Genomic DNA, 55,799 nt, shown 5'->3' on the forward strand with positions numbered 1-55,799 from the left:
GGCTCCTTCCAGTGTCGCGGCCAGGCCGGCATGCCCGCCGGGCACCCGCAGCAGCAGCGCGAATTCGCTGCCGCCGATGCGCGAGACCTGGACGGCGTCGGGGAAAAGCCGAGCCAATCGCGCGCCCAGGCAGCGCAGGCATTCATTCGCGCCGGCGTGGTCAAGCTGCTCGCGGAGCGACGCGAAATCATCGATGCTGATCAACGCCAGGGCGAAGCCATGGGAGCCCTCGGCATGGCGGCTGAGTTCGCGGGCGGCTTCCTCGAAGGCGCGGCGGTTCGCAAGGCCGGTCAGCGGGTCGTTGCCGACGAGCGTGACAAGGCCGTCCCACATCCTCTTCTCGGCGGTGATGTCCTGCTTCGAGCCGAAGATGCGGACCGGGCGTCCTTGGTCGTAGTTCACGCCGACGCGCAGGCGCATCCAGCGGCTCTGTCCGGCGGTCCGCAACTGGCAGTCGAGGGAAAACCCCGTGCCCGAGCGGATGGCGGCGGCGCGGCGCTGCTCCATCTCGCTGCGGCTCTGGCTCTGGTAGACGTCGAGGGTGTCGGAACGGCGGAGTTTCGAACCGCGCGCCATTCCGAACAGATCGTAGACCCCGTCAGTCCAGGTCAGCACCTCTGTGGCAAGATCGCACGACCAGGCGCCGCCCGGTCCGAGCATCGCCTGCTCGTAGAGGCTGCCGGCGGCGAGCGCGGGAGGGCTTGCGTGCTTCAAGACAGGTTCCCCGGAGGGGCGGGTCTAGGCATGTGCCTAAAAGCTAGGCGTCATTGGTTAAGCGATTCTTGTCAAGCCGTTCCAGCAGGAGGCACCGCAAGTGCTCATTCACTCCCGTCGCAGCGCCTCGATCGGGTCGAGCCTGGCCGCCTGCCTGGCGGGATAGAAGCCGAAAAAGATGCCGATCATCCCGGAAACGCCGACGGCGATCAGAATCGTCTCGATCGAAACGACCGAGGGCCAACCGGCTATTCGTGCAATCGTGAGCGCGGAGCCGATGCCGAGGGCGATCCCGACCGCACCGCCGATGGTGGCCAGCGTCGTCGCCTCGATCAGGAACTGCGCCAGGACGTCGCGCTGCCTGGCGCCCACCGCCAGCCGGAGGCCGATCTCGCGAGTGCGCTCGGTCACGGAAACCAGCATGATGTTCATGATGCCGATGCCGCCGACCAGCAGCGAGACCCCTGCGACGGCCGCCAGCAGCCAGGACAAAGTGGTTGCGGCCTGGGTCGCTGTGTTGGCGATCTCGGTCAGGTTGCGGACGATGAAGTCGTCATCCTGGTCCGCCATCAGGCGGTGGCGCTGGCGCAGGAGGGCGCCGGTCTGCTCGATGCCGGGCGCGATCGCGTCCTCGTTGGCGAACTTGACCATGATCGTCTGGACCGAGCGGTCGCGAGCATAGTTGCGGCCGACGATGCGGCGGCGGCCGGTGTCGAGCGGCACGAAGATGACGTCGTCCTGGTCCTGGCCCAGCGCCGACTGGCCTTTGCCGGCCATCACGCCGATGACCTTGAAGGGCACGTTGCGGATACGGAACTGCTGTTCGAGCGGGTTCTGCTCGCCGAACAGGTTCTTGGCCACGGTCTGGCCGATGATGGCGACGATCTCGCCCCGGCGCAGCTCTTCGGGCTCAAACAGGCGCCCCTCGGCGACATCCCACTCGCGCGCGGTGAAGAAGTCGAGATCGGTCGCGGTGATCTGCGTCGACCAGTTGGTGCCGGCATAGATGGCCTGGGCACGGGTGACGATAACCGGGGCGGCGGCCACGACGTCGTCGATCTCCCTGGCGATCGCGGCCGCGTCCTCGTCGGTCAGCGTCGAGGAGGCGCCGGCTCCGAGCCGGGCACCGCCCTGCGTGACGTTGCCGGACTGGATGATGGCGAGGTTGGCTCCCAGCGACTTGATCTGCGAGGTCACACGCTCACGCGCGCCCGAGCCGATCGCAACCATGGCGATGACGGCGGCGACGCCGATGATGATGCCGAGCATTGTCAGGGCCGAGCGCAGCGCATTCGCACCGATGGCCGAGAGGGCGGAGCGGATCGCCTCGAGGATGCTCACGCGGCGACCTCCGGCTGGGGCGCGTGGGCATCGATGGCGGCGAGGGCCGTACGCGCATCGGCCGGTTGCTGGCGCTGGTCGCTCAAAAGCTTGCCGTCCCGGAAGCGGATGACGCGGCGGGCATGGCGCGCGACCTCGGCGTCATGGGTGACGAGCACGACCGTGACGCCCTCGCGGTTGAGGTCCTGGAAGAGTGCGAGGATTTCGAGCGCCGTGCGGCTGTCGAGCGCGCCGGTCGGTTCGTCCGCGAGCAGCAGGCGTGGTTCGTTGACGAGCGCGCGGGCGATGGCGACGCGCTGCTGCTGGCCGCCGGAGAGTTGCATCGGGCGGTGATGGGCGCGCTCGGCGAGCCCGACGCGGCCGAGCGCGGCGAGCGCCCGCTCGCGCCGGGTCTTGCGATCGGCGCCGGCATAGACCATCGGCAGCTCGACATTGGCGCAGGCATCGACGCGCGGCAGCAGGTTGAACTGCTGGAAGACGAAGCCGAGCTTGCGGTTGCGCAGCTCCGCGAGGCCGTCGCTGCCCAGCGTCTCGACCGCCACGCCGTCGAGCCGGTAGTGCCCGCCGGTGGGCCGGTCGAGGCAGCCGATCAGGTTCATGAATGTCGACTTGCCCGAGCCGGAAGGGCCCATCACGGCGACGAGTTCGCCGGTCTCGATCTCGAGCGAGACATGGTCGAGCGCCGTAACGCGACCGGAGTCGAGGTCGTAGATGCGCGAAAGCTCGCGGGCTTCGATCAGAGGCATGACGCAGCCGCCTTGCACAGCTTCAACCTAATCGGATGCATGCCGTTCTCCGCGCCGTCATCCCGGCCGAAGCGAAGCGGAGCGCCGGAATCCATCGGAGGGCTCCGGAGCTTTACGATGGATCCCGGAGCGACGCGGCTGCGCCGCTTGTCCGGGATGACGGCGCTGCTGGAATTACCGTTGTCCATCGCCATCAAAACAGCCGCGGGCCGCGGACCGGCGGGCCGCCTGCCGGTGCGGGCGCGGGCGCGGCGGCGCGGGGGCCGCCGCCGATGATCACCGCCTGGCCGTCCTTGAGGTCGCCGGAGACGAGTTCGGTATAGGCGCCGTCCGTCGGTCCGAGCATCACCGGCACGGCCTTGGGCTGGCCGTCGCCGCCAAGGACATAGACGCGGCCCGGCGTGCCTTGCGGCGAGGCGGAGCGGCCCTCCTGCATCATCGCCTCGAACTTCGCCTTGCGCTCGGGATCGAGGACGGCGGCGACCTTGGTGACCATCTCGGTGCGTGCCTTGCGGAAGGCGGCACGGCGTTCCTCGTCGGACAGGCCGGCCATGGCTTCGCGGAAGCCGGCACGGCCTTCCTGCATGACGGCGGCAATTGCCTGCTTCTGTTCGGGCGTCGGTTGCAGCTCGGTTTCGATGCGCTCACGGAACGCCGCCCCCTGAGCGCCGCCGCGGCCGCCTTGGCCCTGGCCTTGCGCTTGGCCTTGTCCCGGGCCAGGCGTGGCGCGCGGAAGCGCCGCGGGAGCGCTGGTTGCGGCCGCGCCGGCGGGGCGGAAGCGCAGCGCCGCATTGGCGACGCGCAGCACATCGCGGCGGTCCTCGGTCACGACCTGGAGATTGGCGGTCATGCCCGGCAGCAGCGCCATGTCGGCATTCTCGACCCGGATGACGCCGGTATAGGTGACAACGTTCTGGATCGTCTGCGCGCCGAGGCGCACCATCTCGACACGGCCTTCGAAGGTCCGGTTCGGATAGGCGTTGACGGTGAAGCTCGTGGGCTGGCCGGGCTTCAGCCGGCCGACATCGGCCTCGTCGATATTGGCGTAGATGTCGATGACGCGCAGATCCTGCGCGATCTGGAACAGGGTCGGCGTCGAGAGCGAGGCGGCCACCGTCTGGCCGAGATCGACCTGGCGCTGGACCACGACGCCGTCTACCGGCGAGCGGATGTCGGTGCGTTCGAGGTCGATCAGGATGTCCTTGAGCTTGGCCTCGCGGCTGCCGATCAGCGCTTCGCCGGACTGCACCTGCCCTTCGGCGAGGAGGATGTCGGCGTCGAGCCCGTTGAGCTCGGCCTTCGCCGAGGCGATCTGGGCCTCGCTGGAAGCAAGCGTTGCCACCTGGATCTCGACCTGCGTGCGGGCCGTGTCGAGGGCCTGTTGCGCGCCGGTGTTGCGGTTGAAGAGTTCGTTCTGCCGCTCGAAGGTACGCTTGGCGTCGGCGAGCTGGGCTGCCGTGCGGTCGCGCTGGGCCTCGAGATCCTTGACCGTCGAATTGGCCTTGACCCTGGTCGAGCGGGCGCGGTCGAGCTGGGCGCGCTTGACGACGAGATCGGCCTTGGCCTGCAAGACATCGGCCTGGGCGGCGTCGCGCCGGGTCTTGATCTGGTCGCTGTTCAGCCGCGCAACGATCTGGCCTGCCTTCACCTGCGAATTGTAGTCGGCCAGGATCTCGACGATCTGGCCCGAGAGCTGCGAGCCGACGAGGACCGTCGTCATCGGGGTCAGCGTGCCGGTGGCGCGAACGGCGGCGGTGATCTGGCCGCGATCGATCGAGGCGGTGCGGTAGGCTGCGTCATTGGCCGGGCCGCCGGCCGGGCGCAATGTCCAATAGCCGGCCGCCACGACGAGGGCCGCCAGTCCAGATCCGATCAACCACTTACGCAAAGGCCGTCCCCATCGTCGCGCAGGCGAGCCAGCCTGCGTCCAGCCTTCGCAGCATGCCAGAAAATGGTCTCGGCAGCGAGTTAACTTCCTGCAATGTTGCGGATAACCCTGCGTCAGGCGACCTTCGGTCAGGCGATCCTGGCCGTTTGCGTCTCCGCCAGCAGGTCGCGCAGGGTCGTGATCGTCGAGGCGTCGGCAACGCCATCGACCTTGTCCGGACGCCAGTGGCGCTGGAAGGCGGCGACCACCGCCTCCAGGCGCTCGTCATAGATGCCGTCGACGGTCACGCCGTAGCCCAGCATCGCGAACATCGCCTGCAGCGCCTCGACCGGCTGGCCGCCGTCGCCGCGGGCGAAGAAGCGGCCGCCGCGAATCGGGGCCGGCTCGCTCCAGAGCCCGACGCCGCCCTCGCTGAGGCGACGCCAGGGGAATTTCTCGCCGGGGTCGATCTTGCGGCCGGGCGCCACGTCCGAATGGGCGAGGACGCGTTTGGGCGGGATCGACCAGCGCTCGCAGATGTCGCGGCAGAGGTTCAGCGTCGCCGCGATCTGCTCCTCCGGGAAATCGGGCAGGCCGCCGGGATGGCCGGGATTGGCGATCTCGATGCCGATCGAGCAGGAATTGATGTCGCTCTCGCCGGCCCAGTGCGAGGCGCCGGCATGCCAGGCGCGGCGGCTTTCCGGCACGAGCTGCAGAGTGTGGCCGTTCTCGAAGACGAAATAATGCGAGGAGACCTGAGAGACCGGGTTGCACAGCCATTGCAGTGCTTCGCCGGCATCCGGCATGCCGGTGTAGTGCAGGATCAGCATGTCAGGCCGGCGGTCGGATTCTCCGGCTCCGCCTTTCCGTTCGCCATGATTGGGGGAGGGGAAGACCTTCGCCGCGAAGCGGCTGTCGGGCGCCGTCGTCAGATTCATGCGGGTTGGCCGGCCAGGCGGGTGCGCAGCCCACGCTCGCGCTCGATCCGGTCCCAGGCGGCATTGATGGCGGCGAGGCGGCGTGTGGCGATCGCCACCGCCTCCTGCGGCAGGCCGCGCGCGATCTCGCGGTCGGGGTGGGTCTGCGCCACGAGCTGGCGGTAATGCCGTTTGAGATCCGCGTCGCTCATCTCGCGGGTCGCGCCGGTGACCAGATAGGGATCGTCGGCGCGGCGGGTGTGGCGGGACTCGATTCGAGCGAAATCGGCATCGCCGATGCTGAAGATCGCCGCGACGTCGCGCAGATAGGCATGCTCCGCCTCATGGATCGCGCCATCGGCGGCGGCGATCAGGAAGAGCCCGTCGAGCACGTCTTCGAGCAGAGCCGGCTCGTCGCGGAAGCTCTCGGCGATCTGCGTGGCGTAAGCCTCGAAGCCTGCGCTCGTCTGCTTGGCGAGGTCGAACAGCATCTCGATGCGTTTGTGCTGGTCAGGCGGCACGGTGACGATGCGCTCGAACGCCGCGACCTCGTCGCGCGTGACGACACCGTCCGATCGCGCCATCTTGGCGGAGAGCGCGACGAGCCCGGTGGTGAAGATCAGCTCGCGAGGGGCGGGGCCGAACGGCGCGCCCTCGCGGTCGACGAGCATGTGACCAGCGAGTGCACCGACCAGCGCGCCGAGCGGGCCGCCGAGTGCCAGGCCCAGGCCGCCGCCGCCCAACGCCCCCCAGAATGACGAAACCATCGTGCAGGCGTCTCCCGGCCTTGTATGCGGGCATGATAGCGGCGTGGGGCAGGGTGGGACAGCCCGGCGCGGTCGCCGCTGCCCGCTTTTCTCATTGCGGAGGCGAATACGTCGAGAATGCGGCGAAAGTCGTAAGCCGGCGTCAATACCGCGGATTGCGGCTGTGCTGCTCTGCGCTGATTCGCGATTTACATGGATAATACTTGCAAGCAAGTTATCGTATATCCGTTGCGATGTAATAATTTTTGAACGAATTCGCGAATCGTGGGACAGATTCTCGTCACATTTACTGAGCAATTGACTGTCGCTTCCAGCCATGTTCCAGACGGAAGGTTCAGTCGATCATGCGATATATCTCCAGGGGCACTGGTGCCGCCCTCGCGATTTGCCTCGCAACCCTGCAGCCGGCCCAGGCCATGGTGAATGACGAGACGGACGCTCGCGCGTTCATCGTCCGGGAAGCGGAGATCCGGCGCGCGCAGGAGGCTGGCGAAGCCGGCGGGGACAGGGCCGGAACCGCCGCTGCCGAATCCGCTGCCGTGGGCAAGGCGAAGGCAGGGCGTGCGGCGGCGCTCGCGGCGCCGGCCGGATCGGAAGGGCTCAAGGCGCTGGTCGCGCGCCATGCCGCTGCCAATGGCGTGCCGTTTTCGCTGGCCGATGCGATCGTACGGGTCGAGAGTCGCTACAATCCCCGCGCATCCCATGCGGGCAATTACGGCCTGATGCAGATCCGCCACCAGACGGCACGTGGCATGGGCTATTCCGGCGGCGCCGGCGGGCTGCTCGATGCCGAGACCAATGCGCGCTACGCCATGAAGTATCTGGCGATGGCCTATCGCGCCGCCGGCGGCGACACTTGCCGCACCATCATGAAATATCAGAGCGGTCACATGACCGAGCGCATGAGCGGAGCCAACCGCACCTACTGCGCCAAGGTCCGGACGATCACGGCCCGCAGCTGAGCCTTTCCCTCTTCTGCCTTTCCTGGCTTTCGCGCTTCGTCGGCTTGACGCAGGGCGCGGGAACGCGCACTAGCCCGGCCGCCAGTCGGCCGGACGGCCGCTCTCGTTCGCGAGGGAGGAAAGTCCGGGCTCCACGGAAACACGGTGCCGGATAACGTCCGGCGGGGGCGACCCCAGGGAAAGCGCCACAGAGATCGAACCGCCTCGCGCCTCGGCGTGAGGTAAGGGTGAAAAGGTGCGGTAAGAGCGCACCGCGGACCCGGCAACGGGGACGGCATGGCAAGCCCCACCGGGAGCAAAACCGAATAGGGACGATGCTTCCCGCGCGAGCGGGAAGGGGCCTGTTTCTGGGCCTTGTCGTCCGGGTTGGTTGCTCGAGGCGCGCAGCAATGCGCGTCCCAGAGGAATGGCCGTCACGTCGGGGGAGCGATCCTCCGGCCATCCAGAACCCGGCTTACAGGCCGACTGGCAATTCTACTCCGGCGGCCGGCTGCGGCGCTGTCGTGCGCTTCCGGTGCTCACGGACACAAGTCCGCTCCGCTCCGGTTCTCGAACAACGCCGCATCCGACTCGCCGGAGCGAATTGCGGCAGCTTTGGCCGGCAGCACGATGCCGCCGAACCTTGCTGATCACGCGACCTTCAGCTCAACCGGGATGTTGCCCCGCGTCGCGTTCGAGTACGGGCAGACGATGTGGGCCTTCTGGACGAGGTCCTCGACGACGGCCTTGTCGACGCCCGGCACCGAGATAGTGAGCGTCACCTCCAGGCCGAAGCCGCCGCCATCGTCGCGGGCGCCGATCCCGACATCGGCAGAGACCTTCGCGTCATCCGGGATCTTCACCTTTTCCTTGCCGGCGACGAACTTCAGCGCGCCGAGGAAGCAGGCCGAATAGCCCATCGAGAAAAGCTGCTCGGGATTGGTGCCGTCGCCGCCGCCGCCGCCGAGTTCCTTCGGGGTGTTCAGGACGACCGAGATGTTGCCGGTGTCCGTCGCGGCCTTGCCTTCGCGGCCGCCGGTGGCGGAGCCGTGGGCGGTGTAGAGAACCTTCATGGGAAAACTCCTCGGTGTTGGCGATCCCGGGCGTCGGTGATGCGGTGGGAGGCTCGTCTCGCCGCAGGGGCCGCCGCTCGTCGATCAGTGAGCTTGCGTGGATCTTTTAGATCGTGCACAATTGAATTGTCAACGATGCAATTGGGTTCGATCACGCGGAGTTGATTGCGCCCTCGGCCTGGTTCTGATTTTCGGTTCGACAGGGCGGCAAAAGGCCTCCGGCAGCAGCCAGAGATGAGTGGGTAGAGAAGCGATGGCGGCCAAGAAGGTTCCCGAGATGCAGGTTCCAGCGACGAAAGCTCCCGAGCGGCGCTCGCCCCGGCTCGAAGATCAGCTCTGTTTCGCGGTCTATCAGACCGGCCATGCCTTCACGCGGCTGTACCGTTCGATCCTCGCCGATCTCGGCCTGACCTACCCGCAATATCTGGTCATGCTCGTGCTGTGGGATTGTGACGGGCTGACCGTCAAGGCGGTCGGCGAGCGGCTCTCGCTCGATTCAGGCACGCTGACGCCGCTGCTCAAGCGCCTGGAAGCGTCGGGATTGATCCGCCGCGAGCGCAGCCGCGAGGATGAGCGCCAGGTCCTGCTGCATCTGACCGAGGCCGGCGAAGCGCTGCGCGAGAAGGGCATCTGCGTGCCCGAGGCGATGGGGCGGGCGATCGGCGACGCCGTTCAGCCGGGCGGTCGGCTGCTGGCAGATCTGGCAGCGTTGCGAGCCGCGCTGGTGAAGGCGGCCGACCAAGGCTGATGCCGTAAAAAATATTCGCGCCGATAGGCCTCGAAACTGATCTCCGCAGGACGATCATTTGCGTCCCGCGGCCCGAAATTGCTGTTGGTTACGGATACTTAACCTTAACGGGCTGTGATGATCCCACGCTCCCGCAGGCATGTCTCCGCATGTCCGATTCCATTGACGCCCATAATCACCCATGCTATCCCAAATCATCCCGTCGAAACCGGCAGGCGACAATCAGATCAAGGTCCGTGTGCCGCGCGGATTTCGGTCGATGCTCTCGCCTTGTCGGTTTCGATGGGGGGCTGAAGTCCTGCCACTGAAGCGGCCGGGCTGGTTGGGAGAGTGCAGGCCGGGAGGCGGCGTTGACGGACCGCTTCGTCTCGAATTTCACCAACCGTCTCGACGCCAAGGGCCGCGTCTCGATCCCGTCGAGTTTCCGCGCCGTGCTGGCGAAGGACGGCTACGAGGGTCTCTACGTTCATCCCGCGCTCGATCTCGCCGCCTTCGATGCCGGCGGCCATGCGCTCCGCAAGACGATCGACGACATCCTCGCGCGCTTCTCGCCCTTCTCGGAGGAGTGGGAGTCGCTGTCGACGGCGCTGAACGGCACCTCCGAGGTGTTGAAGGTCGATCCGGAGGGGCGCATCATGCTGAGCGAGGCGTTGAAGGCGCATACGGGGATCACCGATGCCGTCACCTTCGTCGGCCATGGCCACAAATTCCAGATATGGGAACCCTTGCGGTTCCAGGCGCATCTCGATGCGGCGCGGGCGAGGCTGCGCGACGTGAAGCGGGCGCTCGGATCGCAGCTTATCGCGCCGGGCGGAGGCTCGGGCGCATGACGGGTCGGAGTGGTCGCGAAGAGGGTGTCGCCGGCGAGGCTGCGGCGCATGTGCCTGTGCTGCTGGCCGAGGTGCTGACCGCTCTCGCGCCCAAGCCGGGCGGGCGCTATCTCGACGGCACCTTCGGCGCCGGCGGCTACACGCGCGCCATTCTCGATGCCGCTCCGGGTTCGACGCTACTCGCGCTCGACCGCGACCCGAGCGCGATCGCGGGCGGGGCCGATCTGGTCGCGGCGATGGCCGGCCGGCTGACATTGGCGCAGGCGCGCTTCGGCCAACTCGCCGAGGAGGCCGAGCGCTTCAAGATGGCGCCGCTCGACGGCGTCGTGCTCGATATCGGCGTGTCCTCGATGCAGATCGACCAGGCCGAGCGCGGCTTCTCGTTCCGTTTCGACGGGCCGCTCGACATGCGCATGGGGCGCGAAGGCCAGAGTGCCGCCGACCTCGTCAACGAGGCGGAGGAGGGGCTGCTTGCCGACATCTTCTACCACTACGGTGAGGAGCGCCGCTCCCGGGCCGTGGCGCGGGCCGTGGTCGAGGCCCGCCGCAAGGCGCCGCTGACCACGACCAAGCAACTGGCCGATCTCGTCGCCGGCATTGTCTGGGCGGAGCCCGGCGGACCGCATCCGGCGACGCGGGTGTTCCAGGCGCTGCGCATCGCGGTGAATGACGAGCTCGGCGAGCTGGTTTCGGCGCTGCACGCGGCCGAGGCGGTGCTCGCCCCCGGCGGGCGGCTCGTCGTCGTGACCTTCCATTCGCTGGAGGACCGCATCGTCAAGCAGTTCCTCACTGAGCGCTCCGGGCGCGCTCCGGCCGGCTCGCGCCATGCGCCCGTCATTGCCATGGCGCAGCCGACCTTCAGTCTGGTCAATCGCGGCCCCGTGACGGCGTCCGAGGAGGAGATGCGGCGCAACTCGCGCTCGCGCCCGGCGAAGCTGCGCGCCGCCGAGCGCAATGCCGCGCCGGCCCGCCCAACAGAGCCCGATCTCGTCGCGCTGGCGGGCATTCCCGCGGCCCAGCCCCGCAGGAGGACCCGAGCGTGATCAAGCTGCTCCATGTCGTCGCCATCGGCGCGCTCGTCTCCTCGGCACTCTATGCCTACACGATCAAATACGAGACCACGCTCGAGGCCGAACAGCTCCAGAAGACCAGGATGAAGATCCATCGCGAGAAGGACGCGATCGCGGTGCTGAAGGCCGAGTGGCAGTATCTGAACCGCCCGGACCGCTTGCAGGCGCTGGCCGACCGCCATCTCGATCTGCAGCCCTTCTCGGTGACGCAGGTCGTGCGGATCGCCGACATTCCCAATCGCGGGCCGAAGGTCGATGCGATCGGCCGCAAGCTCGAGGATCTCGGCTTGGGCGTTCCGACCGAGACCCCCAAGGACCGCAAGGCGAGCGCGACCACGCCGGGAGGCCGTCCATGAAGCCGTCCGAGAAACAGCCCTCGCAGGCCGCGCCGGAAACCGAAGCCGAGCCGGTGCGCCGCTTCGCCATGCTGCGCGAGGTCTTCCGCATGAGCGGCGAGAAGAGCCAGCCGCGCGTCGGCCTGGTGATCCTCGGTTTCTCGGCGCTGTTCCTGGCGATCACCGGCCGGTTAGTGATGTTGGCGACGCTGCCGAACGAGCAGGTCGGCCTGCGCCGCGCCACTTCGAACGCGATCTCGGCGGCGAGGCCCAACATCACGGACCGCAATGGCGAGGTGCTCGCTACCGATATCCGCACGGTTTCGGTTTTCGCCGAGCCGCGCAAGATCCTCGACAAGGACGAGGCGACCGAGCTTCTGACCGCCGTCCTGCCCGATCTCGACGCCAAGGACCTGCGCGACAAGCTCGCCACCAAGAAGGGCTTCGTCTGGGTCAAGCGTGAGATCACGCCGCGCCAGCAGGCCGAGGTGCACCGGCTCGGCATCCCGGGTGTCGGTTTCGTGCCCGAGAATAAGCGCGTCTATCCCAACGGCACGGCCGCTGCCCATGTCCTCGGCTTCGCCAATGTCGACAATGTCGGGATCGCCGGCATTGAGAAATACATCGACTCGCAGGGCCTGCAGGACCTGAATGGCGCGGGCCTAGCGACCGAGGCGTCCGACCTCAAGCCGATGGCGCTGTCGATCGACCTGCGCGTCCAGCACGCGCTGCGCGACGAGTTGTCCAAGGGCATGGAGAAATACAAGGCGATCGCAGCGGCGGGCGCGATCATGGACGTCAATACCGGCGAGATGATCGCGCTGGTCTCGCTGCCCGATTTCGACCCCGGCAACCCTGTCGATGCGCTCGAAAAGGACCGCATCAACCGGATGAATGTCGGCGTCTACGAGATGGGCTCGACCTTCAAGGCCTTGACCATCGCGATGGCTCTCGATTCCGGCAAGGCCAGCATCAATTCGAGCTACTCGACCGCTGGCGGCATGATGCGGTTCGGCCGCCAGGTCATCAAGGAGTATCACGGCACCGGCCGGACCCTGACGGTGCCGGAGGTCTTCCTGCATTCGTCCAATATGGGCTCGATCAAGATGGCCCTGTCGGTCGGCGTCGAAGGCCACAAGGCCTTCCTGCGCAAGATGATGCAGCTCGACCGGATGACGACGGAACTGCCGGAGAGCGCGGCTCCGATCGTGCCGGGGCGCTGGGGCGAGATCAACACGGCGACGATCGCCTTCGGCCACGGCCTCGCGGTCGCGCCGCTGCAGGCGATGGCGGCAGTTGGTGCGCTCGTGAACGGCGGCACGCTGATCACGCCGACCTTCCTGAAGCGCTCCGAGGAGGAGGCAAAGAAGGTCGGCATCCGCGTGATCAAGCCGGAGACCTCGGAGGCGATGCGCTTCATCATGCGCCTCAACGGCGAGAAGGGCTCGGCGCGCAAGGCCGATGTCGCGGGCTATTTCGTCGGCGGCAAGACCGGCACGGCAGAAAAGGTCATCAACGGTCGCTACGCCAAGAACCGCAATTTCACGACCTTTACGGCGATCGCGCCCTCCGACAAGCCGCGATACCTGTTCCTCGCGATCTATGACGAGCCGAAGGGCTATGCCGAGAGCGGCGGCTATTCGACTGCGGCCTGGAATGCCGGCATCACCACCGGCAGGGTGATCGAGCGGACCGCGCCGATCCTCGGCCTGCCGCCGCGCTTCGAGCCGCCGGTCGCGCCGTTCCCGCTGATGGCGCGGCTTGGGGCCTGGGGCACGCGCTGAGGCTTGCCGCCAGTCCGCCGGCACGATAGCGAGCGACCATGACACAGCCACTGAGCCTCGGCCGCCTGTTTCCGGGGGCCTTCGTGTCGGATGAGGCGCGGACGGTCTCCGGCGTTTCCTTCGACAGCCGCAAGGTCCAGCCCGGCGAGGTCTTCGTCGCGCTCGCCGGCGTGAAGGCCGATGGTGCGCGCTTCATCGCGGATGCGGTGGTGAAGGGCGCCGTCGCGGTCGTCTCGGGACAGCCGAGGCCGGCCGATCTCGCGGGCGACATCGCCTTCGCGCAGGTCGCCGATCCGCGCCTCGCTTTGGCGCTGGCGGCGGCGCAGGTGCATCCGCGCCAGCCCGGCACGATCGTCGCGGTCACCGGCACCAGCGGCAAGTCCTCTGTAGCCGATTTCACCCGCCAGATCTTCCAGGTGCTCGGTCATGAGGCCGCCAGCGTCGGCACGATCGGCGTGGTCACCGCGAAGGGGGCCGATTACGGCTCGCTGACGACGCCGGACCCGCTTTCGCTGCACGCTTCGCTCGACAGACTGGCCGGAGAGGGCGTGACCCATCTGGCGATGGAGGCCTCGTCGCATGGTCTCGACCAGCACAGGCTCGACGGCGTCCGGCTGAAGGCCGGCGCCTTCCTCAATCTCGGGCGCGACCATCTCGACTACCACCCGACGGTGGCCGACTATTTTGCCGCCAAGATGCGGCTATGGGCGTTGCTGCCGCAGGGCGCGCCGGTCGTGATCAACCGCGACGAACCCTATGCCGAGGAGGCTGCGCAGGCGGCGACCGCGGCCGGCCATCCGCTGATCGGCATCGGCCGCAAGGGCGAGACGATTCGCCTGGTCGAGCGCGAGCGCGAGGGCTTCTCGCAGCGGCTGACGCTTGCCGTCGGCGGGCGGGAACTCCTCGTGTCGATGCCGCTGATCGGGGATTTCATGGCCGGCAATGCGCTGGTCGCCGCGGCGCTGGCTATGGCGACCGGGGACGACATGGAGGCTGCGCTGCGGGCGATTTCGGGGCTGACGGGGGTCGCCGGGCGCCTGGAGCGCGTCGGAGAGGCCCATGGCGGCCTGGTCGTCGTCGACTACGCCCACAAGCCCGATGCACTCGCGGCGGTGCTCTCGACCCTGCGCGGCTACGCCTCGGGGCGGCTGATCTGCGTCTTCGGCTGCGGCGGCGACCGCGACACCGGCAAGCGCCCGCTGATGGGCGCGATCGCGGCCGAAAAGGCCGATATCGCCATCGTCACCGACGACAATCCGCGCAGCGAGGACCCGGCTGCGATCCGGGCACAGGTGATGGCGGCGTCACCTAAGCTGCGCGAGATCGGCGACCGGGCCGAGGCGATCAAGGCGGCCGTACGCATGCTCGGCGCCGGCGATGTTCTGGTCGTGGCCGGAAAAGGCCATGAAACCGGCCAGATCATCGGCGACCGAACCTATCCCTTTTCCGACCAGGACGTGGTGCGGACGGCTGTTGCGGAGATCGCAGGATGAACGCACCCCTGTGGAGCGGAGACGAGCTGGTCGCGGCCCTGGGCGCGCGCGCCGAGGGAGCGGTTCCCGCGGCCGTGACGGGCATCTCGATCGATACGCGCACGCTGGAGCCGGGCGATGCCTTCTTCGCGATCACCGGCGAGGCCCGCAACGGGCATGATTTCGTCGCAGCGGCACTGGAGAAGGGCGCGGCTCTCGCTGTCGTCGACGAGGCGCATGCCCAGCAGTTCGCCGGCAAGGGTACGCTTGCCGTGGTGCCCGACGTGCTCAAGGCGATGGAGCGGGCCGGCAGCGCGCGCCGCGCCGAGCTGAAGGCCGGAATCGTTGCCGTAACCGGCTCCGTCGGCAAGACCGGCACGAAGGATGCGCTGCGGCTCGTCCTGTCGCGGCAGGGCAAGACGCATGCACCCGTCGCTTCCTACAACAATCATTGGGGCGTGCCGCTCACGCTCTGTCGCACGCCCCGCGACGTGGCCTATGCGGTCTACGAGATCGGGATGAACCATCCCGGTGAGATCCTGCCGCTGGCGAAGCTGGTTCGGCCGCAGGTTTCGATCATCACGACGATCCAGCCAGTGCATCTCGCCGCGTTCGAGTCGCTGGAAGGCATTGCCGAGGAAAAGGCCGGCGTGTTCTGGGAGTTGGAACCGGGCGGCACGGCGATCGTGAACGCCGATATCCCGCAGGCCGAACTGCTCGAGCGTATCGCCAAGGCCGGGCCGGCCGGTGACGTGATCCGCTTCGGCGAAAGCCCGGACGCCGATGTCCGGCTGCTGTCCTGCGCGCTCAAATCCGACGTGTCGACGGTCGACGCGCTCGTGATGGGGCAGCCGGTGACCTATCGGCTGGGCAGCCCGGGCAAGCATATCGTGCTGAATTCGCTGGCGGTCCTCGCGGCCGTCAAGGCACTCGGGGCCGATCTGGCCCTGGCTGCGCTGGCGCTCGGAGATCTGCGGCCGCCGGCCGGACGCGGCGCGCAGCAGAAGCTGGAGGCGCCGAGCGGAGCCTTCACGCTGATCGACGAGAGCTACAACGGCAACCCCGCCTCCGTGCGGGCGGCGATCGAGAATCTCGGCCGGATACCAGTCGCCGGCCGCGGTCGCCGGATCGCGGTGCTCGGCGACATGCTGGAACTCGGGCCGACAGGGCCGGCGCTGCACAAGGGGCTGGCTGAGGCGATCCTGACCAACCGCGTCGATGCCGTTTTTGCCTGCGGGCCGCTGATGCGCGAACTCTATGACAGCTTGCCTTCGACCCTCCGAGGGGCTTATGCCGCGCAGGCGAGCGGGCTCGAGCCTCTCGTGCTCGACGCGATCCGTGGCGGCGACGTCGTCATGGTGAAGGGGTCCCTGGGCTCGCGCATGGGGCCGATCGTGAAAGCGGTCGTGGCGCGCTTTCCGGCCCTGCCGGCCGAGTAGCAAAGCGTTCTCGAGCGAAGTGGGTACCGGTTCGCGTGAAGAAAGCGCGTCGAACTAGAATTCTCTAGAACAAGAGACCAAAAATCCGATGCTCGTCTGGCTCGCTGATTTCTCCAGCACGTTCCCGATCCTGAACGTCTTCCGATACATCACCTTCCGGGCTGGCGGCGCCACCGCGACGGCGCTTCTGGTCGTGTTCTTCTTCGGCCCGGCGGCGATCTCCTGGCTTAGGATCAAGCAGGGCAAGGGCCAGCCGATCCGCACCGACGGGCCGCAGACGCATCTCGCCAAGCGGGGCACGCCGACGATGGGAGGGCTGATGATCCTCGGCGGTCTGCTGGCCGCGACGCTGCTCTGGGGCAATCTGCGCAACCCTTATGTCTGGATCGTGCTTGCGGTGACGGTGAGCTATGGCGCGATCGGCTTCTACGACGATTTCCTGAAGGTCACGAAGCAGTCCCACAAGGGCTTCTCCGGCAAGGCCCGGCTCGCGCTGGAGATGGTGATCGCGCTGATCGCCTGCTGGTTGGTGATGCAGCTAGGGCCGCCGGCGATCGCCTCGGGTTTCGCCATGCCCTTCCTGAAGGAACTGATCATCCCGCTCGGCATCTTCTTCCCGCTCGTGACCGCCTTCGTCGTGGTCGGCGCGGGCAATGCGGTGAACCTCACCGACGGGCTCGACGGGCTCGCCATCGTGCCGGTGATGATCGCGGCCGCGACTTTCGGCTTCATCTCCTACCTGACCGGCAACGCGATCTTCGCCAATTACCTCCAGATCCACCATGTGCCGGGCGCGGGCGAACTCTCGGTGGTCTGCGGGGCGGTGATCGGCGCCGGCATCGGCTTCCTTTGGTTCAATGCGCCGCCAGCCCAGATCTTCATGGGCGATACCGGCTCGCTGGGGCTCGGCGGCCTGCTCGGTGTCGTCGCAGTCGCGACCAAGCACGAGATCGTGCTGGCGATCGTCGGCGGGCTCTTCGTCATCGAGGCGCTCTCGGTGATCATCCAGGTCTTGGTCTATAAGCGCACGGGCAAGCGCGTCTTCCTGATGGCGCCGATCCACCACCATTTCGAGAAGCTGGGCTGGACCGAGCCGCAGGTCGTGATCCGGTTCTGGATCATCTCCGTCGTGCTGGCGCTGATCGGTCTGTCGACGCTGAAGCTGCGCTGATCATGACGCCGATCACCTGCTTCAGAGGCTCCCGCGTCGCCCTGTTCGGGCTCGGTGGATCGGGGCTCGCCACGGCGCGTGCGCTGATCGCCGGCGGGGCCGGGGTTTCCGCCTGGGACGACAACCCCGCCAGCCGCGACAAGGCGACGGCCGAGGGCATTCCGGTCGCGGATCTATTGGCTGCCGACTGGTCCGGCTTCCACAGCCTCATTCTTGCGCCGGGCGTGCCGCTGACGCATCCGGCGCCGCACTGGACGGTGGACAAGGCCAGGGCGGCCGACGTCGAGGTGATCGGCGATGTCGAGCTGTTCTTCCGCGAGCGGGCGGCGACCGCGCCTGCCGCGCCGGTGGTTTGCATCACTGGCACCAACGGGAAATCGACGACGACGGCGCTGATCGCGCATGTGCTGCGGCAGACCGGGCGCGACGTGCAGATGGGCGGCAATATCGGCACGGCCGTGCTGGCGCTGGAGCCGCCCGCCGAGGGCCGCATCCATGTCATCGAGTGTTCGAGCTATCAGATCGACCTCTCGCCCACGATGAAGCCGACCGTCGGCATTCAGATGAACCTCACGCCGGATCATCTCGACCGGCACGGCACCTTCGAGAACTACGGCGCGATCAAGGAGCGGCTTGTCGCCAGCGCCGACATCGCCGTGATCGGCGTCGACGACGAGCCCTCGAAGCAGATGGCGCGCCGGCGCGCAGCCTCGGGGCGCCCGCTGGTGAGGATCAGCGGCGAGCAGCCGCTCGACGAGGGCGTTTTTGCCGGAGTCACCGCCAATGCCGGGACGCTGGAAACGCGGATCGTCCAGGTTCTCGACGGCAAGCCCCGCATCGTCGCCAATCTCGCGGGCATCGGCTCCCTGCGCGGCTCCCACAACGCACAGAACGCTGCGGCTGCCTTCGCCGCATGCTTTGCCCTCGGGCTCACGGCCGAGGAGATCGCCGCGGGCTTCGCGAGCTATCCCGGCCTCGCGCATCGGATGGAGGAGATCGGCCGGATCGGCCGGGTGGTCTTCATCAACGATTCCAAGGCGACCAACGCAGACTCGACCGAGAAGGCGCTGACCTCCTTCCGCGACATCTTCTGGATTCTCGGCGGCAAGGCCAAGGAAGGCGGCATCGAGAGCCTCAGGCGCTACTTCCCCAACATCGCCAGTGCCTATCTGATCGGCGCCGCCAGCGATCTCTTTGCCGCAACCTTCGATGACGACGGCTGCGTCTCTTACGAGCGCAGTAGCACGCTCGACGTCGCGGTCGCGCATGCGACGCGCGATGCGCTTGCGCATGGCGGCTCTGGCGAGATCGCGGTGCTGCTCTCGCCAGCCTGCGCGTCCTTCGACCAGTTCCCGAATTTCGAGGTTCGGGGCGACGCGTTCCGGACGTTGGTGAAGGCGCTGCCGGGGTTCGAGCCCTTCGGAGCGCTGTAGAAGTGGCGATCGGTCAAGGCAGGGCTTCGGAGCATGGCTGCTATCCGCCCTCGAACTGGCCCGTGAACACCAAATGCGACATGGCTGCAGGGCGACCGGCCGGCTCGGTGCGCCAACCGAGCGAGGACTGACAATGGGCGCTGCCCCGAACTTTGACGAGCAGATCGATCGCCGCGGAACCCATTCGGTCAAATGGGACATGATGGAGGCGATCTACGGCGTTCCCGCTTCCAACGGCATCGCGATGTGGGTGGCCGACATGGACTTCCGGCCGCCGGCCTGCGTGCAGGCAGCCCTCGAAGGCATGGCGGCGCATGGTCTCTATGGCTATTTTGGCGATATCAGGGCCAACCACGACGCCATTCGCTGGTGGATGAAGACGCGTCATGGCTGGGATGTCGAGTCGGAGGCGATCCTGACCACGAACGGGCTGGTGAACGGTACTGCGCTTTGCGTCGATGCCTATACCAGGCCCGGCGACGGCGTCGTTCTTATGACGCCGGTCTATCACGCCTTCGCACGCGTCATCGCGGCGGCCGGCCGCAAGGTGGTCGAGTGCCCGCTGGCGATCGAGGACGGTCGCTATGTCCTCGACATTGCCGGCTGGGATGCAATGATGACGGGCAGCGAACGGATGCTGGTCCTGTGCTCGCCGCATAATCCCGGCGGGCGCGTCTGGACCCGCGACGAACTGCGCGAGATCGCGGCGTTCTGCGTCCGGCACGACCTGATCTTGGTCTCCGACGAAATCCACCATGATCTCGTCATGCCCGGCTACAGGCACATCGCCATGCCATTGGCGGCGCCGGAGATCCAGGACCGGCTGGTCATGATGACCGCCACGACCAAGACCTTCAACCTTGCCGGCTGCCATGTCGGCAACGTGATCATTCCCGACAAGGCGCTGCGGGCACGGTTCCAGGCCAGCGTCAATGCCCAGGGCGTCTCTCCGAACGCGTTCGGCATGGTCATGGCCACGGCAGCCTACAGCCCCGAGGGGGCGGCATGGGTCGATGCCCTGGTCGATTATCTCGACGGCAATCGGCGGCTGTTCGAGGACGGGCTCAGTGCCATTCCCGGACTTCGCCCGATGTCGCTCGAGGCGACCTATCTCGCCTGGATCGATTTTGCCGGGACCGGCATGGAGACGGCCGAATTCACGGCGCGGGTCGAGAAGCAGGCGCTGATTGCGGCCAATCATGGTCCGAGTTTCGGCGCCGGGGGCGGTTCCTTCCTGCGCTTCAACCTCGCAACACCGCGGGCGGTCGTTGCCGAATCCGTTTCGCGCTTGAAGCGGGCCTTCGGCGATCTGCAGTAGCGACGGCCGGTCCCGGAATCATTCCGTTAACCCTTCATTGACAGAGTGCTTCAGATTCGTGGCGCTTCACTAGCGTCAAAGCCTGCTCTGGAGCCCCCGTCATGGTCTCGCGCGCCGAACCCTCTCTCAGCGGCCGCTGGTGGTGGTCGATCGACCGCGTCATCCTGAGCGGCCTCGTCGCGCTGATGGTCTCGGGCGTCGTGCTGCTGATGGCCGGTGGGCCGCCGGTGGCAGAGCGGCTCGGCCTCTCGACCTTCCATTTCGTCAACCGGCAGGCGGCCTATCTCGTCATCGCGATGACGATCTTCATCGGCGTCTCCTTCCTGACGCCGCGGCAGGTCCGCCGGGCGGCTCTGGTGATCTTCACCGTCTCGCTCGCCATGGTGGTGGCGACGCTCTATCTCGGCGTCGAGGTCAAGGGAGCGCGGCGCTGGCTGACGCTGGGCCCGCTCGGCTCGGTGCAACCTTCCGAGTTCCTCAAGCCGGCCTTCGTCGTGCTCGCCGCCTGGGCCTTCGCCGAGGGCACGCGCCGGCCTGACCTGCCGGGCACCATCCTGGCCTTCCTGCTGTTGCCGGCGACGATCGCGCCGCTCGTGCTGCAGCCCGATTTCGGCCAGACCATGCTGGTCACGCTGGTCTGGGCCGGCCTGTTCTTCGTCGCCGGTCTGCACTGGTTCTGGGTGCTGGGTCTGGGTGGGGCAGGGGCAGTCGGTATCCTGATCGCCTATCAGCTCGTGCCCCATGTGCGCGCCCGCATCGAGCGCTTCATGGATAAGGGCTCGGGCGACACCTTCCAGATCGACACCGCGCTGGAGAGCTTCGCACAGGGCGGCTGGTTGGGTAAGGGCCCGGGCGAAGGCACGGTGAAGCGCATCCTGCCCGACGCCCATACCGACTTCATCTTCGCCGTCACGGCGGAGGAATTCGGCATCGTCGTCTGCATCCTGCTGGTGATGTTGTTCGCGCTGATCGTGCTACGCTCGCTCGCCGTCGCGCAGAAGGCCGAGGACCCGTTCATCCGGCTCGCGGTCACGGGCTTGGCCCTGCTCTTCGGCATCCAGGCCTCGATCAACATGATGGTGAACCTGCACATGATGCCGGCCAAGGGCATGACGCTGCCCTTCGTCTCCTATGGCGGCTCCTCGCTGATCTCGCTCGCCATCGGCACGGGCTTCCTGCTCGCGTTGACGCGCAAGCGGCCCCGCGCTGTCGATTTCGGCCGCTTCAGGGGCTGAGGCGATGGCACGGGACAAGCTCGTCATGCTGGCGGCCGGTGGCACGGGCGGCCATCTGTTTCCGGCGGAGGCGCTGAGCCATGTACTGCGCGCGCAGGGCATCAGGGTCGTGCTGATGACCGATCCGCGCGGGGCGGAGTTCGCCGGCGATTTTCCAGCCGATATGGTGATCCCGGTGCCGTCGGCAACGCCGTCGGGCCGTTCGCTGTCGGGCAAGGCCAAGGTCGCGCTCGAACTCGCCAAGGGCGTGCTGGCGGCGCGGCGTGCTGTCAGGGAGGCCAAGCCGGCGCTGGTTGTCGGCTTCGGCGGGTATCCGACGGTTCCGCCCGTGCTCGGCGCGGCGCTTGCCGGCGCCAAGACGCTGATCCATGAGCAGAACGCCGTCGTCGGGCGCGCGAACCGCTTCCTGTCGCGCTGGGTCGATACGATCGGGACCGGCTTCTCGGAGGTCGGCGGCCTGTCGCCGGCGGCGAAGGCGAAATGCCGCCATGTCGGCAATCCGGTGCGGCCTGCCGTGGTCGCGGCCATCTCGCCCTATGGCTGGCCGGGCGAGGGCAGCTTCAACCTGCTCGTCTTCGGCGGCAGCCAGGGCGCGCGCATCATGGCCGACACGGTGCCGCCCGCGATCCAATTGCTGACGCCGGAGGAGCGGGCGAGGCTGTTCATTATGCAGCAGGCGCGCACCGAGGACTACGAGCGGGTCAGCGGCATCTATGCCCAACTCGGCGTCAAATCGGAGATCGCGCCCTTCTTCAAGGATCTGCCGGCGCGGATGGCGCGGGCACATCTCGTCATCGGGCGTTCGGGCGCCTCGACCATCGCCGAACTGACGGTGATCGGCCGGCCCGGCATCCTTGTGCCGCTGCCCGGAGCTCTCGACCAGGACCAGGCCGCCAATGCCGCCTTCCTTGAAAACGCAGGCGGAGCGATCCGCATCCTGCAGCCGGAGTTCACGCCGCGCCGACTCGCCAATGAGCTATCGGGGCTGTTGAAACAGCCAGCACACTTGACGGTCATGGCCGAGAACGCCAAGAGCGCCGGAATTCCGGATGCCGCCGACCGACTCGCCCGCCTCGTCATCGACGTAGCCGGATTCTAGAAACGCCCAGGGATTACCGCATCATGAAGCTGCCGGCAGAACTCGGCGCCATTCATTTCGTCGGCATCGGCGGCATCGGCATGTCCGGCATCGCCGAGGTGCTGCACAATCTCGGCTACAAGGTGCAGGGGTCGGACGCCTCCGACGGCGCCAACGTCAAGCGCCTCGCCGAGAAGGGCATCAAGACCTTCGTCGGCCACAAGGCCGAGAATCTCGGCGAGGCCGAGGTCGTGGTCGTGTCGACTGCGATCAAGCGCGACAATCCCGAACTGGTCGCCGCGCGTGAGAAGCGCCTGCCGGTGGTCCGCCGCGCCGAGATGCTGGCCGAGCTGATGCGGCTGAAGACCGCGGTGGCCGTCGCCGGCACCCATGGCAAGACGACCACGACCTCGCTCGTTGCGACGCTGCTGGAGAAGGGCGGGCTCGACCCGACCGTGATCAATGGCGGCATCATCAACGCCTACGGCACCAATGCGCGCATGGGCGAGAGCGACTGGATGGTGGTCGAGGCCGACGAATCGGACGGCACCTTCCTGAAACTGCCGGCGGATGTCGCGATCGTCACCAATATCGACCCCGAGCATCTCGACCATTTCGGCACCTTCGACGCGATCAAGGCGGCATTTCGCTCCTTCGTCGAAAACCTGCCCTTCTACGGCTTCGCCGTGATGTGCATCGATCATCCGACAGTGCAGGGCCTCGTCGGGCAGATCGAGGATCGCCGCGTCGTCACCTATGGCGAGAATCCGCAGGCCGATTTCCGGTTGATCGACATTGATCTGTCGGGTGGGCAGGCGAAGTTCACGCTGCTGATCCGTGATCGCAAGCGCGGGCGCGACGAGGTCGTTCGCGATCTCGTCATGCCGATGCCCGGCCATCATAACGCGCTGAACGCCACGGCGGCGATCGCGGTCGCCTATGACCTCGGCATTCCCGTCGAGAGCATCCGCGCGGCGCTGGCCGGCTTCGGCGGGGTGAAGCGCCGCTTCACCAAGACGGGCGAGTGGAACGGCGCGCTGATCTTCGACGATTACGGCCATCACCCGGTCGAGATCGCGGCGGTGCTGCGGGCCGCGCGCGCCTCGACCAAGGGCAAGGTCGTCGCCGTGGTGCAGCCGCATCGCTACACCCGGCTTTCCAGCCTGTTCGACGATTTCGCCGCCTGCTTCAACGACGCGGACACGGTGATCGTGGCCGACACCTATGCGGCTGGCGAAGCGCCGATTCCGGGAGCCGATCGCGATTCGCTGGTCTCGGCTATCAAGGCGCGAGGCCACCGTCATGCGCTGCCGCTGGAGAGTGCGGACAAGCTCGCCGGGATGGTGGCCGAGCTTGCCGGGCCGGGCGACTATGTCGTGCTGCTGGGAGCGGGCAACATCACGCAATGGGCCTATGCGCTACCGGGCGAACTGGCGGCGCTGAAGGGATGAAGCTTGAGGATTGATCCTTCTCCCCTCGGGAGAGTTCGGTTAAATCCACCATCATGACCTTTCCCGACATTACCCCCGCCATCCGCGCGGCCGCGCCCGAATTGCGCGGCCGGCTGCTCGCCAATGCCGAGTTGGCGCCGCTGACTTGGTTCCGGGTCGGCGGTCCGGCGCAGGCCCTCTTCACGCCGGCCGACGAGGCCGATCTCGCCTATCTCTTGGCACATCTGCCCGAGGGCATCGCGATCACCGTGGTCGGGCTCGGCTCGAACCTGATCGTGCGCGACGGCGGTATTCCCGGCCTCGTGATCCGGCTCGGCGGCAAGGCCTTCGGCGAGATCGCGATCGAGGAGGGCGACCGCCTGCGCGCCGGGACGGCGGTGCCGGACGTCAAGGTTGCGCGGGCCGCCGCCGATGCCTCGCTCGACGGGCTCGCCTTCTTCCGGGGCATTCCCGGCTGCATCGGCGGGGCGCTGCGGATGAATGCCGGTGCTCATGGCGGCGAGACCACCGATGTGCTGATCGAGGCGCGCGGCGTCACGCGGGCCGGCGAGATCGTGACACTGGGCCATGCCGATATGGGTTTTGCTTATCGCAGCAGCGGAGTGGCGACGCAGGAGATCATCTTCACCTCCGCTCTGTTCCAGGGGCGGCCTGGCGACAGGGCCGAGATCCAGGCCGAGATGGACCGGGTGACGGCCGCGCGCGAGGCGGCACAACCGATCAAGGAGCGCACCGGCGGCTCGACCTTCAAGAACCCGCCCGGGGGCAAGGCCTGGCAGTTGATCGACGCGGCCGGCTGCCGGGGCCTGCGCGTCGGCGGGGCGCAGGTCTCGGAGATGCACTGCAACTTCCTGATCAACATCGGCGGCGCGACGGCCGCCGATGTCGAAGGGCTGGGCGAGGAGGTTCGGCGGCGCGTGAAGGACCATTCCGGCTTCGATCTGCACTGGGAGATCAAGCGGATCGGGGTTGCGGTCTGAAGGCATTCCGTCAGCGGGAAGCCCGGCACCACGGCGAGAGTTAACGCCCCGTTAACCACGTTCGACCGAGGGTCGCCCGATCAATTCGATCGGGGCCCGGAATGAACAAACACGTCGCAGTGCTGATGGGCGGATGGTCCGTCGAGCGGGAGGTCAGCCTCAGCAGCGGCACCGCCTGCGCGGCTGCGCTGGAGGGTGTCGGCTACCGGGTGACGCGCGTCGATGTCGGCCGCGACATTGCGGAGGTCCTTGCCAAGCTGAAGCCGGACGTCGCCTTCAACGGTCTGCATGGCCGCTTCGGCGAGGACGGCACGATCCAGGGCGTGCTCGAGATCCTGCGCATCCCCTACACCCATTCCGGCGTGCTCGCTTCGGCGTTGGCGATCCGCAAGGACAAGGCCAAGATGGTGGTCCAGGCCGCCGGCGTGCCGGTGGCCCATGGCGTCAATGTCTCGCGCTTCGAGGCGGCAAAAAAACACGTGCTCCCGCCGCCCTATGTGCTCAAGCCGGTCGACGAGGGTTCCTCTGTCGGCGTGGTGATCGTGAAGAAGGGGCGCGAGCATCCGCCCCAGGAAATCGCGCGTCCGGACTGGCCTTGCGGCGAGACGATGCTGGCGGAGGCCTTCATTTCCGGGCGAGAGCTGACCTGCGCCGTGATGGCCGGCAAGTCGCTCGGCGTGACCGAGATCCGGGCCGCCACGGGGGAGTTCTACGACTACGATGCGAAATACACGAAAGGTGGTTCGATCCACATCTGCCCGGCTCAAATTTTACCAAAAATTTACCAGCAGATCGAAGAGTGTGCGTTAACGGCGCATCAAGCAATCGGGTGCCGGGGCGTGAGCAGATCCGACTTCCGCTACGACGACGAGACCGACACTCTCGTCTGGCTGGAGGTCAACACACAGCCCGGCATGACCGAGACTAGCCTGGTGCCCGAATTGGCTGCCCACGCGGGCCTTAACTTCGGTGAGCTCGTCAAATGGATGGTGGAGGACGCCTCCCTCGATCGGTGAAGACAAGGGCGGCGGTGGCTGTCTCGCGTCTGCCGGTCCCGGCTCCCGGGCCGCAACTGCTCGTCGGCGAGCGGACCGGACGCTGGCTGCGCCGTTCGCGCCGCAGCGCGGTCGCGGTGCCTCTGGCGCAGCGGCTGCCGCGGCGCCTGGGCACCTGGCTGGCGCTGGGCTTCCTCAGCCTGAGCATCGGCTGCGGCACGGTGCTCGGCGGCCATTTCGAGACGCTTCGCGAGAATTACGGCGAGCCGCATCACATGCTGGCCCGCCTGGTCGGCTTCGGGATCGATCGCGTGACCATTTCGGGCATCGCCGAGCTTTCCGAAGTCGAGGTGCTGGTCGCGGCGGGGATCGATTCGAAGACCTCGCTGGCCTTTTTCGACGCCGACCAGGCCCGCAAGCGCCTGGAGGCCGCCCCGCTGATTCGCGAGGCGACCGTTCGGAAACTCTATCCAGGCGAAGTCGCCATCACCCTCGTCGAGCGCGAGCCCTTCGCGCTCTGGCAGGTGAAGGGCGAGCTCTTCGTCATCGCCGCCGACGGGACCGTGATCGACAAGATGGACGACGGACGCTTTGCCCACCTGCCGCTCGTCGTCGGCGCGGATGCCAACAACCGGGCGCGCGAATACATCGCTCTGCGCGGAGAGGCCGGCGCGATGGCGCCGCATATCCGCGCCGCGACGCTGGTCTCCGGTCGGCGCTGGACGCTCAAGCTCGACAACGGCATGGATGTGAGGCTGCCCGAGATCGCGCCTGCCGCCGCCGTGAAGCGGCTCGCCTCGCTCCAGGCGGACTATCGGATACTCGACAAGGATTTGCTGGCGATCGACCTGCGCCAGGCCGACCGCGTCGTGATGCGGCTGACGGAGGAGGGCGCTGCCGCCCGCGCCGACCAGCTCAAGAGCAAGACCAAGAAGAAGGGAGGCGAGGCGTGAACCACGTCACCTCCCAGGGCCTGACGCCGCGGATGCGTCCGCTCTCGTCGCGCAAGAGCGCGACCTTGTCGATTCTGGACATCGGCACGAGCAAGGTCGTCTGCCTGATCGCCGAGCTGAACCCGGCCGAGGCGAATGAGCGGCTGCGCGGCCGCACCCATGTGGCTCGCATCATCGGCATTGGCCATCAGCGCTCACTCGGCCTTAAGGGCGGGGCGATCATCGATCTGGAAAGCGCCGAGCGCGCGATCCGCGCCGCGGTCGACGCCGCCGAGCGGATGGCGAAGGTCGAAGTGCAGTCGGTCATCGTGAACCTGACCGGCGGGCGCATCGCCTCGCAGCATTACGCCGCCAGCGTCGATCTTCGCACCGGCTCGGTCGGGGACGGCGACGTCAAGCGCGTGCTCGCCCATGCCGCGACCCACGCGATCCGGCCCGGCAAGGCCGTGCTCCATGCCCTGCCGACGGGCTATGCGCTCGATGGCGTGCCGGGCGTGCTCGATCCGCGCGGCCTGATCGGCGGCAAGCTCTCGGTCGACATGCATGTCGTCGCAAGTGAGGCCTCGGCCGCGCGCAACGTCATGCTGGCGGTGGAGCGCTGCCATCTCGAGGTCGAGGCGGTGGTGGCGACACCCTACGCGTCGGGCCTCTCCGTGCTGGTCGATGACGAGGCCGAGATGGGCGTCGTCGTCGTCGACATGGGCGGCGGCACCACGAGCCTCGGCGTCTTCTCCGGCGGGCACCTGATGCATGCCGACGCGATCGCGGTCGGCGGCAACCACATCACCATGGATGTCGCCCGCGGCCTCTCGACCCGGGTCTCGGCGGCGGAGCGGCTGAAGACGCTGCATGGCTCCTGCATTTCGAGCGCTTCCGACGAGCGCGACATGATCTCGGTGCCGCAGGTCGACGACGACGAGCGCGACACGCCGAACCATCTCGCCAAGTCGCATCTGGTCCGGATCATCAAGCCGCGCGTCGAGGAGATCCTGGAACTGGTGCGCGACCGCCTGACCCAGGCCGGCTTCTCGGCCCAGGCCGGGCGCCGGGTCGTGCTGACGGGCGGCGCCTGCCAGCTCACCGGGCTGCCGGAAGTGGCGCGGCGCATCCTCGGCGGCCAGGTCCGCACCGGCCGCCCGCTAGGGATCAAGGGCTTGCCCGAGGCCGGCAAGGGTCCGGCCTTCGCGGCTGCCGTCGGCCTGCTGGTCTATCCGCAGGTCGCGCATGTCGAGCATTTCGAACCCCGCGCGGGGGCTGCGTATTTCGCCACGGGAACCGACGGGTATTTCTCCCGCGTCGGCCGGTGGCTGAAGGAAAGTTTCTAGTGAGTACCGGCCTTCGGGCCACGGCGTCGAATGTAGCAATCGGGACGGCTCCCGCCAGGCGCCGGACAAAGGATCAAAAGAGGCAACCATGGCGATGAATCTGCAAGCCCCGGACATCCGGGAACTCAAGCCCCGGATCACGGTGTTCGGCGTCGGTGGCGCCGGTGGCAACGCCGTCAACAACATGATCGAGGCCGGCCTCGACGGCGTCGATTTCGTCGTCGCCAACACGGACGCCCAGGCGCTCGCGCTCTCCAGAGCCTCGCGCATCATCCAGATGGGGCTGCAGGTCACCGAGGGCCTCGGCGCCGGCTCGCAGCCGGAAGTCGGCCGCGCTGCCGCCGAAGAGGTCATCGACGAGATCCGTGACCATCTGGCGGGCGCGCATATGGTTTTCATCACCGCCGGCATGGGCGGCGGCACCGGCACGGGCGCGGCTCCGGCCATCGCCCGCGTCGCCCGCGACATGGGCATCCTGACCGTCGGGGTCGTCACGAAGCCGTTCCAGTTCGAGGGCCATCGCCGCATGCGCATGGCGGAGGCCGGTATCGGCGAGCTGAACGAGGCGGTTGATACGCTGATCGTCATCCCGAACCAGAACCTCTTCCGCGTCGCCAACGAGACCACCGGCTTTGCCGACGCCTTCGGCATGGCCGACCAGGTGCTTTATTCCGGCGTCGCCTGCATCACCGACCTGATGGTCCGTCCCGGCCTGATCAATCTCGACTTCGCCGACGTGCGCGCCGTGATGCGCGGCATGGGCAAGGCGATGATGGGCACCGGCGAGGCCCAGGGCGAGAAGCGCGCGCTGACCGCGGCCCAGGCCGCGATCAACAATCCGCTGCTCGACGACGTCTCGATGAAGGGCGCGCGCGGCCTGCTGATCTCGATCACCGGCGGGCGCGACATGAAGCTCTACGAGGTCGACGAGGCTGCCACCCGCATCCGTGAGGAGGTCGATTCCGAGGCCAACATCATCGTCGGCGCGACCTTCGACGAGTCGCTTGAAGGCGTGGTTCGCGTCTCGGTCGTGGCGACCGGCATCGACAAGCCGGTCACGACACAGGCCGAGATGGACGAGACCGAGGCCCGCATCGCCCAGGTTGCCGAGCGCCTCAAGGCCGAGGCTCGCCTGCGTACCGCGGCGCCGGCCGCTCGCCCGGCGCCGGTCGTGCCCGCTCCGGCCCCGGTCGAGCAGCCGATGGAGATGCGAATGCCGGTGTCGATCGAGACCCATGCCCGTGACACGATCGCCCGCGCCAGCCTGTCTGAGGACATCCGCATCGAGCCGGCCCAGCCGCGCCCGGTGATGACCGCGGCGCCCGAGCCCGTGATGATGCAGCCCGAGCCCGCCCCGGTGCTGGAAGACAGCTTCATCCCGCCGATGCCGGAGCGTTCCGTGGTGCGTCCGACACGCATGCCGCGGATCGAGGACCTGCCGATGCCGGCCCAGAATCAGATCGCCGCAAATCGCAGCGCCCAGGCCGCCCCGGCGGCGCCGAGCCCGGCCGACCAGAAGCGGATGTCGCTGATGCAGCGCCTCGCATCCGTAGGTTTCGGCCGCAAGGACGAGGAGATGCAGGAGCCCCAGCCGGCGCCGGTGCGCCAGGCTCCTCCGGCACCGGCTATGCCGCAGGCGCCGAGCGCGGCTCACGCCGAATATATGCGTCGCCCGGCTGCGCCGTCCGCCCGCCCGCCGCAGGGTCAGCTCGACCAGCTCGGTCGCGCCGCTCCGAATCGCAGCAGCGAGGAAGACCACCTCGAAATCCCGGCGTTCCTGCGCCGGCAGGCCAACTGAGGCAGAGAGCCGCCTTCACGGTTCTGTAACAATCCCCGGCGCACACTTCAGCGCCGGGGTTTCCCGTCTCTGAAAGTCAAACGATTCCAATCTGCTGCAGGAGATTCGGTCGGCGCCGCCGTGCTGTAACAGAGCGTAAGAAAGCGTGATTTTGTGAGCATGCTTCAAAAGCTTATGTTGCAGATGCACCACGGGATACCGGAGTCGGGCAACGCCCTGCTTCACGCTTCAGAGGTATCGCCGACGTTCCGCCCTTCGATTGTGTGAGCACATGAAACGGCGCCGTTCGCGATCAGGATTGGATACCGGAATGAGCTTCGATCGGCAGACGACACTGCGCGCACCCGTCACCCTGACCGGAATCGGCGTCCACTCCGGGGCTCCCGCCACGATCTGCCTGAAGCCTTCCAGTGCAAATTCCGGCATCGTCTTCCTCCGCAAGGGGCTTGAGGATGGTCCTGCCCAGCTCATCCACGCCAAGCATACCAAGGTCAGCGCCACCGAGCTGTGCACCGTGATCGGTGACCGCGCCTCGGCTTCCGTGGCCACCATCGAGCATCTGATGTCGGCCTGCGCCGGTCTTGGCCTCGACAATGCGCTCGTCGAGATCGACGGCCCGGAAATGCCGATCATGGACGGCAGCGCCGCCGAATTCGTCTCTGCGATCGAGGCGACGGGCGTCGTCGCCCTGTCGGCTGCGCGGCGCTATCTCAAGATCCTGCAGCCGGTGCGCGTCGAGAACGGCCGCGCCTTCGCCGAGCTGGTCCCCTCCGAGGCCGGCTTCCGTCTCGATGTCGAGATCGATTTCGAGACGACGGTGATCGGCCGCCAGCGCAAGGTCTTCGACCTCGAGCCCTCGGCCTATGCCCAGGAAATTTCGCGCGCCCGCACCTTCGGCTTCATGCGGGATGTCGAGCAGCTCTGGAAGGCCGGCTTCGCGCTCGGCGCCTCGCTCGACAACACCGTGGCGATCGGCGACGACAAGGTGATCAATCCCGAAGGCCTGCGCTATGGCGACGAGTTCGTCCGCCACAAGGTTCTCGACGCGATCGGCGACCTTGCGCTGGCCGGCTATCCGATCCAGGGCGAGTTCCGCTCCTATTGCGGCGGCCACCGCCTGAACGTGCGCATCCTGGAAGCCCTGTTCGCCGACCGCGCCAATTATGCGATCGTCGAGGCCGAGCCGGTCTATGCCGCTCCGCGCGCGGTCCAGATGGCTGCGGCGGCTCCTGCAGCCTTTGCGCCGGACATTCACTGAGCGGGATTTGCACTGAGCAGGATTTGCACTGAGTCTTGTTCGCGACGAGCGGGACTCGTACCAGGCCGTCCCACGCACGACTTCCTGCTGCTCGCGCCTTCCTATTGCCGGGTTTCTGTCGAATAGACGGCACCGCCGCCGTTGGCTTGCGCTTTCGGCAGTGGCGCGGCTGCGGCGTCTGAGGTAAGGCATGCATCCCCATGAAGTGGGGACGATGATCAAGAGGACGGACGACGTGAGCGTCATGCGGCTGAACAATCCGACATCCAAGCGTGCCGAATCGATGTGGAAGGGCGCTGCCCTGGCCCTCGGGACGGCCTTGCTGCTCGGCGGCTGCGACACCGTTTCGGCGCTGAATCCATTCGACCGCCCCGAGGTCTACAAGCCCGAGGTCAAGGAGGTCGTTCCGGCCGACAAGCTCTACAACGAGGGTCTTGCTCGCCTGCAGAACGGCGACAGCGAAGGCGCGGCCAAGAAGTTCGACGAGATCGACAAGGATGCGCCGTTCTCGCCTTACGCCAAGAAGGGCCTTATCCTCGCAGCGTACACCAACTATCAGGCGTCGAAGTGGGAGGAGACGATCACTGCCTCCAAGCGCTTCATCGCGCAGAATCCGGCAAGCCCCGACGCTGCCTATGCGCAGTATCTGATGGCAATGTCGTATTTCAACCAGATCCCGGATGCGACTCGCGACCAGGAGCGCACTCAGCTCGCCATCGTCGCCTTCGAGCAGTTGATTCAGAAATACCCGAAGTCGGAATATGTGCTCGACGCCAAGGAGAAGCTCCTTGTGGCGCGCGACCAGCTCGCCGGCAAGGAGATGAATGTCGGGCGCTTCTATCTCGAGAAGCGCAACTACACCGGCGCGGTGAACCGTTTCCGCGACGTCATCATCAAGTATCAGACGACACGCCATGTCGAGGAGGCGCTGATGCGCCTGACCGAGGCCTATATGGCGCTGGGCATCACCAACGAGGCGCAGACGGCTGCCGCCGTGCTCGGGCACAACTTCCCTGACAGTCCGTGGTACAAGGACGCCTACGCCCTGCTGCAGAGCGGCGGTCTGGAGCCGCGCGAGGATCGCGGTTCCTATATCAGCCGCGCCTTCCAGGGTTTTTCGCGCGTCGTCACCGGAATCGTCGGGTTCGGCGGCCGCATTTAAGCTGTTCTTCATGAGGGTCGCTCGCGCATGCCCTGCTTCCTGAGCTTGCGCTGAACCCATGCTGGTCCAACTCTCGATACGCGACATCGTCCTGATCGACCGTCTCGATCTGACGTTCCGGGACGGCCTGAGCGTGCTCACTGGCGAAACCGGCGCCGGCAAGTCGATCCTGCTCGACGGTTTCGCGCTGGCGCTCGGTGGGCGCGGCGATGGCGGGCTCGTGCGTCATGGCGAGGCCCAGGGCCAGGTCAGCGCCGTCTTCGATCTGCCCGGCGCACATCTGGCGCGCAAGCTCGCCCAGGCGCAGGAGATCGACACCGACGGCGATCTGATCCTGCGGCGTGTGCAATATGCCGACGGGCGGACGCGCGCCTTCGTCAACGACCAGCCGGTCAGCGTGCAGATCCTGCGCATGATCGGGGCTGCGATCGTCGAGATCCATGGCCAGCATGACGACCGGGCGCTGACCGACCCGGCCCAGCACCGCATGATCCTCGACGGCTTCGGCGGGCTGGAGGATCAGGCCGAAGCCGTCGCTGAGGCGAGCGAGACGCTGAAGCGGGCGCGCCAGGCGCTGCAGAACCAGCGGATCCGGGTCGAGGGGGCGCGCAAGGAGGCTGATTTCCTGCGCCATGCCGTGGCCGAACTCGGCAAGCTCGCGCCGCAGGCGGGCGAGGAGGACGCGCTCGCCGCTGCGCGCCAGGGCATGATGCAGGCGGAGAAGGTCGCGCGCGACCTGATCGACGCTTACGAGGCCGTGGGCGGGCAGGGCTCGCCGATCGCGGCGCTCTCGGCCGTGCTGCGCCGGCTCGAACGCCGGGCCGGGCAGGCGCCGGAACTGATCGATCCGTCGCTGGCGGCGCTCAATACCGCGATCGTCGCGCTGGAGGAGGCCGGTGAGACGCTTGCCGCCGGCATGCGCGCGGCCGAATACGACCCGCGCGAGCAGGAGCGGGTCGAGGAGCGGCTGTTCGCACTGCGCGGCGCGGCGCGGAAATACGATGTGCCCGTCGATGGGCTGACCGTGCTGGCGCAGAGCATGGCCGGGGATCTCGCGGCGCTGGACGAAAGCGAGACGTCGCTCGGGCGGCTCGAGGATGAGTTGAAACAGGCGGAGACCGCCTTCGTCGCGCTGGCGGATCGGCTTTCCAGGGCGCGCCATCAGGCGGCGGCGAAGCTCGACGGCGCGGTCAAGGCCGAATTGCCGCCGCTGAAGCTTGAGCGGGCGCGCTTCATCACCAAGATCGACAGCGACGAGAGTGCACGCGGGCCGGAAGGCTTCGACCGCGTCGAGTTCTGGGTCGAGACCAATCCGGGCACGCGGCCGGGGCCGATGATGAAGGTCGCCTCCGGCGGCGAGCTTTCGCGCTTCATGCTCGCGCTGAAGGTCGTGCTGGCGGAGCGTGGCTCGGCGCCGACGCTGGTCTTCGACGAGATCGACACCGGTGTCGGCGGCGCGGTGGCCGATGCCATCGGCGAGCGGCTGGCGCGGCTAGCAGGTAAGGTCCAGGTGATCTCGGTAACCCATGCGCCGCAGGTCGCGGCCAAGGCGGCGCAGCACTTCCTGATCGCGAAATCGGCGCTGGAGGGCGATGCCGCTTCGCGCACGGTGACGCGGGTTTCGGGATTGGCCGATCAGGCGCGGCGCGAGGAGATCGCCCGCATGCTGGCCGGCGCCAGCATCACGGAAGAGGCGAGGGCGGCAGCCGGGCGGCTGCTGGAGGCGGCCGGGATCAGAGGCTGACACCGTCAGGCCGCTGCCAATTCATAGCCGCTTCCGCGCTTGCTGACAGTCGCAAAGCCCTCGATATGCCCGCCGGATACGATCCAGCCTGCGCGAGTGGCATGGTCGAGGACGTCGCGGCGCGTGCGCGCTGCCGTCGCGCCGTCGAGATCGTAGACGATGCCGATTTCGGGATCGCTGGCTTGCAGCGTCGAGAGGTGCAGGGCGTCGCCCCAGAGCAGCAGGCTATGCGCCTCACCTTCGATCAGGTAGCCGCTATGGCCATAGGTGTGGCCGGGTAGTGCCATCAGTTCGATGCCCGGCAGCAGCGGCCCCGGCTCGACCGGGCGCATTCGCCCCGCATAGAGCTGCTTCAGGGTCGCGGCAATGCCGAAGCCGCCTTGCCGGTTTTGCGGCGTCACCGCGCGCTTCGCCTCATCGCCGAAAAAGGCGAGATCGGCGGAGGGCACGATGATTTCGGCTTCGGGGAAATAGGGCTTGTCGCCATCGACGAGACCGAGGGCGTGATCGCCGTGAAGATGGGTGATCAGGACACGCCGGATTTGGCCGGGCTCGACACCGTGGCGCTGCAAGGCCGCGCGCGCATGGCCATAGGCGTCGCCCCAGGCGGTGCCGGTGCCGGCGTCGACGAGCGTGATCCCGTCGGAGCCCCGGAGCAGGAAGGCCTTGACCGGGATGCGGATCGTCGGGAGGCCCCACTGGGCGATCGCGTTCCGGCGCGCCGTCTCGCCGGCCGTGTGGGTCAGAACCTCGGAAGGCGCTTCATAGAAGCCGTCATGCAGGATCGATACATCGTAGTGGCCGAAGCGACGTGGCGACTGGTCCATGCGGTTCCTCCGGATTGGCGTCCGCCGGGATCAGAGCGCGGGGCGCCGGCTCGTGGCAATGCCGCCGAAGCGTGGGCGCCATGCAGATCAGCGCTGCGGGATGAACTGGGCGTCGCTGATGGTGAAGGCGCCGCGCGCCTGCGCCACCGTGAACTCGAGCGCGCCGCGGCATCCGGTCGGCGCCGTCGATGCACCGGACCGGGCGCAGTTGCGTTCGAGATAGGTGATCGTCTCAAGCGGCATGCCGCCGTCGTCGAGATGGACGCCGCCACTGGAATCGCTGGCGAGGCCGCCGCGCGACATCGAGAAGCCGGAAATGGTGACGTTCTCGACGCGGACGAAGAGCCCGGCCAGTTCGCCCCGGCGCTGCTTCACTTCGGCCAGCGTCATCATATGCGCACCGTCCTGGGCCCGCGCCATTCCGCCCGCTACCGTCAACAGCGCAACTACCGCCAACCGCATCCGCGTCGATCTCCTGCCAAGGGGCGGCGGAATCGCGCGGCGCGGCTGAGTCGTCAAGGCCGGCCGGGGCATGGGCCGGCACGCTTTCGGTATCGTTCGCCGTAACGGTTTCTTTCCGCTGGCTTTTGCGCTATGAGCCGCTTCAATCGATGGCTGCGCTCACGCCCATCGCCCGACATCCTGCGCCGTCATCCGATCCCGCGCCGTAACCTAGGCCCGACATCCCATGTCCTTTCTGACTTCGAGTCCGCCGCTCGCGCGCGCGCTCGCCGAACGCAATTACTCCGATCCGACGCCGGTGCAGAACGCCGTGCTGGAGGATGCAGCCGCTGGCCGGGACCTGCTGGTCTCGTCGCAGACCGGCTCCGGCAAGACCGTTGCCTATGGTCTCGCCATCGGCTCGACCCTGCTCGGCGACGCCGAGGCCTTCGGTCGCGCCGGCCAGCCGCTTGCGCTGATCATCGCGCCGACGCGCGAACTGGCGCTGCAGGTACAGCGCGAGCTCGCCTGGCTCTACAAGCATGCCAATGCCCGCGTGATCGCCTGCGTCGGCGGCATGGATCCGCGCCGCGAGGCGGCCCTGCTCGACGAGGGCGCGCATATCGTCGTCGGCACGCCCGGCCGTCTGCGCGACCATATCGAGCGTCACCGCCTCGACGTCTCGGCGCTCAAGGCCGTCGTCCTCGACGAGGCCGACGAGATGCTCGATCTCGGCTTTCGCGACGATCTCGAATTCATCCTGAAGACCACGCCGGAAGGCCGGCGCAGCCTGCTGTTCTCGGCGACGCTGCCCAAGGGCATCATTCACCTCGCCAAGAGCTACCAGAACGATGCGCTGCGCATCGAGGTCGCCGGCGATGCGCGCGGCCATGCCGATATCGAGTACCGCGCCATCCGAGTCTATCCCAAGGAGGTCGAACTCGCGGTCGTCAACCTCTTGCGCTTCCACGATGCCGCCTGCTCGCTGGTGTTCTGCAACACCCGCAATGCGGTGCGCCATCTTGAGGCGATCCTGCTGGAGCGCGGCTTCTCGGCCGTCGCGCTGTCGGGTGAACTTTCGCAGAGCGAGCGCAATTCGGCGCTGCAGGCACTGCGCGACGGGCGAGCCAAGGTCTGCGTCGCGACCGACGTAGCGGCGCGCGGCATCGACCTGCCGGGCCTGACGCTGGTCATCCATGCCGAGCTGCCCAACGACCCCGAGGTGATGCAGCATCGCTCCGGCCGCACCGGCCGCGCCGGCAACAAGGGTACCAGCGTGCTGCTCGTGCCGCCGTCGCGCCGCCGCAAGGCCGAGATGCTGTTGGCCGAAGCCAAGGTCGAGGCGGTCTGGGCGGGTGCGCCGACGCAGGACGAGATCCGCGCGCTCGACCAGGAACGGCTGCTCAACGACCCGATTCTGACCGGCGAGCCCGGCGAGGACGATGTGGCCATGGTCGAGGCGCTGCTGGCCGGCCGCTCGATCAACGAGATCGCGGCGGCGCTGGTGCGCGTCTATCGCTCGCGCCTGCCGGCAGCGGAAGAGGTCGGCGATCCCAATTATGCGCGCGACGAGCGCCGTCCGGCCCGGTCGCGCGACGACTATGCGCCGCGCGAGGGTGCGCGCTTCGGCGAGAACCGCGAGGGCAGCCCACGTTCGGACGGCCCGCGCAAGGCCGGCCCGCGCGGCGATACCGTCTGGTTCCGCCTCAGCGTTGGCCGCAAGGACGGCGCCGATCCGCGCCAGCTCCTGCCAATGCTGTGTCGTCGCGGCAAGATCACGCGCGACGAGGTCGGCGCGATCCGCATCTTCGATAAGGAGACCAAGGTCGAGATCGATGCCGATGTCGCCGAGCGCTTCTATGAGCTGGCGAAGGCCGTCGACCGCGACAAGATCGCGATCGAGCCCGTGACCGGCGAGGATGAGCGTCGTCCGGCCAAGCCCTTCGCGGAGAAGGCAAGCCATGCGCCGGCTCCCTATGCGAAGTCGGAGCGAGAGCGTGCGCCGCGCCCTGAGCGTGACGCAGGCGACCAGCGCGACGTCCGCCCGGCGGCCCGGGCCTATGACAAGAAGCCGTATGAAAAGAAGCCCTACGAGCGGAAGCCTTACGAGGGCGGCGAGAAGAAGCCCTATGAGGGCAAGAAGAAGGCCTATGAGGGCAAGTCCAGGCCGTTCGGTGCGGCCAAGCCTTACGATGCCAAGCCCTATGATCCCGTGAGCCGCGACCGCGACCAGCTCTCAGACCCGAACGTCTCGTTCCGCACGGGTCCCAAGCCGCCTGGCGAAAAGAAGCCTTATGCAGGCAAGCCCTTCGGTGCGGGGAAGTCGGGCGGCGGTAAATTCTTCGCGGGCAAAGCTCCGGCGGGCAAGCCGTTCAAAGGCAAGAAGCCGCGCCGCGACGATCGGGGTTGATCGTCAGGCACGGCCTCCTTGGTTCGCCGCAGCGCCAGTCCTCCTCAGCGCAGGCCGAGGAAGGACAGGATGGCCAGCACGACGACGACCAGGCCGACGAGATAGATGATACTGTTCATGGCATAGCCCCCGCTATATCGCGGGCCTGTCGGCCCGCTTGCAATGGAGCGGCGCGTGAGCGACGCCGCTGATGCCAGATGAACCGGGCTTGCCGGCGAATGTTCCCTGACACTGCGCCGTGCGGGGGGAGCCGAGCCGGTCTCAGCCGTCAACCACCTTGCGGTAGAGGTGCCAGGTCGCATGGCCGAGAACCGGCATGACGACGACCAGCCCGACCAGCAGCGGCAGGCAGCCGAGCACCAGCAGGCCGGTTACCATCAGGCCCCAGATCATCATCACGCGTGGGTTCTTTTCGACCGCCGTGACCGAGGTTCGCACGGCCGTCGCAACGTCGACCCGCCGGTCGATGATGTGCGGGAAGGACACGACCGAAATCGAGAAGGCCAGGATCGCGAAGAGAAGGCCGACGGAATTGCCGACGATGATCATGATCCAGCCGTCGAAGGTGGTGAAGACGGCGCGCAGGAAATCGGCGGTCGAGACGTCGGCCGGGAGACCGAGCAGGCCGCGATAGATGAACCAGGCGCAGAACAGCCAGGCCATGAAGAGCCCGGTCAGCATGGCGCCCAGCAGCATGATCTGGCCGATCGCCGGTGAGCGCACCAGCGCGAAGGCGTGCTCCCAGCCTGAATCGAGACCACGCTCGCGCCGGCGGCTGATCTCATAGAGGCCGATGGCGGCGAAGGGGCCGAGCAGGGCGAAGCCGCCCAGCAGCGGGAAGAGCAGCGGGAAAATGTTGAAGCTGACGGTGAGATGCGCCAGCAGCACGCCACAGATCGGATAGATCAGCGCGACGAAGGCGAGATGGCTCGGCTGCGCCTTGAAATCCTCCCAGCCGAGCCGGAGCGCGTCGAGCAGATCCGCCGTCGTAATGGTCAGGATGCGCGGCAGCGCCGGGGCTGCGGTTCGCTGGGCGTCGTCAAAGTGGCTGTCGAGGTTGGCCATGGCGTTTCTCCCGGTTCTGGCCCGGTTCGCCTTGGCCTTGATCCTTGGGTCAACGGCCGATAGGCGTCGAGCTTCCAATTCCCAGTTTGATCAGTATACGCGAGAACGCGGCCTTTGTCGCAGGGCTTCAGAAGCGAACGCGCGAGCTATTGCAGACGGCAATCTGCTGACCTTCCCCGACACTGGCCTGTCGCTTATTACGGGGCTATGAGCGACACCGAGCCGAATCCGATTGCCGAACTGACCGCCCGCCAGGCCAAGGTGGAGCACAAGCGGCTCGCCGCTGCGGTCGAGGCCGCCGACATCGCCTATCACCAGAACGATGCGCCGACGATGGACGACGCCGCCTATGACGCCTTGCGGCGCCGGCTGGTGGCGATCGAGGAGGCGTTTCCGGAGCTGAAGTCGGCCGGTTCGGTTAGCGGCAAGGTCGGCGCGCGGCCGGCCGGAAAGTTTGCGAAGATCCGCCATCGCGTGCCGATGCTCTCGCTCGACAACGCCTTCTCCGACGAGGCGGTGGCCGAGTTCGTGCAGCGCGTTCACCGCTTCCTCGGGCGCAAGGACGACGAGCCGATCGGCTTCACCGCCGAGCCCAAGATCGACGGGCTGTCGCTGTCCCTGCGGTACGAGAAGGGCGCGCTCGTCCATGCCGCGACGCGCGGCGACGGCGAGGAGGGCGAGGACGTCACCGTCAATGCCCGCACGATCTCCGAGATCCCGCAGACGCTTGCGGGCGCTGAGGTGCCCGAGGTCGCGGAGGTGCGCGGCGAGGTCTATCTCGGCCATGCCGACTTCGCCGGTATCAATGAGCGCCAGCGCGAGAAGGGCCTGCCCGAATTCGCCAATCCGCGCAATGCGGCCGCCGGCTCTCTGCGCCAGCTCGACGCCTCGATCACCGCCTCGCGGCCCCTGCGCTTCTTCGCCTATGCCTGGGGCGAGATGCCGGTGCTGCCGGCGCAGACCCAGTTCGGCGTCGTCGAGGCCTTCAGGCGCTGGGGCTTCCGCACCAACCCGCTGATGCAGCGCTGCGAAACTATCGCCGAGCTACTGGAGCGCTACCGGCTGATCGAGAGTAAGCGCGCCGAACTCGGCTACGACATCGACGGCGTGGTCTACAAGGTCGACGATCTCGCGCTGCAGGCGAGGCTCGGCTTCGTCTCGCGCGCGCCGCGCTGGGCGATCGCGCACAAGTTCCCGGCCGAACTCGCGACCACGGTGCTGGAGGCGATCGAGATCCAGGTCGGCCGGACGGGGGCGCTTTCGCCGGTGGCTCGCTTAAGGCCGGTGACGGTCGGCGGCGTCGTCGTGACCAATGCGACGCTGCACAACGAGGACTACATCCGCGGTTTCGACTCGAAGGGCGAGCGCATCCGCGACGGCGAGCCGCCGGATATCCGCGTCGGCGACACGGTGACGGTCAAGCGCGCCGGCGACGTGATCCCCCGCGTCGCCGCGGTCGATCTGGCGAAGCGGCCGGCGGATTCTCAACCGTACAAATTCCCGACGATCTGTCCGATCTGTCAGTCTGAAGCGGTACGCGAGCACGATCCGGAGACGGGCCAGTTTGATTCCGTGCGACGGTGCACAGGCGGCTTGATCTGTCCGGCGCAAGCTGTCGAACGGTTGAAGCATTTCGTCTCCCGCGGCGCGCTCGACATTGAAGGGGTTGGCGACACAAACATCGAAATCTTGTTTGATGCCGGCTTAATTCACTCGCCGCCCGACTTGTTTAAGCTCGATTATGACGCCGTGCGTAATGCAATCGAAAAGAGGCGGGACGAGCAGATTGCCGCGCGTTTCGCCGCGGCGGGGAAGACGCGCCCTAAGAGGGATAAGAAAAAAAGCGAAGACTCGCGCGCGATCGATCTTCTGTTCGAGGGAATTGAACAACGACGAGTGGTCAAACTCCCGCGCCTCATATTCGGGCTGGGCATCCGGCATATTGGAGAGTCAACGGCGGCCGCTCTGGCCCGGCGCTTCAAAGATATGCCGGAGTTAATCGCTGGTATCGGCGCGGCTTCAGCCCAGAAGCCCGGACCGGCCTTCCTTGCTTTGGAGAATGCGCCAGGCATTGGACCTGTCGCTCTTGAGGAGCTTCTGAGGTGGGCCACTGCGGATGCGGCTAGTGAGACGCCTCTACTTGCTCACCTTGCCTTGCCAAAGCTCAACAAGAAGCAGCGTGAGGTACTGGCCGAGCGGTTTGGGCCCAGTCAGTCGGATTGGCGAAACGCAGCGGCTGAGGCGGCTAAAGTGGCTCCCGGCCCAGATTATCTCCACCTTGCGGCGGATAGCGAGATCGGAACCGTCGCCACTGAATCGCTGATCGACTTTTTCAGTGAGCGCCACAACAGAGAAGTGGTTGCCGCGCTGCTTGAACAACTCCGCACAGAGCCGATCGACATAGCCGCTTCGGTGTCTCCGATCGCAGGAAAGACGGTGGTTTTTACGGGTTCTCTCGAACAGATGACGCGAAACGAAGCAAAAGCGACGGCAGAGCGTCTTGGCGCGAAGGTCTCAAGTTCCGTCTCTGCCAAGACGGATATTCTAGTCGCGGGGCCTGGTGCTGGTTCCAAGCTGACGGACGCGAAGAAGCTTGGCGTTGAGATAAAATCTGAATCTGAGTGGCTTGAAATGATACGGGGAATTTGAGGGAATAACTACAAGTATTGAGACCAGTGAGACTCCGAAACTATCGAGATTGGCAGTTTTTCGCCTTTCATTTCGACCGCTTTAAGAATTTTGTTTCCGTAGCTGGAGTGCCTCCACGAGTCCGTCACATAGGTGCCAATTACCAAGTAGCGTGTCTCGCGCGTTAGGCTGCCGGCTAGTCCACCGCGTTCCGCCACTGCAGCTTCGCAATCTTTGCGCTTGCCGAACGCGAAAGTGCCCGTGAAGCAGAATTGTGCAGCTGCAAATAAGATTGTAGGCGCTGGCGCACACAGGGGTAAGGTAGTAGCCTTCAGTGCCTCGCCAAGCTCGCTGGGCTGACCAGTGAATTGCAGCAGTGTGTTAAGTAACTCGGACTTTTCCTCCTCATCAACAATTCCGTCAGCAAGAATGCCATTGATCCTCTGATAAAGGGTTCCAATCAGAGGATGGTTGCTGACGGCGAGGTTGGCAGCGAGCCAATTTTGTAGAAATTCGACTTCAGCCGGATGAATTTGTCCATCCGCAGCGATGCCTTTGGCCAATCCGATAAGCTCATCGACCTGCCGGTCGCTGATGCGTTCTCGGCCGAAGCGGTTCAAGAGCGCATTATCCATGTCCGTTCCCCAAGCGTCAGCAGTATAGCACAACCTCGCGTTGTCGGAAGTCAACGGCGATTTGCTGCGGAACGCCTCGGCGCGAAGGTCGCGGGCTCGGTCTCGTCGAAAACTGATCTGCTGGTGGCGGGACCCGGTGCCGGCTCGAAGCTCAAGGACGCGCAGAAGCACGGCGTCGAGGTGATCGACGAAGCCGGTTGGTTCGATCTGGTCGGCGGCTAAGCTCGGAGGCCTATTCCGCTGCAGCGGCGGGCGGCGCGAACAGTCTCGCCGGCTGCGTCTCGCCGGCGGCGCGAATCTCGCTCGGTGCGGAGCCGATGATGCGCTTGAAGGCGCGACTGAACGAGGCTTCCGAATCGTAGCCGAGGCGCTGCGCCACCACCGCGATCCGCAGCTTGTCACGGGCGAGCCATTGCCGGGCCTGATGCATCCTGACCTGCGCGACGTAGCGCGCCGGCGTTTCGCCGACGGCGTCGGCGAAACGCTCGGCAAAGCCGGAGCGCGAGGCGCCCATCAACTTCGCCAGGCTCTCGACCGTCCAGTCCGTTTCCGGATGGGCGTGGATCGCCGCGAGGACGCGGCCGATCAGCGGACAGCGTGCCGCCGCGATCCAGCCCTTGGCCTCGCCACACCCACGCTCGACCCAGGCACGCAGGATCGTCGCGGCCAGCACATCCGCGAGCCTCGCCAGGATGCCGCCGGCGCCGACCCGGTCCATAGCGACCTCGCGCGCCATCGCTTCGAGCAGGTACGGGATACCGGGCTCGTGGGCGACGACCTCGCTCATCCGCATCATCGCTGGCATCAGCCGCAATAACGGGTGATCGACATCGACATTGAAGGTCATGCTGCCGCTGAAGAGCAGGGTGTGTTCGCCGTCGCCGCCGCCCTCGACGTCCAGCACATCGCCGCAGCGCTCGCGGACCTTGCAGTTGCAGGGAGGCAAGGGTTCGACGTCCGGAGCGCTGGCCAGGACATGCGCCGCGCCGCGCGGCAACAGCACGGCGTCTCCGTCGCTCAGTTCCAGCCACTCCCCGCCGGGTGTCCTGAACCAGCAGCCGCGACGCGAAATGAAATAGAAGCGTGCCTCGCGCTGCTCAGGAAAGGCGAGGGCCCACGGCGCCGCCATCTGGCAGCGGCTGTAGTCGACGCCGTCGAGCCGGAGGCCGCGCAGCATGTCGGTGAGATGGTCGGCGGGCGCTGTCATCGCAATCTTGGACGATTGGTCAAGTGATGCGGATCTTATAGCATGGAAACTCCAGAAGGCCACGCCCATCTTGCGGCGACCTCATGGAGACCTTTCATGTCAGATTCCGCATCCGCTACTGTTCTCGCCTACGAAGATGTTTTGGACGAGGCCCGCGACAAGCCCGCCTGGGCCGCGATCGGCTCGCTGACGCTCGGCGTTTTCGGACTGGTCACGGCGGAGTTCCTGCCAGCCAGCCTGCTGACCCCGATGGCGGCCGATATCGGCGTTTCGGTCGGTGCCGCCGGGCAGGCGGTAACTGCGACCGCCGTGATCGGCGCGATTGCGGGGCTCGCCACGGCGATCGTGACGCGCGGGATCGACCGGCGCTTCGTCGTCTGGGCGCTGACCTCGATGCTGATCGTCTCAAGTGTCCTGGCGGCGCTCGCCAGCAATCTCCCGACGCTGCTGTTCGCACGCGTCCTGCTCGGCATCGGGCTTGGCGGATTCTGGTCGATGGTCGCGGCTACCGCCATGCGGCTCGTACCGGCGAGCGCAATGCCGAAGGCGATGTCGTTGATCTTCGCCGGCGTTTCGGTGGCGACGGTGAGTGCAGCTCCCGTTGGCGCCTATGTCGGCGATCTCTTCGGCTGGCGTATCGTGTTCTGGATCACGGCGATCGTCGGTGTCGTGACGCTGCTGGTGCAGATGGCGGTGCTGCCCCGTCTGCCGGCGCGAGGCGCGGCGGATATCGGTACGCTGTTCAAGCTGCTTGGACAGCCGAGCGTGGCGTTGCCGCTCAGCGGCATCGTCGTCGTCATCTCCGGACATTTCGCGGGATTCACCTATATCCGCCACTTCCTGGAGCAGGTCCCGCAGCTTTCCGTCGAGGCGATTTCGCTGGTGTTGCTCGCCTTCGGCATCGGTGGCTTCTTCGGCAACCTCGCCGGCGGGGCGATCACGGCGCGCAGCGCCAAGGCCTCGGTGATCTTCGGGGCCGGCATCATCGCGCTGACGGGCGCGAGCCTGCTGCTGTTCGGCAGCTCGCCCGCCGCCTCGGCGGTTGCGGTCGGGCTCTGGGGCTTCGCCTTCGGCGCGCTGCCGGTCGGCTTCCAGACCTGGATCGTGCGTGTCGTGCCGGAGGAGGTGGCCGAGTCCGCCGGTGGCCTGCTGGTCGCGGCCTTCCAGGTCGCGATTGCGAGCGGTGCGATCTTCGGTGGCCTCCTGGTCGACGGCTTCGGTGCTCCCGGCGCGGTCGCCTATGCTGCTCTAGCGACGCTGATCGGCGGTCTCGGCGTGCTCGTTTTCGGGGCGCGGAGCCCGGAGCGGGTCGGCGAGGGCGCCGTGGCGGCTGCCCATTGACGCGATCAACGCATCGGGCGCGTGATGCGCCCGATCACTTTTCTTCAAGACAGCGAGGAGGCGATCGGCTGTATCCTGCCGGCATGGATTTGATCAGCCAAGGCGAAGCGCTCGCGCAGACGCCCCTCCTGCCGGGGGAGCATGCGCGCATCTTCACGTCGGCACGCTTCGACGGGCTCGAATTCCTGTCGGCGCGCTTCTCGACCCATGCCTATGCGCCGCATGTCCACGAGACCTACGCGATCGGCACGATCGAGGCCGGCTGCGAAGTCTGGCATGCGCGCGGCCGGCGCATGTATGCGGCCGCAGGCGATGTTGTCTTCAACCACCCTTTCGACGTCCATGACGGCCTGCCCTATGACGGCGGCTATCGCTACCGGATGAGCTATCCGACGATCGAGTTGATGCGCGAGATCGCCGCTTCGCTCGCTGGGCGGGCGGATGTAGGGACACCCTTCTTCCGCGACCCGATGGTGCGTGACCCGGAGGCGGCCGGAATCTTCGCCGCGGCACATCGGCTGATCGAGGAGGGCGGGGACAGGCTGGCTGGCGAAGAGGCACTGCTGCGCGCTTATGCATATTGCCTGGCGAAACATGCCGATTTGTCCGTTCGCGAGCCTGTGGGCGAAAGCGGCCCTGTTGCGTCCGTCAAGGCGCTGCTGGAAGCGCGCCATGACGAGGATCTGTCGCTGGCCGATCTCGCCCGCGCCTGCGGCCTGCCGCGCCACCACCTGATCCGCGCCTTCCGTCGCGAGACCGGGCTGACGCCTCATGCCTATCTGATCGACATCCGCGTGCGCCGGGCGCGGGACAGGCTTCGCCTCGGCGAGGCGCCGGGCGATGTCGCCGCCGCCACCGGCTTCTGCGACCAGGCGCATCTCACGCGGGCCTTCAAGGCACGGCTTGGCGTGACGCCGGGCGTGTTTCGCGCTGCCCATTTCTCCTGAAGGTCGAGCTGCGATGTCCACGATCTGGGACGATGCCCGCCGGGGATTCGGCGATATCTGGCCGGCGATGCTGGCGGCGGTGCCGATCGGTCTTCTGTTCGGCGCGCTCGCCGCGGGCAAGGGGCTCTCGCCGCTCGAAGTGACGATCATGGGGGCGCTGGTCTTCGCCGGCGGGGCCCAGTTCGCGGCCGTGGAGCTTTGGGCGGTGCCGGCGCCGATTGGCGCGCTCGTGTTCTCGACGCTGCTGATCAATGCACGCCATGTGCTGATGAGCGCCTCGCTGGTGCCGAAGCTGCAGGGCTTCTCGCCCTGGCAGAAATATCTCGGCCTCTACTACATGGCCGACGAGAACTGGGCCTTGGCCGAGAAGCGGGCGCGGACGCACCGGCTGACGCCGGCATATTGGTTCGGGATGCTGACGCCCTTCGTCGCCTGCTGGATCACGACCTCGACGCTGGGCGCGATTGTCGGCGCTGCGCTGGGCGATCCGCGCCGCTTCGGGGCCGATTTCGCCTTCACCGCCCTGTTCATCGCGCTCGTCGCGGCATTCTGGAAGGGGCGCGTGACCTTCTGGACCGTGGCTGCCGCCGGTCTTGCCTCGGCGTTGGCCTATCGCTTCATCGGCCCGCCCTGGCATGTGCTGGCGGGCGCCCTGTGCGGGCTGGCGGCTGCCTGGATCGCGGCGGGCGACCGCAAGGCCGCGATCCCGGAGCCAGTCAAGCCATGAAGCTTGCCCCATGACGCTCGATCCGCAGAACCTGCTCGCCATCCTCGGCATGGCGATCGCGACCTATGCGACCCGTATCGCAGGTCTGGCACTGGCCGGTCGGCTCGATCTGTCGCCGCGGGCGCAGGCGGCTTTCGACGCGATCCCGCCAGCCGTGCTGGTCGCGGTCATCGCACCGAGCGCGCTTGCGACGGGCTGGGCCGAGACGGCTGCGGCTGCCGTCGCTGCTTTGGCCGCGACCCGGCTGCCGCTGCTCGGCGTGGTGGCGGTGGGGGTCGTGGCGGTGGTCGGCTTCAGGGCGATCATCTGAGACACGTACCGGCGCGCGAGCAGCGCCGCAGCCCTGCGTCAGATCATGCCGCAGAGCCAGCACCACAAGCCCGCTGCGGCACAAGCGAAGGCGGCGAGGAACATATGGGCGTCGCGGGGCAGGTCTCGCATCCGGGATCTCCTGTTCGGGAGCCGGTGCATAATCTTTGCCATGTGACAAATGCGCGACGGGTTGTTGACATCGATTCGGGCATTCTGCGAATGCATGACGAACGCTGCCCAACTGGTTAAACCGGAGAAGGCGTCAGAGCGGCAGGCAGACCTGTTCAAGCCAGATCTTCGCCTCGCCCTCGACCAGCGGAGCGAGATTGCTCCAGACCTGGGCGTGATAGGCGTTGATCCAGGCGGTTTCGCCGTCGTCCAGGAGCGTCAGGTCGATCAGCGCGCGCTCATAAGGACACCAGGTGATCGTCTCGAAACCGTAGATCGTGCGGTCGCCGCCGGGGATGATGCGCTCTTCGACCACGATCAGGTTCTCGATGCGGATGCCGTATTCGCCTTCCTTGTAGAAACCCGGCTCGTTGGAAAGGATCATGCCGGGTTCCAGCGGCGTGGTGCCGAGCTTGGAGATCCGCTGCGGCCCCTCATGCACGGAGAGATAGCTGCCGACGCCGTGGCCGGTGCCGTGGTCGAAGTCGAGCCCGGCCTGCCAGAGCGGCAGCCGTGCAAGCGCATCGATTTGCGCGCCCGAGGTGCCCTTGACGAAGACGGCGCGCGAGATCGCGATATGGCCCTTCAGCACGCGAGTGTAGCGGTCGCGCATCTCGTCGCTCGGCTCGCCGATCGCCATGGTGCGGGTGATGTCGGTGGTGCCGTCCTCATACTGGCCGCCTGAGTCGACCAGCAGGATGCCGGGCTCGACCTTGCGGTTACTGGCCTCGGTGACACGGTAATGCGGCAGGGCGGCATTGGGGCCGGCACCGGCGATGGTGGTGAAGGAAACGTCCTTCAACAGGCCGGTCTTCGCCCTTTCAGCTTCCAGCGCAGCGACGGTGTCGATCTCGGTGAGCTGGCCGGTCGGCGCCTCGCGCGCCAGCCAGGTCAGGAAGCGCACCATGGCGGCGCCGTCGCGCAGGTGGGCCGCGCGCGCGCCCTTCAGTTCCGCCTCGTTCTTGCGGGCCTTCATCAGCGCGATCGGGTCTGCGCCTGCGTCGGGCGTACCGCCGGCCTCACGGACAAGCGTGGCGAGGGCCGCGGCGGCGGTGGTTGAATCGAGCCGGACTTTCGCGCCGGAGGCTCCCAATGCCGCGAGCTGTGTTTCGAGCGCAGCCGGCGGGGCGATCTCGCCGATGGCGCCGATGGCGTCGCCCGCCTCGTTGGTGACCTTCTCGGGCGCGAGGAAAACCGTCGGACGGCCTTCGCGCGGAACGATCGCATAGCCCAGCGGCAAGGGCGTGTGCTCGACATCGCCGCCGCGAATGTTGAAGGTCCAGGCCAGGGCATGCGGATCGGAAACGACGAGCGCGTCGACCTTCGCCTTGGCGAGCGCGTCCTGGATGCGGCCGAGCTTGCTCGCCGTGTCCTCGCCGGCAAAGTCGGCGCGATGCGCCCTGACCGGCGCGGCGGGGGGCGCCGGGCGATCGGTCCAGAGCGCGTCGATCGGGTTCCTGTCGAGAGGGACGAGCGTGCCGCCAGCGGCAGCAGCCGCCTTTTCCAGCCGCGCGACGCCGTCGACCGTGTGCAGCCAGGGATCGTAGCCGAGCCGCCCGCCGGCGGGGAGGTTGGCTTCGATCCAGCGATCGAGCGGCGTCTCCTCCATGCGCGTGGGGGTGAACACGGTGGTGTCGGTCTGTTCTGCCGACTGGATGGTGTAGCGGCCATCGACGATCAGCGCCGCCCTGTCGGCGAGCACGATGGCGTTGCCGGCCGAGCCGGTGAAGCCCGTCAGCCAGGCGAGGCGGGCCATATGCGCCGGGACATACTCGCCCTGGTGCTCGTCGGCGCGCGGTACGATGAAGCCCGCGAGCCCCTGCTGCGCGAGCGCCTTTCGCAAGGCGGCGACGCGCGGCGCGACCTGGGCGGGATCACTCGGTTCGGTGAAGGTCTGGAAGCGGCAGGTGGAGTGGGTGAGGGCAGGCGATTCGGGCATCGGGCGGTCCGGTCTCAGGCGATTTGAACCATCGTCGCGGCTCTCCGCTGCGAAGGCTAGTGCGAAACGGGACTCCGCGGTGCTTTTCGCGGCGCCTCGACCCGCCGCGAAATAAGGCGGGCTGCCTCTTTGCTATGCGAATTTGGCAATCCTTAACGAAAGTCAACCGAATGCATGCGTTCTGTGCATATCTCGCATCTGCGAAATCCTCTTTTCGCAAGTGCGAAGAAGTACCACTTTGGTCGCATAAGAGAACGAGGAAGCGACCGGGACTGTCCTTCGTTTCGATTGAGGAGATGGATCCCCATGACCTATGTGCTGAACGATGCCTCCGTCCTGCCCGCGACCGAGGTGACCAAGACTGCGAAGACCGCCGCCACGTCTGACGGACAGGGCTTCTGGCAGCGTCTCTACGCCGCGATGATCGAGAGCCGCCGCCGCTCCGCCCTGCGCGAGCTGCGCGCCCGCTCCTTCCAGATCAACGAGTCGGGGATGCTGCTCGGTGGAATTCCGGCGTCGACCGTCTCGAACGACCGCGCCCTGCCGTTCAATCGCTGAGCCTTGCCTTTCCTGCGCGATGACCGCGCGGGGTTCTCTTCCCGACATTCGCTGCAGGCTCGCGCCGTGGCACAGACAGGACAACGACCATGATTGCCATCATCAAGCACGCTTTCGAGTGGATCGCCGACGCCGTGAAGTTCACCTCCGCCGTCTGGCACGACGCCCGCTCGATGCAGGCCGAGGCCGAGGCCAAGTACGGCCACATCGGCTTCTGATCGCGCGCCTTCGCGATGCTGGCCGCCTGACGCGACGCTCTGTGCTTCCGGTGCTCACGGACGAAAGTCCGCTCCGCTCCGGTTCTCGAGCGCCACGCCATCCGGCTTAGCCTGGCGAAGGCTCGTAGCGTTCAGGATTGGCGGAGCCAGCGCTTCGCTCGGACTATCAAAGGTGGCGTGGCCTCGGGGCTGCGCCGCCTTTTTTCATGACCAGCGTCGCCCAGCCTTCGCGCAGCGACTGGCTGGCGAGGTAAAGCCCCTGATGCCGGTAGGTCGAGACGACGCCGGCCACATCCATGGCGAGAAGGCCGGACAGGATGACCGTGCCGTCCGGCGTCAGCACGCGGGCGATCGCTGGCGCGAGGCGCTTCAGCGGGCCGGCGAGGATATTGGCGAAGACCAGGTCGAAATGCCCCGGCCGGTTCGCCTTGGCGTGGCGCAGCCCCGGCGCGACATAGAGGTCGAGGGCGTGCGGCGCGTGGTTGACGCGGGCATTGTGCGCGGCGACCTCGACGGCGATGGCGTCTATATCGCCGGCGACGACCTTGCGTCTGGTCTGCTTCGCCAGCGCTAAAGCGAGAATGCCCGTGCCGGTGCCGACATCGATGGCGTTGCGGGGCCGGCGGCGCTTCAGCTCGGCGTCCAGCGCGAGCAGGCAGCCGGCGGTCGTGCCGTGATGGCCGGTGCCGAAGGCAAGCGCAGCGGGGATCTCGATGCCTACATCGTTGACGCGGACCGCGTCGCGGTCATGCTCGCCATGGACGAGGACGCGCCCGGCGCGGACCGGCTGCAGGCCCTCGAGGCTGGCGGCGACCCAGTCCTGCTGGTTCACCGTCGCGAAGGGCGTGGTGTCGATGACGTCGCCGACGATCGGCCGCAGCAGGTCGCGCACGGCGTCTTCGTCCGGGTGGGAGGCGAAGTAGATCTCGACCTTCCAGGGGGCGTTCAGCGAGAGCGTGGTGACGCCGCTTTCGATCTCGAAGGCCGAGATCGCGGTCTCGGTGGGGTCGAAGACTTCTCCCAGAAGCTCGGTCAGCGCGCGCGCCTTCTCGCCCGAGGTGGAGAGTTCGAGGACGGTCGCGACCGTCGATGGCAGGAGACCTTCGCGCATGGCGCGGCAATAGCAGGCCGCCTGCCGCTTGTCATGCGTCGGCACGAATGCGCACAGGGTTCTGACGCGATTGGCAAAACACAGGCAGGGCTTAAGCTCGAGGCCATTGCCGAATTCCTCCGGAGACTCGCCGATGTTGTCGCATGTCTATCTCGGCACGAATGATTTCGCGTCTGCCTTCTGCTTCTATTCGGCCTTGTTCATGGAACTTGGCCAGAAGCTGCGCGTCCACGACCCGGACAAGCCTTGGGCGATCTGGCAGCCGCAGTCGGGCGGGCGCCCGCTCTTCATCGTCGGTGCGCCCTTCGACGGGGCGCCGGCCAGGGCAGGCAACGGCCAGATGGTGGCGCTGCTGGCGCCGAGCCGGGCAGTCGTCGACTGCTGCCATGCCGCCGCATTGGCGCATGGCGGGGCTTGCGAAGGGCTGCCCGGCCTGCGTGCGCATTATCATCCCCACTATTACGGGGCATATTTCCGCGATCCGGATGGCAACAAGCTCTGCATTTGTTGCCATCACGAGGAGTGAAAGGAGGACCTTTCAGTTGTGCTGCGCGTTCAGGCCGGCGAAGACATCCGCGAGAGTTCCGGTTTCGGCGGCGTAGCGCAGCGGCTTGCAGCGCTCGACGATGACCTCCCCGGAGGCCGGCGCGGCTTCGAGGATCGCCATCACCTCCGCGGTGAAGTCGGCGAGCGGCATGGCGTCGGGATCGGTCGCCTGATGCGGGCCGAGAAGCTCGGTCTGCACGTAAGGCGGCGCGATCTCGATCACCTCCACCGATGTGTCCTTGAGCTGCTGGCGCAGCGCCATCGACCAGGAATGGATCGCGGCCTTGGTGGCGGAGTAGGTCGGGGTCGCAGCCAGCGGCACGAAGGCGAGGCCCGAGGAGACCGTGACGACCGAGGCGCGTGGCTGCGCCAGGAGGTGCGGCAGCAGCGCCGCCGTCAGCCGGATCGGCCCGAGCAGATTGGTCGCGATCGTCTCTTCGGCGGTCGCGAGGTCGATCTGCTGCTCCGGCCGCATGATGCCGGCGTTGTTGATGACGACGTTCAGCGCCGGGAAGCGTTCGACTGCCTGCCTGGCGAAGGCTGCGATGTCGGCCTTGTCCTGTATGTCCAGCAGCATCGATTCCACGCCGGGATTGGCCTCGGTGACCTCGTCGAGCACGCTTTCGCGGCGCCCGGCGACGACGACCTTGTTGCCCTTTGCGTGCAGCGCCTCGGCGAGAGCGCGGCCGATGCCGGAGCCGCCGCCGGTGATGAGGATGGTGTTGCCCGTGATGTTCATCGCCATGTCCTTTCGCGATTGCGCCTGTGGTGGGTTGCGCGGGCTTCTATTTATCGCAATGCTCTCCAGAAGTAAGAAGGCGCTTAAAAGTTCTATACGCACCAAAAGGAGAGTGTGGATGTATGCGATCCGCAATGCGATGGGGCCGATGCATGCGCGCAGCGCGGCGCTGCCCGAAGTGAGTCCGGCGGTCGAGTCGCTGGTGCGCCAGATGATCGCGCAAGTCGCCGACAAATGGACGATGCTGGTGCTGGAGGCGCTCGAGGAGCACCGCACGCTCCGCTTCGGCGAAGTCGGGCGCGCGGTCGGCGGCATCAGTCAGAAGATGCTGACCAAGACCCTGCGCGAGATGGAGCGAGACGGGCTGGTGGAGCGCAAGGTCCATCCGGTGATCCCGCCGCATGTCGACTATACGCTGACCGAGCTCGGCCGCGAGCTGAGCGCCGCCTTCTGTGGGGTCTGGACCTGGGCGGAGACCTATTACGCGCAGGTCAGCGCGGCGCGGAAGGCTTTTCGGGCGAGGGAGGAGCAGGCCTGAACAGCCTGCCGCTTTGTGACCCGCGGGAAAATCACGACGTAACGGTGCGTCCCTGCCTGCGCAGATAGATGATCTGTGCCGCCAACCCGATCACCAGCGCGGCGAGGATGCTGGCCTGCACGCCGAGCAGTAGCGGTGACTTCATGTCGGTGACGAAGGGATGGCCGTCAGGGACACGACGCAGGACTTCGGTCGCGGTCGGCAGGGCCAGCAGGAAGGCCGTGATGCTAAGCGTGATCGTCTCGACATAGGCGATAAGCCGCGCCGGGAGCGGGGTGCGGCCGATGCCATAGCCGATCGCGAGCAGCAGCAGCGTCAGCGCGCCGACGACATGGCCGGCGGGCATATGCGTGACGAAGAAGACCGTGACGGCGCCGATCAGCATCGCGGCCAGGTAGATCGTGCCGGGGCGGGAGCGCGGCACGATCCGGCCGTGGACGGCGAACATATAGGCGGCTGCGGGAATGGCGGGCAGGCTGCCCAGCGTATGAATCCAGCCGAGGGGGGAGATGCCGAACATTGGAGGGCCTTTCTGACGGGAGGCGGGGCGAGGGGAGATGCTGCGTGGCGAGTGTCGTGAAAATTCCTACCTACTAGTCGGTAGGTTCTGCAGACGCGAAACGGCGGTCGGACGCGCCCATCAGTGCGGCGCGACGAGGCGCTGCAGGATCGGGTGTGTCACGGCGCCGAACATGCCGGGGTCGCCATAGGCGCGGGCTGACAGCATGGCGCCATGGACCGTGGCCATGAAGATCTCGGCCTCCTCGCGGGGCGTGCCGGTCAGTCCCAGGCGGCCCAGGCCGGCTCCGTGCTGCATGACCGAGGTCAGCCAGCCCGAGAGGAAACGGAAATAGGCCCGGACCTCGACCACGACCTCCTCGGGCAGGACGGGGATCTCGCCGGCGAGCAGGGCACACAGGCAGAACGAAGCGGACGCGTCGCCGATGCAGGCTTCCCAGTGTCCGATATAGGCGCGGAGCTGCTCGACCGGGTCGGGCACATGCCGTTCCAGATTGGCGAGCCCCGCCTCGGACTGCTCGCGATGCCGCGCGACGAGGGCGCGGACCAGATCCGACTTGCCGGGGAAATGGTGGTGGATGCTGGCATTGCGGATGCCGACGACCTTGGCGATGTCGGCATAGCTGAAGCCGTTATAACCCCCGGCGATGATCAGGGAGCGCGTGCAGCGCAGGATGTCGTCCGAGGTCGTGGATGTGAGGGCCATGGGTTTGTCTACCTACTAGTATGTAGGCAGTCAAGCCGCGTGCCCATGGTCGGATGCTCGAAGCCGGCTCTATTCGGCTGCGGGCAGCAGGGCGTGACTGGGGGCGGGAATGAGCGCCATGGCGTAGGCTGCGATATCCGTGGCGATGTCGGGATCGGCCTTGAGCTCGCTCGGCGTGCGGGCGCGGGGAACGCTCCGGCCCTCGGCTTCCGCGTCTTCCAGCCAGAGCGCGACGGCCTCGGGCGCATTGGCCAGCGCCTCGTCGAGCGTGTCGCCGGCCGAGAAGCAGCCGGGAAGATCAGGGAACCAGACGCCGACGGCGAAGTCGGGGCCCGCATCCTCGATGATGGCGACGTAATGCGTCATGTCAGTCGCGCGGCCAGCCTGCCTGCCTGTAGATCTTCAACACGAGGCCGGGGCCGAAGCTCTTCTTCGGATGCGGCACCACAATAGTGTCACGGACGCCGGGCTTTTTGAAGACGTGGTGGGAGCCCGTGATGCGGACGCATTCCCAGCCCTCACGTTCGAGGCGGCGAATGATATCGGCGCTGTTGTTGAGCATTGGGGTCCAGCTGATTCGCTTCTGACCCAGCTCACATATCCTAAAGAATTTGCGACAGTAACAATGTTCTCTTTTTGTTCAAGGCTGATTAACGCATTTCCACAGACTGGCTCGATTAACCCGCCTTCTGCACGAAAGAATCCAGCACCATCTTCCGCCCGGCCTTGTCGAAGTCGACCGTCAGCTTGTTGCCGTCGACGCTGGCGACGGAGCCGGGGCCGAATTTGACGTGGAAGACGCGGGCGCCTTCGCCATAGGCCGAGGCGCCGGTGGATTTCGCGGTCAGTTCGCCCTCGATCAGCAGCGGGCCGCGCTGGCGCGAGCCGCCATAACCGCCCGAGCCGAAGCCACTGCCGCTTTCCGAGAAGCCGGAGCCGCCACCTCTCGCCTTGTTCTCCTGGGCGCGCTGCCAGCCCGGCGTGTTGTAGGAGGAGCCGAAGCTCTCCATCCGGTCGAAGCGCGAGGCGCCGTAGCCTCCCTGCGAGTAGTTGGTCGCTGCCTGCACCACCTCGACATGCTCCTCGGGCAGTTCGTCGATGAAGCGCGAGGGCAGGCTCGATTGCCAGAGGCCGTGGATGCGGCGATTCGAGGCGAAATAGAGCTTGAGGCGCTTGCGGGCGCGAGTCAGGCCGACATGGGCGAGGCGGCGCTCCTCCTCCAGCCCGGCGCGGCCGCTTTCGTCGAGCGCGCGCTGGTTCGGGAACAACCCTTCCTCCCAGCCGGGCAGGAAGACGGTATCGAACTCCAGCCCCTTGGCGCCGTGCAGCGTCATGATCGAGACGCGGCCGGTGTCGCTCTCGCCGGAATCGGCGTCCATCACCAGCGAGACGTGCTCGAGGAAGGCCGGCAGGTCGGGGAATTCGTCGAGCGAACGCACCAGCTCCTTGAGGTTTTCAAGCCGGCCGGCGGCATCGGCCGAGCGGTCCTTCTGCCACATCTCGGTGTAGCCGCTCTCCTCCAGCACCAGCTCGGCGAGTTCGCCCTGCGGCATGGTCTCGGCGCGGTGTGACCAGCGGGCGAAGGCCTCGACCAGCTCGCGCAGCGCCGTGCGAGCCTTGGGCTTCAGCTCGTCGCTCTCGACGACGGCGCGGGCCGATTGCAGCAGCGAAAACCCGGTGGCGCGTGCGTGGTTGTGCAGGATCTGGACCGTGGCGTCGCCGAGCCCGCGCTTGGGCACGTTGACGATGCGCTCGAAGGCGAGATCGTCTGAGGCTGAGACGACACAGCGCAGATAGGCCATGGCGTCGCGGATTTCGGCGCGTTCGTAGAAGCGCGGGCCGCCGATGACGCGATAGGGCACGCCGGTCTGGACGAAACGCTCCTCAAGCTCGCGCATCTGGGCGGAGATGCGGACGAGCACGGCGATCTCGGCGAGGTTCTCGCCCTTGAGCTGCATCGCCTCGATCTCGTCGGTGATCAGGCGGGCTTCTTCCTGGCTGTCCCAGGCGCCGGTGATGGTGACCTTCTCGCCGGGCTCGTCCTCGGTGCGCAGGGTCTTGCCGAGGCGGCCCTCGTTGCGGGCGATCAGCTTGGAGGCGGTGGCGAGGATATGCCCGGTGGAGCGGTAGTTGCGCTCCAGCCGGACCACGACCGCGCCTGGAAAATCGTGCTCGAAGCGCAGGATGTTGTCGACCTCGGCGCCCCGCCAGCCATAAATCGACTGGTCGTCGTCGCCGACGCAGCAGATGTTGCGGCGGCCCTGGGCCAGCA

52 protein-coding genes, 1 other RNA gene and 1 pseudogene (2 of these 54 only partly in view) are annotated in these 55,799 nt (G+C 67.0%); 34 read left to right on the top strand and 20 right to left on the bottom strand.

The annotated features are described in order from the left end of the window. From AC1RMY_RS06400 to AC1RMY_RS06425, 6 genes are all read right to left on the bottom strand, one after another. Positions 1–507, bottom strand: partial view of a GGDEF domain-containing protein gene (locus AC1RMY_RS06400; RefSeq protein WP_492863118.1) — the 5' portion only. It extends 267 nt beyond the left edge of the window; 507 of the gene's 774 nt are visible here — the first part of the coding sequence; the start codon lies at positions 505–507; the stop codon falls past the left edge of the window. A 315-nt stretch (positions 508–822) separates the two neighbouring features. Further along, positions 823–2,055, bottom strand: a complete 1,233-nt coding sequence (locus AC1RMY_RS06405; protein ID WP_492863119.1) for an ABC transporter permease — start codon at positions 2,053–2,055, stop codon at positions 823–825. Continuing rightward, a complete protein-coding gene (locus AC1RMY_RS06410; protein ID WP_492863120.1) occupies positions 2,052–2,801 on the bottom strand; it encodes an ABC transporter ATP-binding protein in 750 nt (249 codons plus the stop codon). Before AC1RMY_RS06410 ends, AC1RMY_RS06405 begins: the two co-directional genes overlap by 4 nt. 193 nt (positions 2,802–2,994) lie before the next feature. Further along, the gene (locus AC1RMY_RS06415; RefSeq protein ID WP_492863121.1) at positions 2,995–4,677 is read right to left on the bottom strand and encodes a hypothetical protein; all 1,683 of its coding nucleotides are present in this window, start codon (positions 4,675–4,677) and stop codon (positions 2,995–2,997) included. Positions 4,678–4,817: 140 nt separating this feature from the next. Continuing rightward, positions 4,818–5,606: an N-acetylmuramoyl-L-alanine amidase gene (locus AC1RMY_RS06420; RefSeq protein WP_492863122.1), complete on the bottom strand. Its 789-nt coding sequence runs from the start codon at positions 5,604–5,606 to the stop codon at positions 4,818–4,820. After that, a complete protein-coding gene (locus AC1RMY_RS06425; protein ID WP_492863123.1) occupies positions 5,603–6,352 on the bottom strand; it encodes a TerB family tellurite resistance protein in 750 nt (249 codons plus the stop codon). Before AC1RMY_RS06425 ends, AC1RMY_RS06420 begins: the two co-directional genes overlap by 4 nt. A 344-nt stretch (positions 6,353–6,696) precedes the next feature. Between AC1RMY_RS06425 and AC1RMY_RS06430 the strand changes: the two genes are divergently transcribed. Then, positions 6,697–7,314, top strand: a complete 618-nt coding sequence (locus AC1RMY_RS06430; protein WP_492863124.1) for a lytic transglycosylase domain-containing protein — start codon at positions 6,697–6,699, stop codon at positions 7,312–7,314. Positions 7,315–7,395: 81 nt separating this feature from the next. Beyond that, positions 7,396–7,787, top strand: an RNA gene (gene rnpB / locus AC1RMY_RS06435) — RNase P RNA component class A. A 156-nt stretch (positions 7,788–7,943) separates the two neighbouring features. On the opposite strand, the gene AC1RMY_RS06440 is transcribed toward rnpB, so the two are convergent. Next, entirely contained in the window at positions 7,944–8,366 is a 423-nt protein-coding gene (locus AC1RMY_RS06440) for an organic hydroperoxide resistance protein (protein ID WP_492863125.1), read from the bottom strand. Between the two features lie 253 nt (positions 8,367–8,619). Between AC1RMY_RS06440 and AC1RMY_RS06445 the strand changes: the two genes are divergently transcribed. The 21 genes from AC1RMY_RS06445 (at position 8,620) to recN (ending at position 33,945) form a co-directional block, all read left to right on the top strand. Then, positions 8,620–9,114: a MarR family winged helix-turn-helix transcriptional regulator gene (locus tag AC1RMY_RS06445; protein WP_492863126.1), complete on the top strand. Its 495-nt coding sequence runs from the start codon at positions 8,620–8,622 to the stop codon at positions 9,112–9,114. A 350-nt stretch (positions 9,115–9,464) separates the two neighbouring features. Next, positions 9,465–9,944 (top strand): division/cell wall cluster transcriptional repressor MraZ, encoded by a 480-nt coding sequence (locus AC1RMY_RS06450; protein WP_492863127.1) that lies wholly within the window; start codon positions 9,465–9,467, stop codon positions 9,942–9,944. Then, positions 9,941–10,987, top strand: a complete 1,047-nt coding sequence (gene rsmH, locus AC1RMY_RS06455; protein ID WP_492863128.1) for a 16S rRNA (cytosine(1402)-N(4))-methyltransferase RsmH — start codon at positions 9,941–9,943, stop codon at positions 10,985–10,987. The genes AC1RMY_RS06450 and rsmH overlap by 4 nt, the downstream gene beginning before the upstream one ends. After that, the gene (gene ftsL / locus AC1RMY_RS06460; protein ID WP_492863129.1) at positions 10,984–11,370 is read left to right on the top strand and encodes a cell division protein FtsL; all 387 of its coding nucleotides are present in this window, start codon (positions 10,984–10,986) and stop codon (positions 11,368–11,370) included. The genes rsmH and ftsL overlap by 4 nt, the downstream gene beginning before the upstream one ends. Next, complete coding sequence (locus AC1RMY_RS06465; RefSeq protein ID WP_492863130.1) at positions 11,367–13,133, top strand: peptidoglycan D,D-transpeptidase FtsI family protein; 1,767 nt, start codon at positions 11,367–11,369, stop codon at positions 13,131–13,133. The genes ftsL and AC1RMY_RS06465 overlap by 4 nt, the downstream gene beginning before the upstream one ends. 38 nt (positions 13,134–13,171) lie before the next feature. After that, positions 13,172–14,626, top strand: a complete 1,455-nt coding sequence (locus AC1RMY_RS06470) for a UDP-N-acetylmuramoyl-L-alanyl-D-glutamate--2,6-diaminopimelate ligase (protein ID WP_492863131.1) — start codon at positions 13,172–13,174, stop codon at positions 14,624–14,626. Beyond that, positions 14,623–16,044 (top strand): UDP-N-acetylmuramoylalanyl-D-glutamyl-2,6-diaminopimelate--D-alanyl-D-alanine ligase, encoded by a 1,422-nt coding sequence (locus AC1RMY_RS06475; protein WP_492863132.1) that lies wholly within the window; start codon positions 14,623–14,625, stop codon positions 16,042–16,044. Before AC1RMY_RS06470 ends, AC1RMY_RS06475 begins: the two co-directional genes overlap by 4 nt. 88 nt (positions 16,045–16,132) lie before the next feature. After that, the gene (gene mraY, locus AC1RMY_RS06480; protein ID WP_492863133.1) at positions 16,133–17,215 is read left to right on the top strand and encodes a phospho-N-acetylmuramoyl-pentapeptide-transferase; all 1,083 of its coding nucleotides are present in this window, start codon (positions 16,133–16,135) and stop codon (positions 17,213–17,215) included. 2 nt (positions 17,216–17,217) lie between these two features. Further along, positions 17,218–18,648 (top strand): UDP-N-acetylmuramoyl-L-alanine--D-glutamate ligase, encoded by a 1,431-nt coding sequence (murD, locus tag AC1RMY_RS06485; RefSeq protein ID WP_492863134.1) that lies wholly within the window; start codon positions 17,218–17,220, stop codon positions 18,646–18,648. A gap of 133 nt (positions 18,649–18,781) precedes the next feature. Further along, positions 18,782–19,966 carry a MalY/PatB family protein gene (locus AC1RMY_RS06490; protein ID WP_492863135.1) on the top strand — a complete coding sequence of 395 codons (1,185 nt, stop codon included), beginning with the start codon at positions 18,782–18,784 and terminating at the stop codon, positions 19,964–19,966. A 101-nt stretch (positions 19,967–20,067) separates the two neighbouring features. Further along, entirely contained in the window at positions 20,068–21,201 is a 1,134-nt protein-coding gene (locus AC1RMY_RS06495; protein WP_492863136.1) for an FtsW/RodA/SpoVE family cell cycle protein, read from the top strand. Positions 21,202–21,205: 4 nt separating this feature from the next. Further along, positions 21,206–22,300, top strand: a complete 1,095-nt coding sequence (murG, locus tag AC1RMY_RS06500; protein WP_492863137.1) for an undecaprenyldiphospho-muramoylpentapeptide beta-N-acetylglucosaminyltransferase — start codon at positions 21,206–21,208, stop codon at positions 22,298–22,300. Between the two features lie 23 nt (positions 22,301–22,323). Next, positions 22,324–23,730 carry a UDP-N-acetylmuramate--L-alanine ligase gene (gene murC, locus AC1RMY_RS06505; protein ID WP_492863138.1) on the top strand — a complete coding sequence of 469 codons (1,407 nt, stop codon included), beginning with the start codon at positions 22,324–22,326 and terminating at the stop codon, positions 23,728–23,730. Positions 23,731–23,783: 53 nt separating this feature from the next. Then, entirely contained in the window at positions 23,784–24,710 is a 927-nt protein-coding gene (gene murB / locus AC1RMY_RS06510; RefSeq protein WP_492863139.1) for a UDP-N-acetylmuramate dehydrogenase, read from the top strand. Positions 24,711–24,811: 101 nt separating this feature from the next. Further along, positions 24,812–25,726, top strand: coding sequence for a D-alanine--D-alanine ligase (locus AC1RMY_RS06515; protein WP_492863140.1), 915 nt, complete (start codon positions 24,812–24,814; stop codon positions 25,724–25,726). Then, positions 25,693–26,658, top strand: a complete 966-nt coding sequence (locus AC1RMY_RS06520; RefSeq protein ID WP_492863141.1) for a cell division protein FtsQ/DivIB — start codon at positions 25,693–25,695, stop codon at positions 26,656–26,658. Before AC1RMY_RS06515 ends, AC1RMY_RS06520 begins: the two co-directional genes overlap by 34 nt. Before the next feature lie 32 nt (positions 26,659–26,690). Continuing rightward, a complete protein-coding gene (gene ftsA, locus AC1RMY_RS06525; protein ID WP_492863569.1) occupies positions 26,691–27,983 on the top strand; it encodes a cell division protein FtsA in 1,293 nt (430 codons plus the stop codon). An 88-nt stretch (positions 27,984–28,071) separates the two neighbouring features. Next, on the top strand, positions 28,072–29,781 hold the full coding sequence (ftsZ, locus tag AC1RMY_RS06530) for a cell division protein FtsZ (protein WP_492863142.1): 1,710 nt from the start codon (positions 28,072–28,074) through the stop codon (positions 29,779–29,781). A gap of 310 nt (positions 29,782–30,091) precedes the next feature. Further along, positions 30,092–31,039 carry a UDP-3-O-acyl-N-acetylglucosamine deacetylase gene (lpxC, locus tag AC1RMY_RS06535; protein WP_492863143.1) on the top strand — a complete coding sequence of 316 codons (948 nt, stop codon included), beginning with the start codon at positions 30,092–30,094 and terminating at the stop codon, positions 31,037–31,039. A 283-nt stretch (positions 31,040–31,322) separates the two neighbouring features. Then, positions 31,323–32,201 carry an outer membrane protein assembly factor BamD gene (locus AC1RMY_RS06540; protein ID WP_492863570.1) on the top strand — a complete coding sequence of 293 codons (879 nt, stop codon included), beginning with the start codon at positions 31,323–31,325 and terminating at the stop codon, positions 32,199–32,201. Between the two features lie 58 nt (positions 32,202–32,259). Continuing rightward, positions 32,260–33,945 carry a DNA repair protein RecN gene (gene recN, locus AC1RMY_RS06545; RefSeq protein ID WP_492863144.1) on the top strand — a complete coding sequence of 562 codons (1,686 nt, stop codon included), beginning with the start codon at positions 32,260–32,262 and terminating at the stop codon, positions 33,943–33,945. 5 nt (positions 33,946–33,950) lie between these two features. On the opposite strand, the gene aidB is transcribed toward recN, so the two are convergent. Together aidB and AC1RMY_RS06555 are read right to left on the bottom strand one after the other, a co-directional pair. Beyond that, complete coding sequence (gene aidB / locus AC1RMY_RS06550) at positions 33,951–34,772, bottom strand: AidB family quorum-quenching N-acyl homoserine lactonase (protein ID WP_492863145.1); 822 nt, start codon at positions 34,770–34,772, stop codon at positions 33,951–33,953. An 87-nt stretch (positions 34,773–34,859) separates the two neighbouring features. Continuing rightward, positions 34,860–35,234, bottom strand: a complete 375-nt coding sequence (locus tag AC1RMY_RS06555; protein WP_492863146.1) for a hypothetical protein — start codon at positions 35,232–35,234, stop codon at positions 34,860–34,862. A gap of 226 nt (positions 35,235–35,460) precedes the next feature. On the opposite strand from AC1RMY_RS06555, the gene AC1RMY_RS06560 reads away from it, so the two are divergent. Next, positions 35,461–37,623, top strand: coding sequence for a DEAD/DEAH box helicase (locus AC1RMY_RS06560; RefSeq protein WP_492863147.1), 2,163 nt, complete (start codon positions 35,461–35,463; stop codon positions 37,621–37,623). Positions 37,624–37,884: 261 nt separating this feature from the next. On the opposite strand, the gene AC1RMY_RS06565 is transcribed toward AC1RMY_RS06560, so the two are convergent. Next, the gene (locus tag AC1RMY_RS06565; protein ID WP_492863148.1) at positions 37,885–38,688 is read right to left on the bottom strand and encodes a DUF2189 domain-containing protein; all 804 of its coding nucleotides are present in this window, start codon (positions 38,686–38,688) and stop codon (positions 37,885–37,887) included. A gap of 207 nt (positions 38,689–38,895) precedes the next feature. Here AC1RMY_RS06565 and ligA point away from each other — a divergent pair, with 207 nt between their 5' ends. Then, positions 38,896–41,337 carry an NAD-dependent DNA ligase LigA gene (ligA, locus tag AC1RMY_RS06570; RefSeq protein WP_492863149.1) on the top strand — a complete coding sequence of 814 codons (2,442 nt, stop codon included), beginning with the start codon at positions 38,896–38,898 and terminating at the stop codon, positions 41,335–41,337. A gap of 8 nt (positions 41,338–41,345) precedes the next feature. Here the strand turns inward: ligA and AC1RMY_RS06575 are convergent, their stop codons facing one another. Continuing rightward, a complete protein-coding gene (locus tag AC1RMY_RS06575) occupies positions 41,346–41,951 on the bottom strand; it encodes a BRCT domain-containing protein (RefSeq protein WP_492863150.1) in 606 nt (201 codons plus the stop codon). Between the two features lie 27 nt (positions 41,952–41,978). Between AC1RMY_RS06575 and AC1RMY_RS06580 the strand changes: the two are divergent. Continuing rightward, positions 41,979–42,173 (top strand): annotated as a pseudogene (locus AC1RMY_RS06580) (BRCT domain-containing protein); the annotation flags it as partial. Between the two features lie 10 nt (positions 42,174–42,183). Here AC1RMY_RS06580 and AC1RMY_RS06585 read toward each other — a convergent pair. Continuing rightward, complete coding sequence (locus AC1RMY_RS06585) at positions 42,184–43,158, bottom strand: AraC family transcriptional regulator (RefSeq protein WP_492863151.1); 975 nt, start codon at positions 43,156–43,158, stop codon at positions 42,184–42,186. A gap of 96 nt (positions 43,159–43,254) precedes the next feature. Here AC1RMY_RS06585 and AC1RMY_RS06590 point away from each other — a divergent pair, with 96 nt between their 5' ends. The 4 genes from AC1RMY_RS06590 to AC1RMY_RS06605 all read left to right on the top strand — a co-directional run bounded on the left by AC1RMY_RS06590 (position 43,255) and on the right by AC1RMY_RS06605 (position 46,483). Beyond that, entirely contained in the window at positions 43,255–44,499 is a 1,245-nt protein-coding gene (locus AC1RMY_RS06590) for an MFS transporter (protein ID WP_492863152.1), read from the top strand. Between the two features lie 83 nt (positions 44,500–44,582). Beyond that, positions 44,583–45,446: an AraC family ligand binding domain-containing protein gene (locus AC1RMY_RS06595; protein WP_492863153.1), complete on the top strand. Its 864-nt coding sequence runs from the start codon at positions 44,583–44,585 to the stop codon at positions 45,444–45,446. A 13-nt stretch (positions 45,447–45,459) separates the two neighbouring features. Continuing rightward, positions 45,460–46,173 carry an AzlC family ABC transporter permease gene (locus tag AC1RMY_RS06600; RefSeq protein WP_492863154.1) on the top strand — a complete coding sequence of 238 codons (714 nt, stop codon included), beginning with the start codon at positions 45,460–45,462 and terminating at the stop codon, positions 46,171–46,173. Between the two features lie 10 nt (positions 46,174–46,183). Then, on the top strand, positions 46,184–46,483 hold the full coding sequence (locus AC1RMY_RS06605; RefSeq protein WP_492863155.1) for an AzlD family protein: 300 nt from the start codon (positions 46,184–46,186) through the stop codon (positions 46,481–46,483). A gap of 264 nt (positions 46,484–46,747) precedes the next feature. Here the strand turns inward: AC1RMY_RS06605 and AC1RMY_RS06610 are convergent, their stop codons facing one another. Further along, the gene (locus AC1RMY_RS06610) at positions 46,748–48,592 is read right to left on the bottom strand and encodes an aminopeptidase P family protein (RefSeq protein WP_492863156.1); all 1,845 of its coding nucleotides are present in this window, start codon (positions 48,590–48,592) and stop codon (positions 46,748–46,750) included. A 306-nt stretch (positions 48,593–48,898) separates the two neighbouring features. Here AC1RMY_RS06610 and AC1RMY_RS06615 point away from each other — a divergent pair, with 306 nt between their 5' ends. Together AC1RMY_RS06615 and AC1RMY_RS06620 are read left to right on the top strand one after the other, a co-directional pair. Continuing rightward, positions 48,899–49,150: a hypothetical protein gene (locus tag AC1RMY_RS06615; protein ID WP_492863157.1), complete on the top strand. Its 252-nt coding sequence runs from the start codon at positions 48,899–48,901 to the stop codon at positions 49,148–49,150. An 89-nt stretch (positions 49,151–49,239) separates the two neighbouring features. Then, complete coding sequence (locus AC1RMY_RS06620) at positions 49,240–49,368, top strand: hypothetical protein (protein WP_282568602.1); 129 nt, start codon at positions 49,240–49,242, stop codon at positions 49,366–49,368. Between the two features lie 166 nt (positions 49,369–49,534). On the opposite strand, the gene AC1RMY_RS06625 is transcribed toward AC1RMY_RS06620, so the two are convergent. Then, on the bottom strand, positions 49,535–50,479 hold the full coding sequence (locus AC1RMY_RS06625) for a 50S ribosomal protein L11 methyltransferase (protein ID WP_492863571.1): 945 nt from the start codon (positions 50,477–50,479) through the stop codon (positions 49,535–49,537). A gap of 133 nt (positions 50,480–50,612) precedes the next feature. On the opposite strand from AC1RMY_RS06625, the gene AC1RMY_RS06630 reads away from it, so the two are divergent. Then, positions 50,613–51,005 (top strand): VOC family protein, encoded by a 393-nt coding sequence (locus AC1RMY_RS06630; RefSeq protein ID WP_492863158.1) that lies wholly within the window; start codon positions 50,613–50,615, stop codon positions 51,003–51,005. Between the two features lie 12 nt (positions 51,006–51,017). On the opposite strand, the gene AC1RMY_RS06635 is transcribed toward AC1RMY_RS06630, so the two are convergent. After that, the gene (locus AC1RMY_RS06635; RefSeq protein WP_492863159.1) at positions 51,018–51,764 is read right to left on the bottom strand and encodes an SDR family oxidoreductase; all 747 of its coding nucleotides are present in this window, start codon (positions 51,762–51,764) and stop codon (positions 51,018–51,020) included. 118 nt (positions 51,765–51,882) lie between these two features. Between AC1RMY_RS06635 and AC1RMY_RS06640 the strand changes: the two genes are divergently transcribed. Next, entirely contained in the window at positions 51,883–52,302 is a 420-nt protein-coding gene (locus tag AC1RMY_RS06640) for a winged helix-turn-helix transcriptional regulator (RefSeq protein ID WP_492863160.1), read from the top strand. Positions 52,303–52,333: 31 nt separating this feature from the next. On the opposite strand, the gene AC1RMY_RS06645 is transcribed toward AC1RMY_RS06640, so the two are convergent. The 5 genes from AC1RMY_RS06645 to AC1RMY_RS06665 form a co-directional block, all read right to left on the bottom strand. Then, entirely contained in the window at positions 52,334–52,822 is a 489-nt protein-coding gene (locus AC1RMY_RS06645) for a hypothetical protein (RefSeq protein WP_492863161.1), read from the bottom strand. 120 nt (positions 52,823–52,942) lie between these two features. Then, positions 52,943–53,527: a TetR/AcrR family transcriptional regulator gene (locus AC1RMY_RS06650; RefSeq protein ID WP_492863162.1), complete on the bottom strand. Its 585-nt coding sequence runs from the start codon at positions 53,525–53,527 to the stop codon at positions 52,943–52,945. Between the two features lie 69 nt (positions 53,528–53,596). Further along, positions 53,597–53,893 carry a type II toxin-antitoxin system HicB family antitoxin gene (locus AC1RMY_RS06655; protein WP_492863163.1) on the bottom strand — a complete coding sequence of 99 codons (297 nt, stop codon included), beginning with the start codon at positions 53,891–53,893 and terminating at the stop codon, positions 53,597–53,599. Position 53,894: 1 nt separating this feature from the next. Continuing rightward, a complete protein-coding gene (locus AC1RMY_RS06660; RefSeq protein ID WP_492863164.1) occupies positions 53,895–54,089 on the bottom strand; it encodes a type II toxin-antitoxin system HicA family toxin in 195 nt (64 codons plus the stop codon). A 115-nt stretch (positions 54,090–54,204) separates the two neighbouring features. Continuing rightward, positions 54,205–55,799: the 3' portion of an ATP-dependent helicase gene (locus AC1RMY_RS06665; protein WP_492863165.1), read on the bottom strand. Its footprint extends 781 nt past the window's final position; only the last 1,595 of its 2,376 coding nucleotides appear in the window; the start codon falls outside the window, past its right edge — the gene reads right to left on this strand; it ends in the stop codon at positions 54,205–54,207.

Source organism: Allobosea sp. GW822-FHT03F07 (assembly GCF_058801345.1).

Excerpts from the sequence above, each read along its gene's own strand:
- AC1RMY_RS06595 (WP_492863153.1), top strand. The coding sequence starts at position 44,583 with ATGGATTTGATCAGCCAAGGCGAAGCGCTCGCGCAGACGCCCCTCCTG.
- AC1RMY_RS06625 (WP_492863571.1), bottom strand. The coding sequence starts at position 50,479 with ATGCGCGAAGGTCTCCTGCCATCGACGGTCGCGACCGTCCTCGAACTC.
- AC1RMY_RS06410 (WP_492863120.1), bottom strand. The coding sequence starts at position 2,801 with ATGCCTCTGATCGAAGCCCGCGAGCTTTCGCGCATCTACGACCTCGAC.
- AC1RMY_RS06590 (WP_492863152.1), top strand. The coding sequence starts at position 43,255 with ATGTCAGATTCCGCATCCGCTACTGTTCTCGCCTACGAAGATGTTTTG.
- AC1RMY_RS06660 (WP_492863164.1), bottom strand. The coding sequence starts at position 54,089 with ATGCTCAACAACAGCGCCGATATCATTCGCCGCCTCGAACGTGAGGGC.
- AC1RMY_RS06520 (WP_492863141.1), top strand. The coding sequence starts at position 25,693 with ATGGATGGTGGAGGACGCCTCCCTCGATCGGTGAAGACAAGGGCGGCG.
- ftsZ (WP_492863142.1), top strand. The coding sequence starts at position 28,072 with ATGGCGATGAATCTGCAAGCCCCGGACATCCGGGAACTCAAGCCCCGG.
- murD (WP_492863134.1), top strand. The coding sequence starts at position 17,218 with ATGACGCCGATCACCTGCTTCAGAGGCTCCCGCGTCGCCCTGTTCGGG.
- AC1RMY_RS06445 (WP_492863126.1), top strand. The coding sequence starts at position 8,620 with ATGGCGGCCAAGAAGGTTCCCGAGATGCAGGTTCCAGCGACGAAAGCT.
- AC1RMY_RS06635 (WP_492863159.1), bottom strand. The coding sequence starts at position 51,764 with ATGAACATCACGGGCAACACCATCCTCATCACCGGCGGCGGCTCCGGC.
- AC1RMY_RS06600 (WP_492863154.1), top strand. The coding sequence starts at position 45,460 with ATGTCCACGATCTGGGACGATGCCCGCCGGGGATTCGGCGATATCTGG.
- recN (WP_492863144.1), top strand. The coding sequence starts at position 32,260 with ATGCTGGTCCAACTCTCGATACGCGACATCGTCCTGATCGACCGTCTC.
- AC1RMY_RS06440 (WP_492863125.1), bottom strand. The coding sequence starts at position 8,366 with ATGAAGGTTCTCTACACCGCCCACGGCTCCGCCACCGGCGGCCGCGAA.
- AC1RMY_RS06605 (WP_492863155.1), top strand. The coding sequence starts at position 46,184 with ATGACGCTCGATCCGCAGAACCTGCTCGCCATCCTCGGCATGGCGATC.
- AC1RMY_RS06610 (WP_492863156.1), bottom strand. The coding sequence starts at position 48,592 with ATGCCCGAATCGCCTGCCCTCACCCACTCCACCTGCCGCTTCCAGACC.
- mraY (WP_492863133.1), top strand. The coding sequence starts at position 16,133 with ATGCTCGTCTGGCTCGCTGATTTCTCCAGCACGTTCCCGATCCTGAAC.
- murB (WP_492863139.1), top strand. The coding sequence starts at position 23,784 with ATGACCTTTCCCGACATTACCCCCGCCATCCGCGCGGCCGCGCCCGAA.
- AC1RMY_RS06495 (WP_492863136.1), top strand. The coding sequence starts at position 20,068 with ATGGTCTCGCGCGCCGAACCCTCTCTCAGCGGCCGCTGGTGGTGGTCG.
- AC1RMY_RS06430 (WP_492863124.1), top strand. The coding sequence starts at position 6,697 with ATGCGATATATCTCCAGGGGCACTGGTGCCGCCCTCGCGATTTGCCTC.
- ftsA (WP_492863569.1), top strand. The coding sequence starts at position 26,691 with ATGCGTCCGCTCTCGTCGCGCAAGAGCGCGACCTTGTCGATTCTGGAC.
- AC1RMY_RS06650 (WP_492863162.1), bottom strand. The coding sequence starts at position 53,527 with ATGGCCCTCACATCCACGACCTCGGACGACATCCTGCGCTGCACGCGC.
- AC1RMY_RS06585 (WP_492863151.1), bottom strand. The coding sequence starts at position 43,158 with ATGACAGCGCCCGCCGACCATCTCACCGACATGCTGCGCGGCCTCCGG.
- AC1RMY_RS06620 (WP_282568602.1), top strand. The coding sequence starts at position 49,240 with ATGATTGCCATCATCAAGCACGCTTTCGAGTGGATCGCCGACGCCGTG.
- AC1RMY_RS06640 (WP_492863160.1), top strand. The coding sequence starts at position 51,883 with ATGTATGCGATCCGCAATGCGATGGGGCCGATGCATGCGCGCAGCGCG.
- murG (WP_492863137.1), top strand. The coding sequence starts at position 21,206 with ATGGCACGGGACAAGCTCGTCATGCTGGCGGCCGGTGGCACGGGCGGC.
- AC1RMY_RS06420 (WP_492863122.1), bottom strand. The coding sequence starts at position 5,606 with ATGAATCTGACGACGGCGCCCGACAGCCGCTTCGCGGCGAAGGTCTTC.
- ligA (WP_492863149.1), top strand. The coding sequence starts at position 38,896 with ATGAGCGACACCGAGCCGAATCCGATTGCCGAACTGACCGCCCGCCAG.
- AC1RMY_RS06465 (WP_492863130.1), top strand. The coding sequence starts at position 11,367 with ATGAAGCCGTCCGAGAAACAGCCCTCGCAGGCCGCGCCGGAAACCGAA.
- AC1RMY_RS06555 (WP_492863146.1), bottom strand. The coding sequence starts at position 35,234 with ATGCGGTTGGCGGTAGTTGCGCTGTTGACGGTAGCGGGCGGAATGGCG.
- AC1RMY_RS06645 (WP_492863161.1), bottom strand. The coding sequence starts at position 52,822 with ATGTTCGGCATCTCCCCCCTCGGCTGGATTCATACGCTGGGCAGCCTG.
- AC1RMY_RS06425 (WP_492863123.1), bottom strand. The coding sequence starts at position 6,352 with ATGGTTTCGTCATTCTGGGGGGCGTTGGGCGGCGGCGGCCTGGGCCTG.
- AC1RMY_RS06630 (WP_492863158.1), top strand. The coding sequence starts at position 50,613 with ATGTTGTCGCATGTCTATCTCGGCACGAATGATTTCGCGTCTGCCTTC.
- AC1RMY_RS06540 (WP_492863570.1), top strand. The coding sequence starts at position 31,323 with ATGTGGAAGGGCGCTGCCCTGGCCCTCGGGACGGCCTTGCTGCTCGGC.
- AC1RMY_RS06515 (WP_492863140.1), top strand. The coding sequence starts at position 24,812 with ATGAACAAACACGTCGCAGTGCTGATGGGCGGATGGTCCGTCGAGCGG.
- murC (WP_492863138.1), top strand. The coding sequence starts at position 22,324 with ATGAAGCTGCCGGCAGAACTCGGCGCCATTCATTTCGTCGGCATCGGC.
- AC1RMY_RS06655 (WP_492863163.1), bottom strand. The coding sequence starts at position 53,893 with ATGACGCATTACGTCGCCATCATCGAGGATGCGGGCCCCGACTTCGCC.
- rsmH (WP_492863128.1), top strand. The coding sequence starts at position 9,941 with ATGACGGGTCGGAGTGGTCGCGAAGAGGGTGTCGCCGGCGAGGCTGCG.
- AC1RMY_RS06565 (WP_492863148.1), bottom strand. The coding sequence starts at position 38,688 with ATGGCCAACCTCGACAGCCACTTTGACGACGCCCAGCGAACCGCAGCC.
- AC1RMY_RS06615 (WP_492863157.1), top strand. The coding sequence starts at position 48,899 with ATGACCTATGTGCTGAACGATGCCTCCGTCCTGCCCGCGACCGAGGTG.
- lpxC (WP_492863143.1), top strand. The coding sequence starts at position 30,092 with ATGAGCTTCGATCGGCAGACGACACTGCGCGCACCCGTCACCCTGACC.
- AC1RMY_RS06575 (WP_492863150.1), bottom strand. The coding sequence starts at position 41,951 with ATGGATAATGCGCTCTTGAACCGCTTCGGCCGAGAACGCATCAGCGAC.
- AC1RMY_RS06475 (WP_492863132.1), top strand. The coding sequence starts at position 14,623 with ATGAACGCACCCCTGTGGAGCGGAGACGAGCTGGTCGCGGCCCTGGGC.
- AC1RMY_RS06490 (WP_492863135.1), top strand. The coding sequence starts at position 18,782 with ATGGGCGCTGCCCCGAACTTTGACGAGCAGATCGATCGCCGCGGAACC.
- aidB (WP_492863145.1), bottom strand. The coding sequence starts at position 34,772 with ATGGACCAGTCGCCACGTCGCTTCGGCCACTACGATGTATCGATCCTG.
- AC1RMY_RS06560 (WP_492863147.1), top strand. The coding sequence starts at position 35,461 with ATGTCCTTTCTGACTTCGAGTCCGCCGCTCGCGCGCGCGCTCGCCGAA.
- AC1RMY_RS06470 (WP_492863131.1), top strand. The coding sequence starts at position 13,172 with ATGACACAGCCACTGAGCCTCGGCCGCCTGTTTCCGGGGGCCTTCGTG.